Annotated in this window: 54 protein-coding genes (2 of these 54 running past the window's edge); 25 read left to right on the top strand and 29 right to left on the bottom strand. The window is 60.5% G+C overall.

From position 1 onward, the window contains the following. From IB246_RS23285 to IB246_RS23270, 4 genes are all read right to left on the bottom strand, one after another. A protein-coding gene (locus IB246_RS23285) for an efflux RND transporter periplasmic adaptor subunit (protein ID WP_008037828.1) crosses the window boundary here: on the bottom strand, positions 1–1114 show its 5' portion. It extends 185 nt beyond the left edge of the window; 1114 of the gene's 1299 nt are visible here — the first part of the coding sequence; its start codon is at positions 1112–1114; its stop codon lies beyond the left edge, outside the window. After that, a complete protein-coding gene (locus IB246_RS23280) occupies positions 1111–2367 on the bottom strand; it encodes a TolC family protein (RefSeq protein ID WP_008037829.1) in 1257 nt (418 codons plus the stop codon). Before IB246_RS23280 ends, IB246_RS23285 begins: the two co-directional genes overlap by 4 nt. A 99-nt stretch (positions 2368–2466) precedes the next feature. Further along, a complete protein-coding gene (locus IB246_RS23275) occupies positions 2467–2808 on the bottom strand; it encodes a hypothetical protein (RefSeq protein ID WP_008037830.1) in 342 nt (113 codons plus the stop codon). Between the two features lie 178 nt (positions 2809–2986). Then, positions 2987–3439: an Lrp/AsnC family transcriptional regulator gene (locus IB246_RS23270; protein WP_008035574.1), complete on the bottom strand. Its 453-nt coding sequence runs from the start codon at positions 3437–3439 to the stop codon at positions 2987–2989. Positions 3440–3586: 147 nt separating this feature from the next. On the opposite strand from IB246_RS23270, the gene IB246_RS23265 reads away from it, so the two are divergent. Next, complete coding sequence (locus IB246_RS23265) at positions 3587–4204, top strand: LysE family translocator (RefSeq protein ID WP_008037832.1); 618 nt, start codon at positions 3587–3589, stop codon at positions 4202–4204. Here the strand turns inward: IB246_RS23265 and IB246_RS23260 are convergent. Continuing rightward, positions 4201–4353 carry a hypothetical protein gene (locus IB246_RS23260; RefSeq protein ID WP_008037834.1) on the bottom strand — a complete coding sequence of 51 codons (153 nt, stop codon included), beginning with the start codon at positions 4351–4353 and terminating at the stop codon, positions 4201–4203. The two genes, IB246_RS23265 and IB246_RS23260, sit on opposite strands and share 4 nt — an antisense overlap. Before the next feature lie 110 nt (positions 4354–4463). Here IB246_RS23260 and IB246_RS23255 point away from each other — a divergent pair, with 110 nt between their 5' ends. The 3 genes from IB246_RS23255 to IB246_RS23245 all read left to right on the top strand — a co-directional run bounded on the left by IB246_RS23255 (position 4464) and on the right by IB246_RS23245 (position 8752). Next, a complete protein-coding gene (locus tag IB246_RS23255) occupies positions 4464–4952 on the top strand; it encodes an isochorismatase family protein (protein WP_008037836.1) in 489 nt (162 codons plus the stop codon). 210 nt (positions 4953–5162) lie between these two features. Next, complete coding sequence (locus IB246_RS23250) at positions 5163–7292, top strand: TonB-dependent receptor family protein (protein WP_008037838.1); 2130 nt, start codon at positions 5163–5165, stop codon at positions 7290–7292. Positions 7293–7408: 116 nt separating this feature from the next. Continuing rightward, positions 7409–8752 carry an MFS transporter gene (locus tag IB246_RS23245; protein WP_008037839.1) on the top strand — a complete coding sequence of 448 codons (1344 nt, stop codon included), beginning with the start codon at positions 7409–7411 and terminating at the stop codon, positions 8750–8752. Between the two features lie 29 nt (positions 8753–8781). Here IB246_RS23245 and IB246_RS23240 read toward each other — a convergent pair whose 3' ends face one another. Both IB246_RS23240 and IB246_RS23235 read right to left on the bottom strand, forming a co-directional pair. Further along, positions 8782–9261, bottom strand: a complete 480-nt coding sequence (locus IB246_RS23240; protein WP_008035586.1) for a VOC family protein — start codon at positions 9259–9261, stop codon at positions 8782–8784. Between the two features lie 32 nt (positions 9262–9293). Continuing rightward, positions 9294–9908: a dihydrofolate reductase family protein gene (locus tag IB246_RS23235; RefSeq protein ID WP_008037842.1), complete on the bottom strand. Its 615-nt coding sequence runs from the start codon at positions 9906–9908 to the stop codon at positions 9294–9296. Between the two features lie 192 nt (positions 9909–10100). Here IB246_RS23235 and IB246_RS23230 point away from each other — a divergent pair, with 192 nt between their 5' ends. Continuing rightward, positions 10101–11279 (top strand): GGDEF domain-containing protein, encoded by a 1179-nt coding sequence (locus IB246_RS23230; protein WP_008037844.1) that lies wholly within the window; start codon positions 10101–10103, stop codon positions 11277–11279. A gap of 118 nt (positions 11280–11397) precedes the next feature. Then, positions 11398–12255, top strand: coding sequence for a hypothetical protein (locus IB246_RS23225; protein ID WP_192230177.1), 858 nt, complete (start codon positions 11398–11400; stop codon positions 12253–12255). 395 nt (positions 12256–12650) lie between these two features. On the opposite strand, the gene IB246_RS23220 is transcribed toward IB246_RS23225, so the two are convergent. Continuing rightward, complete coding sequence (locus IB246_RS23220) at positions 12651–13043, bottom strand: GFA family protein (RefSeq protein WP_008037847.1); 393 nt, start codon at positions 13041–13043, stop codon at positions 12651–12653. A gap of 132 nt (positions 13044–13175) precedes the next feature. Between IB246_RS23220 and IB246_RS23215 the strand changes: the two genes are divergently transcribed. After that, positions 13176–13580, top strand: a complete 405-nt coding sequence (locus IB246_RS23215) for an antitoxin Xre-like helix-turn-helix domain-containing protein (protein ID WP_008037849.1) — start codon at positions 13176–13178, stop codon at positions 13578–13580. Further along, on the top strand, positions 13574–14266 hold the full coding sequence (locus IB246_RS23210; RefSeq protein WP_008037851.1) for an RES family NAD+ phosphorylase: 693 nt from the start codon (positions 13574–13576) through the stop codon (positions 14264–14266). Before IB246_RS23215 ends, IB246_RS23210 begins: the two co-directional genes overlap by 7 nt. Positions 14267–14329: 63 nt before the next feature. Here IB246_RS23210 and IB246_RS23205 read toward each other — a convergent pair whose 3' ends face one another. Both IB246_RS23205 and IB246_RS23200 read right to left on the bottom strand, forming a co-directional pair. After that, positions 14330–14980, bottom strand: coding sequence for a DUF2931 family protein (locus IB246_RS23205; protein WP_008037853.1), 651 nt, complete (start codon positions 14978–14980; stop codon positions 14330–14332). Beyond that, a complete protein-coding gene (locus IB246_RS23200) occupies positions 14980–16527 on the bottom strand; it encodes a T6SS phospholipase effector Tle1-like catalytic domain-containing protein (protein WP_192230181.1) in 1548 nt (515 codons plus the stop codon). The genes IB246_RS23205 and IB246_RS23200 overlap by 1 nt, the downstream gene beginning before the upstream one ends. Before the next feature lie 219 nt (positions 16528–16746). On the opposite strand from IB246_RS23200, the gene IB246_RS23195 reads away from it, so the two are divergent. Next, on the top strand, positions 16747–17187 hold the full coding sequence (locus IB246_RS23195; protein WP_145316151.1) for a phage infection protein: 441 nt from the start codon (positions 16747–16749) through the stop codon (positions 17185–17187). A gap of 83 nt (positions 17188–17270) precedes the next feature. Here IB246_RS23195 and IB246_RS23190 read toward each other — a convergent pair whose 3' ends face one another. The 4 genes from IB246_RS23190 to IB246_RS23175 all read right to left on the bottom strand — a co-directional run bounded on the left by IB246_RS23190 (position 17271) and on the right by IB246_RS23175 (position 21258). Beyond that, positions 17271–18866 carry a DHA2 family efflux MFS transporter permease subunit gene (locus tag IB246_RS23190; RefSeq protein WP_008042328.1) on the bottom strand — a complete coding sequence of 532 codons (1596 nt, stop codon included), beginning with the start codon at positions 18864–18866 and terminating at the stop codon, positions 17271–17273. Next, complete coding sequence (locus IB246_RS23185; protein ID WP_008042326.1) at positions 18863–19960, bottom strand: HlyD family secretion protein; 1098 nt, start codon at positions 19958–19960, stop codon at positions 18863–18865. The genes IB246_RS23190 and IB246_RS23185 overlap by 4 nt, the downstream gene beginning before the upstream one ends. A gap of 98 nt (positions 19961–20058) precedes the next feature. Then, entirely contained in the window at positions 20059–20469 is a 411-nt protein-coding gene (locus IB246_RS23180) for a cupin domain-containing protein (RefSeq protein WP_008042324.1), read from the bottom strand. A gap of 45 nt (positions 20470–20514) precedes the next feature. Further along, positions 20515–21258 carry an SDR family oxidoreductase gene (locus IB246_RS23175; RefSeq protein WP_008042322.1) on the bottom strand — a complete coding sequence of 248 codons (744 nt, stop codon included), beginning with the start codon at positions 21256–21258 and terminating at the stop codon, positions 20515–20517. Between the two features lie 233 nt (positions 21259–21491). On the opposite strand from IB246_RS23175, the gene IB246_RS23170 reads away from it, so the two are divergent. Next, entirely contained in the window at positions 21492–23078 is a 1587-nt protein-coding gene (locus IB246_RS23170) for a winged helix-turn-helix domain-containing protein (RefSeq protein WP_008042321.1), read from the top strand. Positions 23079–24054: 976 nt separating this feature from the next. Here the strand turns inward: IB246_RS23170 and IB246_RS23165 are convergent. Further along, positions 24055–24510: a hypothetical protein gene (locus IB246_RS23165; RefSeq protein WP_008043934.1), complete on the bottom strand. Its 456-nt coding sequence runs from the start codon at positions 24508–24510 to the stop codon at positions 24055–24057. Positions 24511–24793: 283 nt separating this feature from the next. Here IB246_RS23165 and IB246_RS23160 point away from each other — a divergent pair, with 283 nt between their 5' ends. After that, complete coding sequence (locus tag IB246_RS23160; protein WP_008043932.1) at positions 24794–25303, top strand: YkgB family protein; 510 nt, start codon at positions 24794–24796, stop codon at positions 25301–25303. 60 nt (positions 25304–25363) lie between these two features. On the opposite strand, the gene IB246_RS23155 is transcribed toward IB246_RS23160, so the two are convergent. Then, positions 25364–26206: a helix-turn-helix transcriptional regulator gene (locus IB246_RS23155; RefSeq protein WP_032832844.1), complete on the bottom strand. Its 843-nt coding sequence runs from the start codon at positions 26204–26206 to the stop codon at positions 25364–25366. Between the two features lie 1005 nt (positions 26207–27211). Beyond that, a complete protein-coding gene (locus tag IB246_RS23150; RefSeq protein ID WP_008040433.1) occupies positions 27212–28888 on the bottom strand; it encodes an MFS transporter in 1677 nt (558 codons plus the stop codon). Between the two features lie 216 nt (positions 28889–29104). Here IB246_RS23150 and IB246_RS23145 point away from each other — a divergent pair, with 216 nt between their 5' ends. Beyond that, a complete protein-coding gene (locus IB246_RS23145) occupies positions 29105–29869 on the top strand; it encodes an alpha/beta fold hydrolase (protein ID WP_008040435.1) in 765 nt (254 codons plus the stop codon). 33 nt (positions 29870–29902) lie between these two features. Here the strand turns inward: IB246_RS23145 and IB246_RS23140 are convergent, their stop codons facing one another. Next, positions 29903–31561 carry a hypothetical protein gene (locus IB246_RS23140; protein WP_008040438.1) on the bottom strand — a complete coding sequence of 553 codons (1659 nt, stop codon included), beginning with the start codon at positions 31559–31561 and terminating at the stop codon, positions 29903–29905. A gap of 423 nt (positions 31562–31984) precedes the next feature. Between IB246_RS23140 and IB246_RS23135 the strand changes: the two genes are divergently transcribed. Then, positions 31985–32347: a hypothetical protein gene (locus tag IB246_RS23135; RefSeq protein ID WP_008040440.1), complete on the top strand. Its 363-nt coding sequence runs from the start codon at positions 31985–31987 to the stop codon at positions 32345–32347. Positions 32348–32499: 152 nt separating this feature from the next. Beyond that, a complete protein-coding gene (locus IB246_RS23130) occupies positions 32500–33066 on the top strand; it encodes a chorismate mutase (protein ID WP_008040441.1) in 567 nt (188 codons plus the stop codon). A gap of 24 nt (positions 33067–33090) precedes the next feature. On the opposite strand, the gene IB246_RS23125 is transcribed toward IB246_RS23130, so the two are convergent. Continuing rightward, a complete protein-coding gene (locus IB246_RS23125; protein ID WP_008033329.1) occupies positions 33091–33996 on the bottom strand; it encodes a glycine betaine ABC transporter substrate-binding protein in 906 nt (301 codons plus the stop codon). A gap of 320 nt (positions 33997–34316) precedes the next feature. Here IB246_RS23125 and IB246_RS23120 point away from each other — a divergent pair, with 320 nt between their 5' ends. Then, positions 34317–36353, top strand: coding sequence for an NADH:flavin oxidoreductase (locus IB246_RS23120; protein WP_032832534.1), 2037 nt, complete (start codon positions 34317–34319; stop codon positions 36351–36353). 45 nt (positions 36354–36398) lie between these two features. Here IB246_RS23120 and IB246_RS23115 read toward each other — a convergent pair whose 3' ends face one another. From IB246_RS23115 to IB246_RS23105, 3 genes are all read right to left on the bottom strand, one after another. Beyond that, positions 36399–37175, bottom strand: a complete 777-nt coding sequence (locus IB246_RS23115) for a pyrroline-5-carboxylate reductase family protein (RefSeq protein ID WP_008040444.1) — start codon at positions 37173–37175, stop codon at positions 36399–36401. Then, positions 37165–37872, bottom strand: coding sequence for a TetR/AcrR family transcriptional regulator (locus tag IB246_RS23110; protein ID WP_008033332.1), 708 nt, complete (start codon positions 37870–37872; stop codon positions 37165–37167). The genes IB246_RS23115 and IB246_RS23110 overlap by 11 nt, the downstream gene beginning before the upstream one ends. A gap of 103 nt (positions 37873–37975) precedes the next feature. Continuing rightward, complete coding sequence (locus tag IB246_RS23105) at positions 37976–38365, bottom strand: c-type cytochrome (RefSeq protein WP_008040445.1); 390 nt, start codon at positions 38363–38365, stop codon at positions 37976–37978. Between the two features lie 185 nt (positions 38366–38550). Between IB246_RS23105 and IB246_RS23100 the strand changes: the two genes are divergently transcribed. From IB246_RS23100 to IB246_RS23075, 6 genes are all read left to right on the top strand, one after another. Continuing rightward, positions 38551–39036: an adenosine-specific kinase gene (locus tag IB246_RS23100; RefSeq protein WP_008040446.1), complete on the top strand. Its 486-nt coding sequence runs from the start codon at positions 38551–38553 to the stop codon at positions 39034–39036. A 159-nt stretch (positions 39037–39195) separates the two neighbouring features. Beyond that, positions 39196–40569 carry a glutamine synthetase family protein gene (locus IB246_RS23095; protein ID WP_008040447.1) on the top strand — a complete coding sequence of 458 codons (1374 nt, stop codon included), beginning with the start codon at positions 39196–39198 and terminating at the stop codon, positions 40567–40569. A 7-nt stretch (positions 40570–40576) separates the two neighbouring features. Continuing rightward, positions 40577–41968, top strand: coding sequence for an aldehyde dehydrogenase family protein (locus tag IB246_RS23090; protein ID WP_008040448.1), 1392 nt, complete (start codon positions 40577–40579; stop codon positions 41966–41968). Positions 41969–41971: 3 nt separating this feature from the next. After that, complete coding sequence (locus IB246_RS23085) at positions 41972–43132, top strand: iron-containing alcohol dehydrogenase (RefSeq protein ID WP_008040449.1); 1161 nt, start codon at positions 41972–41974, stop codon at positions 43130–43132. A 108-nt stretch (positions 43133–43240) separates the two neighbouring features. After that, positions 43241–44797 (top strand): amino acid permease, encoded by a 1557-nt coding sequence (locus IB246_RS23080; protein ID WP_008040450.1) that lies wholly within the window; start codon positions 43241–43243, stop codon positions 44795–44797. 219 nt (positions 44798–45016) lie between these two features. Beyond that, positions 45017–45436 (top strand): organic hydroperoxide resistance protein, encoded by a 420-nt coding sequence (locus IB246_RS23075; protein WP_008040451.1) that lies wholly within the window; start codon positions 45017–45019, stop codon positions 45434–45436. Between the two features lie 51 nt (positions 45437–45487). On the opposite strand, the gene IB246_RS23070 is transcribed toward IB246_RS23075, so the two are convergent. Continuing rightward, a complete protein-coding gene (locus tag IB246_RS23070) occupies positions 45488–45823 on the bottom strand; it encodes a hypothetical protein (protein WP_008033343.1) in 336 nt (111 codons plus the stop codon). Between the two features lie 830 nt (positions 45824–46653). Next, the gene (gene solA, locus IB246_RS23065) at positions 46654–47814 is read right to left on the bottom strand and encodes an N-methyl-L-tryptophan oxidase (protein WP_008044997.1); all 1161 of its coding nucleotides are present in this window, start codon (positions 47812–47814) and stop codon (positions 46654–46656) included. Between the two features lie 247 nt (positions 47815–48061). On the opposite strand from solA, the gene IB246_RS23060 reads away from it, so the two are divergent. Then, a complete protein-coding gene (locus IB246_RS23060; RefSeq protein ID WP_008044994.1) occupies positions 48062–48334 on the top strand; it encodes a DUF2790 domain-containing protein in 273 nt (90 codons plus the stop codon). A 48-nt stretch (positions 48335–48382) separates the two neighbouring features. Here the strand turns inward: IB246_RS23060 and IB246_RS23055 are convergent, their stop codons facing one another. The 5 genes from IB246_RS23055 to IB246_RS23035 form a co-directional block, all read right to left on the bottom strand. Further along, positions 48383–49321 (bottom strand): LysR family transcriptional regulator, encoded by a 939-nt coding sequence (locus IB246_RS23055; protein WP_008044992.1) that lies wholly within the window; start codon positions 49319–49321, stop codon positions 48383–48385. A gap of 66 nt (positions 49322–49387) precedes the next feature. Continuing rightward, complete coding sequence (locus IB246_RS23050) at positions 49388–50338, bottom strand: aldo/keto reductase (protein ID WP_008044989.1); 951 nt, start codon at positions 50336–50338, stop codon at positions 49388–49390. Between the two features lie 31 nt (positions 50339–50369). After that, on the bottom strand, positions 50370–51848 hold the full coding sequence (locus tag IB246_RS23045; protein WP_008044987.1) for an efflux transporter outer membrane subunit: 1479 nt from the start codon (positions 51846–51848) through the stop codon (positions 50370–50372). 19 nt (positions 51849–51867) lie between these two features. Beyond that, on the bottom strand, positions 51868–53361 hold the full coding sequence (locus IB246_RS23040) for a DHA2 family efflux MFS transporter permease subunit (protein WP_008044977.1): 1494 nt from the start codon (positions 53359–53361) through the stop codon (positions 51868–51870). Next, on the bottom strand, positions 53361–54497 hold the full coding sequence (locus IB246_RS23035) for an HlyD family secretion protein (RefSeq protein ID WP_008044976.1): 1137 nt from the start codon (positions 54495–54497) through the stop codon (positions 53361–53363). The genes IB246_RS23040 and IB246_RS23035 overlap by 1 nt, the downstream gene beginning before the upstream one ends. 226 nt (positions 54498–54723) lie before the next feature. Here IB246_RS23035 and IB246_RS23030 point away from each other — a divergent pair, with 226 nt between their 5' ends. The 3 genes from IB246_RS23030 to IB246_RS23020 form a co-directional block, all read left to right on the top strand. Then, positions 54724–55347 carry a TetR/AcrR family transcriptional regulator gene (locus IB246_RS23030; RefSeq protein ID WP_008044969.1) on the top strand — a complete coding sequence of 208 codons (624 nt, stop codon included), beginning with the start codon at positions 54724–54726 and terminating at the stop codon, positions 55345–55347. Positions 55348–55355: 8 nt separating this feature from the next. Beyond that, positions 55356–55874: a G/U mismatch-specific DNA glycosylase gene (gene mug / locus IB246_RS23025; RefSeq protein ID WP_008044967.1), complete on the top strand. Its 519-nt coding sequence runs from the start codon at positions 55356–55358 to the stop codon at positions 55872–55874. 134 nt (positions 55875–56008) lie between these two features. Beyond that, on the top strand, positions 56009–56332 hold the 5' end (the start) of the coding sequence (locus tag IB246_RS23020; RefSeq protein WP_008044964.1) for an amidase. The gene runs 1392 nt beyond the window's last position; the window shows 324 of its 1716 coding nt (coding positions 1–324); the start codon lies at positions 56009–56011; the stop codon falls past the right edge of the window.

Below are 56332 nucleotides of genomic sequence, written 5' to 3'. Positions count from 1 at the left end.
CATCACTTTCCTGCCCGGGTTGCACCTCTACCGGGCGGTAGTGGCCGGTGTCTTCGGCGAGCATCACCAAGGCCCGTCGCCCCGTACGAATAACCGCCTCGCTCGGCACCCACAACACACTGTGTTCGCTCGAACGGTTCATGCGCACCTGCGCCGTCAAACCCGGCCTGAGACGGCCGTCCGGATTGGGCAGTTCCACCCGCACACGCAGGGTGCGACTGTCCGCACTGGTCTCGGGCAAAATAGCGCTGACCTCGCCGTTGAGCACGGTCCCCGGAAAGGCTGGCAACCGTGCTTCGACCGTCTGCCCCACTGTGATCGATCCGGCCTGCGACTCTGGAACGGCCACGGCCAGCCAGACACTGCTCAAGCCATTGACGCGTGCCAGCGTGTCGCCCGTCGCCACGGTCATGCCCGTGCGTACGTTCAACGCTTGCAGCACACCGGCGATGGGACTGGTCAGCGTCAGGTACGGCTGAACCTTACCGCTACGCTCTATCTGAGTGATCAGCGCTGCCGGCATTCCGGTGAGCTGCAGTCGCTGGCGGGCCGCAGCCAACAGCTCAGCGTCGCCGTTACGCTTCAGGGCAAGGAACTCTGTCTGAGCCGCAGCCCATTCCGGCACCAGAATATCCGCCAACGCCGCGTTGGCGTTCAGCACATCTCCGGGAGCATGGGCATAGACTCGCTCCACAAAGCCAGCGGTGCGTGCCTGAATCACCGCAACATCACGTTCGTTGAGCGCCAGGACACCTGTCACGTCGAGGCTGGAATGAAAGGTTCCACGGGTGACAGTCGCAAAACGCAGCCCGAGATTCTGTGTCACCCCCGGGTCGATACTGACAGTCGCCCGGTCTCCTGCGCCGCTGGCATATTGGGGAACCAGTTGCATGTCCATGAAGGGGGACTTGCCCGGTTTGTCGAACTTTTGCTGCGGGTACATCGGGTCGTACCAATACAGGGCTTTGCGTTCGGGCACAGCATTGATGTCTTGCTCCGCCACCGCATTTGGCGCTGCGCTCATACGCTGGTGCGCGACCCCGTAACCGCCGGCAACACCCAATGCCACCGAAAGGCTAACCAGCAATGCCCCGTTCCATTTTTCAAGTTTCATTGGCTGGCCTCCCCGTAAGCAAAATACAAACGCGCACTGGTCAGCGCGCGCTGCTCTTCCACGTCGATCTGTTTGAGCCGAACTTCGATGAGTTCACGTCGGGCGCTCACAACGGTGTCTAAATCGCCTTTGCCGGCCCGGTAGCTGGCCATGCTGAGTTCGACCTTTTCCTTGGCCAGCGGCAACAGGCTTTCCTGGTTTCGGTGCACGGCACGATTCAGACGCTCATAGTCAGCCAGTTGGTTTTCCAGTTGCTGGGTGTGCTCGCGTGACAAGGCTTCGCGCTCGGCCTCAAGCTGGTTGAGTTCAGCGTGTCTGGCGGCGATTTTCGGGTTTTGGCGAGTGTCAGGAAACAACGGCAGATCCCAGGAAAACTGCACGCTGACCATGTCGCCGAACTGTCGGCCACGATGCTGATAGTCAAGCTCCCAACTCCAATCCGATTGCTTCTCCGACTCGGCTTCACGAACCCTGGCTTGCGCTTCGCGGGTCATCGGCGCAAACGCTGCCAGCTCCGGATGGTGTTGCAGTTGATGGGAGTAGCTTGAGCTATCGACGGGCCATTCAGGCAGGCTGCCCACAGGCTTGTCGTTGGCGGCTGAGCCAATCCAGCGTTTGAGGGCGGCTCGGGCCTGGGCTCGCTGCAGAATCAGATCGTCCTGCTGCTCTGCCAACTGAGCGGCTTCCTGTTTGGGTGTCACCGCATCGGCGGGCTGGGCGCGGCCGCCAGCAATCCGGGCCCGGACGGTATCGCTCAGCAGGCGGTTTTCTTTGTAGAAGTCCTGGAACAACGCATCTTTACGCTCGATGGAATAGCTGCTGATCCAGGCCAGTGCGGTGGACTGGCGGACCTTCAGACGTTCGACCCGACGCTCGGCGGCGGCGCGATCAACAGCCGCATCGGCGACCTCGATACGGGCTTTGCGTTTGTCGCTGTTCGGCATCTCCTGCCGGACCCCGACCATTTGCATGGTCATGAAATCCTGGTCGAGGCTCCAGCGATCCGGACCGCCTATGGGGTAGTTCTGCACTCCCAGAAGCAGCTTGGGATCAGGTAGTTCACCCGCCGGGATGGCTGCGCTGCTGGCAGCCTGAATCCTGGCGTCTTGTGCGGTCAGTGACGGCGCATTGTTTTCGGCCAGCCGCAACGCTTCATCGAGTGTCAGTGCGGCAGCGAAGCTCGGCAATGCCAGTACGCTTGCCGCCAGGCCGACCACGAGGGGCCAGCCTGTGCAATAGCACTTGGAGTTCATGTCTACGATTCCTGTGATCATCAACTGCGCGCGTCAAAAGACATGCGCACAGCCAGGTCATCCCGCTAATGCGGAATGAGGTTCGATGTGGGACAGGAATCAAACGCGGGGCGGTCGCCATACCCCGGACGGGGTTTGTACGGGCAGGGAATCGCTAAAGAAGGAAAGCGCTACGGGGCTGAATACGGTGACGGGAGGCTTGATAATCGAGACTTGCAGCATGCCGCCCGTCTTGCATTCCTGGCCTGGTTTGCAAGGCTTGCCGTGCTCGGTGGGGCTTTTCATGTCGTTGCAGCAGTCCATCCCCATGCCATCCATCATCGCCATGCCCATCGTCTTCATGGGGCACGGTTCTGTCGGTGCCTGAACGCCCGCCATCCCGCTGAGGGGAAGCGCCAGGCTGATCATGAAAATGATGCAAAACCGCAGATAGCGTTTCATGGGCTGGAGTGTAGTCGCTGCAAATGGCTCTTACGATGGGATTTGAGTTGTCAGCAACCTGTCGTCAGGTTCCGACGCAGGCGATAACACCGGACATGAATTAAGCCAGCATTACGTGTTCATCGACCATCCTGAAATCCACGCGGGATCGTGTGCTTCCCATTGCCCGCCGCTCTCATCACAGGGGCAAAGGCCTGTCCTGCACCACCCGTTTCATGACCAGCGTCGACGTCAGCCGCTGCACATTGGGCAAGGTCGAAAGGCTTTCATCGTAGAGCCGTTGAAAGGCCGGCAAATCCTGGGTGATGACGTGCAGCAAATAATCCGGTTCGCCGAACAACCGCTGGGCATCGACCACCTGCGGGATGTCGACAAGCGCCGTCTCGAACGCCTCGACCGCTTTGCGGTCGCCCTCGCGCAACGTGGCAAACACCATTGCGGAAAAGTTAAGGCCCAATGCGCTTGGGTCCAATTGGGCTCTGTAGCCGAGCAACACACCCGACTCCTCCAATGCCCGGACGCGTCGATGGCAAGGGGAAAGGCTCAGGCCCACGCGCTCGGCGAGTTCGGTGACCGACAGGCGACCGTCCTTTTGCAGCTCAGAAAGAATCTTGCGATCAATCCTGTCCATTTAGAATTTTCTCCTAACTCTGCGCATTCTGATGATCATCTTTGAAAGTAAATTCTAACAAGATTTCCTTATTCTTCCTCGCATCCATATTTTTCGGAGCGGGACGATGCAGAGCACGGTGTATCAGCAGCAGAAGTGGTTAGCGCCATGACCTTGAGTGTTTTCGTGGCTTTTTGGGCGGTGTCGATTCTGTTCGTCATCACGCCGGGTGCAGATTGGGCTTACGCGATTTCGGCGGGGTTGAAGGGCCGGGTCGTGATACCCGCCGTGGGCGGGCTGTTGTCCGGTCATTTGATTGCCACGATGATCGTTGCCGCGGGCGTCGGCACGCTGGTAGCCAACCACCCCGTTGCCTTGTCGGTGCTGACCGTTGCCGGGGCCGGTTATCTGCTGTGGTTGGGCATCAACATGCTCGCCCGCCCCGCTACACCGCACTCAGATGATGCTCAGACGCCGGGCTCCTGGCAGCGTTGGGCGATCAAGGGGCTTTGTGTGAGCGGGCTGAATCCGAAAGTGTTTTTGCTGTTTTTGGCGCTGTTGCCTCAGTTCACCGACGCGGCAGCGGCCTGGCCTGTGCCGATGCAGATGATTGCGCTGGGGCTCATCCACACGGTCAGTTGTGGCGTGATTTATTTGCTCGTGGGATTCGGCTCACAGGCCGTACTGCAAGCACGCCCCGCCGCGGCCCGGTGTGTCAGTCGTTTCTCCGGAACGGCCATGATCATCATCGCGGTCGTTTTGCTCGGCGAGCAGCTGCTGGGTTAAGCCAGTGACAAGGCCAGCATTGCACAGCGCATTTGCCCCACGCCAACACTCCCCGCCTCGTCGTACAGATCGCTCACGGTGTCGTAGTCCACTCGGGCGTCGGGCACCAGAAAATTGACCAGCTTCGATTTCAAAATCTCTTCGACCATCTTGGTGTCTCCTTGATATGAGTAGTAGTCCTGTCAATCAGACACCTGCTGTGCACTGGCGCCGAGTGCACGGGGTGATAATGTAGCGCGCCGAATGGAGAATCCAGACCATGCGCCAAGTTCTTCTCGTTGTGGATGTTCAATCCACCTTCTCGCCGCCTGAATGTCTCGTGAAGGGTATTCAAAAACTCGCGGACGTTGTCCCGGCGGTGGCGACCGTTGAGCTGCATGACGAGCAGCGCACGCCGTTCCATCAACAGCTCGGCTGGCACCCTGCGGCGCTCGACAGCAGTGCGGTAAAAACAGAGCAGGTTTTCGTCAAACACGGCTATGCACCTTCGCCAGAGACCATGGACCATTTGAAGCGTCTGAAGCCGGACCGCGTCCTGGTTTGCGGTATCCAGACGGACACCTGTGTCCTGGCCGCAGGCTTTGCACTGTTTGACGCCGGCCTTTATCCAACGCTCGTCACCGACCTCACGGTGGGGTCATCCCTGGACCGCTCCGGGCAACTGGGTATCAGCCTCTGGACTCACCATTTTCGGCACACCACCACCTCAGCTGAAGTTCTTTCAGGATTGATCGCCGAGCAAAAGTGACGTGATCGCGAACAGGAAAGCCACCGCAGCAGGCATTCGTGGATAGGCGCACGTCGCTTGTGCGGCAGCCTGTCGGCGCAGGGTCAGGATGGCTGCACCGAAGCGGATGAACGTTGAGCTGGCAAAAAAGCAAAATTGCCATGTGTTCCACTCGTTAGTTCATACGTCGCAGTTCTCACTGCCCGTTTCTATCTGTCTGGAGTTCTCTCGATGCCCTCGCCCAAATCCCTGCCCGCTACGCTGCTGGGGCTGGCGCTTGCCTGTCCGGCCATGGCCGAGGAAGCCCAAGGCCTGGAGCTGGGACAGGTGCTGATTCAGGCTGAGGAGCAGCGCGGCGAAGACCAGACGATCGAGGACGCCGAGGCCCGGCTTGCCCAGGTGCCCGGCGGCACCAATGTGGTCGATATGCGCCGCCCCCTTCAGGGTCGCGTGGCCAGCAACCAGGATGTGCTGGCCTATCAGCCGGGGGTCTATGCCCAGTCTGCGGGCAATGAAGGGGTGAAGATTTCGATCCGTGGCTCGGGGATCAACCGTGCACCGGGCGCCCATGCCTCGGGGCTGTACGCCATGCTCGACGGTCTGCCGCTGACCGGCCCGGGCGGCACGCCCTACGAGTTGCTGGAGCCGCTGTGGCTCGATCATGTGGAAGTGCTGCGCGGCGCCAACGGTTTTGACAGGGGCGCGCTGGCCTTGGGCGGAGCCGTCGATTACATCAGCCACACCGGCTACGACGCACCGCTGTTGCAGGTGCGCTACGCCATGGGCAGCCACGGTTATCAGCAGCGTCAGGTCAGTTCCGGGCAGGTGCTGGGGGATTTCGACTACTACGTGTCCACGACCGATGCGCGCGCCGACGGCTATCAGGATCACACGGCCAGCGAGAGCCAGGGCGTCATTGCCAACTTCGGCTATCGCTTCAACCCGAAGCTGGAAACGCGTTTCTACCTGCGCTATCGCCAGACCGACAACGACCTCGCCGGGCGGGTGACCAAGCACTCCATCGAGCACGACCCACGGGCGGCCAACCCTGCTTACGTGGCGCGGGACGACCGTCGCGAACAACCGGGCAGCACCTTCTTCGGCAACAAGACCACCTACTACATCGATGACGATTCGAGTATCCAGACCGGCCTTGTCTACCACGACTACCCGATGGATTTGCGTGAGGGTCCCAACCGCTTGAAGGTGGCGTACACAGACGTCAGCGGCACCTTCGACTATAAGCGTCGCGACACCCTCTGGGGCCTGGAAAGCCATAGCACGCTGGGCCTGCGCGTGACGAAGCACCTGCCCAATGCCGGCGCCAGCGAATCAGTGCGCATCCCCACCGGCAACACCGCCGGCTATGCGCCGGGCACGCCCATTCGCAACTTCACCTACCAGGGTTCAGACACGGTCTTGCATATGGGCAATGACCTGGAGATCGCCGACGACCTGTGGCTGACCACCGGCCTCGCAGCCATTTACACCCGCCGCGAAAGCGCCGTGACCTTCCCGGAAGGTGGCGGCAAAACCAGCCTCAACGACTGGGACTACGCACCACGCGTGGGCCTGCGCTACCAACTCACACCGGACTTGCAGCTGTTCGGCAATCTCAGCCGCTCGGTCGAAGCGCCGCACCCGTGGTCGCTGATCTACAGCTCCAACATTCGCTTCCCGGCAGGCAGCGGTGTCGCCACAGGCGCCCAGCGCGACCCGATCAAACTGCAGAACCAGACCGCGACCACCCTCGAACTCGGCGGCCGCGGCGACAGCACGATGGGGCAATGGAGCCTGGCCTGGTACTACGCTCAGGTGCAGCACGAATTGCTTTCGGTGTTGCCGGATGCCAATGCCGTGACGCCTTACGAACTCAACGCCAGCCCGACCGTGCACCAAGGCGTGGAAGCCAGCCTGCAAAGCAACCTGTGGTCGTCCGGCGATGGCGGCCAACTGAGCTTGCGCCAGAGCTACACCTTCAGCGACTTCCACTACCGCGATGACGACCGCTTCGGCGACAACCGCCTGCCGGGCTTGCCGATGCACTACTACCAGGGCGAACTGCGCTACGACTGGCCCCAGGGTTTCTTCGCCGGGCTCAATACGCAGTGGGTGTCGAAAACTGCGGTCGATTACGCCAACAGCTATTACGCCGACCCTTACGCACTGTTCGGCGCGACGGTGGGCTACAACGCCCCCAAGGGCGACTGGCAGACCTGGCTGGACCTGCGCAACTTGACCAACAAGCACTACGCCGCCACCGTCACGCCGGGCTACGACGACAAAGGTCTGGACGCGGCACGGTCGACGCCGGGCGAAGGTATGGCGGCGTATGTCGGGGTGTCGTGGAGTTTGCGCTGAGGCCTGGGCATGGTCTTGAGTCGGTCCTGACTATGCCGACGACACTTTTGAGCTGAGACGTTTCAGCGGCTGCCGCGATAATCGAACGCTAAACCCATGAGACATCGAGGTTCAGCATGACAAGCGCCGCGACAGAGCAGGTCAGCCCGCAAACCCTGAGAAAAGTGATTGTCGCCGCCGGCATCGGCAATTTCGTCGAGTGGTTTGACTTTGCCGTCTACGGCTTTCTGGCGACGACCATCGCCCAGCAATTTTTCCCCAGCGGCGATGCCAGCGCTGCGCTGCTGAAAACCTTTGCGGTATTCGCCGTGGCCTTTGCGTTTCGGCCTCTGGGCGGGATTTTCTTCGGCATGCTCGGTGACCGGATCGGTCGCAAGCGCACTCTGGCGATGACCATCCTGCTGATGGCAGGCGCGACGACCCTGATCGGTTTGTTGCCGACCTACGCAGCTATCGGTGTCACGGCGCCGGTGCTGCTGAGCCTGATCCGCTGCGCCCAGGGTTTTTCCGCCGGCGGCGAATATGCGGGGGCCTGCGCCTATCTGATGGAGCACGCGCCCAGCGATAAAAGAGCCTGGTATGGCAGTTTCATTCCGGTGTCGACCTTTGCCGCGTTTGCATCGGCAGCCGTGGTGGCTTACGCACTCGAGGCGTCATTGTCGGCCGAAGCCATGGGCAGCTGGGGCTGGCGCCTGCCGTTCCTGATTGCCGCGCCACTGGGCCTGGTCGGTCTTTACCTGCGCTGGAAGATGGATGAAACCCCGGCGTTCCAGGCCGTCACCCAACAACATGCTGTCGCGCACTCTCCGCTCAAGGAGACCCTGCGCAACCATGGTTCGGCCATCTGCTCCCTCGGTGCGTTCATCTCGTTGACGGCCCTGTCGTTCTACATGTTCACCACCTACTTCGCGACTTACTTGCAGGTCGCGGGCGGCCTGAGTCGCGCAACGGCGTTGCTGGTGTCGCTGATTGCACTGATCTTCGCCGCACTGATGTGCCCGTTGGCCGGTTTGTTTTCGGACCGGGTCGGGCGGCGCATGACGGTGATGACGGCCTGCGCGCTGTTGATCGTGGCGGTGTATCCATCGTTCATGATGGCCAGTTCCGGCTCGTTCGCAGCCTCCATCGTTGGCGTCATGCTCCTGGCGATTGGCGCCGTGTTGTGTAACGTGGTGACCGCCGCCCTGCTCTCGGAAACCTTCCCGACGCGCACTCGCTACACCGCATCGGCGATCACCTACAACATGGCCTACACCCTGTTTGGTGGCACCGCGCCGCTGATGGCGACCTGGCTGATCAGTACCACCGGCAGCAATCTCTCGCCAGCGTTCTACTTGATTGCCATTGCAGTGTTGGCGTTGGTTGGCGGCCTGGCGTTGCCGGAGACTTCGAAGATCTCCCTGCACGATGTTTCATCAGGTGAGAAGCCAACAGAGGTGCCGGCGGTGGCACGAGGGTGAAACTCACCCTCGTGGTTTGTTTAACCCGGCTAACCCCTGAGCGCCGCTTCAATCGCCGCGACGTCGATCTTGCCCATCTGCATCATCGCCTCAAATGCACGCTTGGCCGCGGCGGGATCGGGATCAGTGATCGCCGCCGTCAGCACCCGAGGGGTGATCTGCCAGAACAAACCCCACTTGTCCCGGCACCAGCCGCAGACGTTTTCTTCGCCGCCGTTCCCCACTATCGCGTTCCACAAGCGGTCCGTCTCGGCCTGATCGTCGGTCGCCACCTGAAACGAAAAGGCCTCGTTGTGCTTGATCGACGGCCCGCCGTTCAGCCCGAGACACGGGATGCCCATCACCGTGAACTCCACCGTCAGGACATCGCCCTTCTTGCCCGCCGGATAGTCGCCGGGGGCGCGGTGGACAGCGTTCACCGCGCTGTCCGGAAATGTTTCGGCGTAGAACGTCGCGGCGTCCAGCGCGGTGCCGTCATACCACAGGCAAATCGTGTTTTTGCTGACCATTTTTGTTCTCCAAATGAATGTGGCGGTTTTTCCTAGTCAACGTCTTCGAACGTTCCCGTATGTACTTCGCCGCTGCGTTCGTAGCGGCTGATCAATACACCCGCTGGCGTGGTGATCGAGTGCGCCAGGGTGAACGCCGACGCCAGTGCATCCTCGCCGAACAGGCGCTTGCCGCGCCCCAGGACCACGGGAAACGTCATCAGCCGCAGCTCGTCGACCAACCCGGCGGCCAGCAATTGGCGCACCAGATCACTGCTGCCCTGGGTCAACAAACGGGCGCCGTCCTGCTGCTTGAGCACGCGTATCGCGTCGGCAAGGTTGCCTTTCAGTGCATGGCTGTTCTGCCAGTCGAGCGTATCGGGTCGATGCGTGGCGACGTGCTTGGCCACGCGGTTGAACAGGTCGCCGATGGGATGGCCGTTTTTGTCGGGCCAATACGCCGCGAAAATGTCGTAGGTGCGGCGCCCCAGCAGCAACTCGAACGGCTGCGCGAACAGCTCGTTGATGGCCTGGCCGGAGGCTTCGTCGGCGTAAGGCACGATCCAGCCACCGAAACGGAAATCGCCGTCGGGATCCTCTTCGGGTCCGCCGGGTGCTTGAATAACGCCATCAAGACTGATGAAAGCGGCAACAGTGAGCGTGCGCATGGTCTTCTCCCGGTTGGTCTTCGTGACAGCGCTCTTGCAGGAAACACCGACGATCAGGCGCATTCCTTAACCGTAGTCGAACGAGACGCCGGGAATTCGACAGTGCGATATACGGATGACGAGCCCTGCGAAAAACAGTCTTGAACGCTACAATCACAGCCCTCTCCCCAGATCAGGCAGACCCGTCCGGCTATGGCGCTCGACCCTCCAACGATGTTGACACTCTCTATCGCCCTCGCAGCAGCCGCCGCGCTGTATCTGGCGATCGAGTGGCGCAGCATTCGCGAACCCTCGCTGCTGTTCTGGAGCGCAGGATTTGCCACGATCACCGTGGGTTCGACCCTCGCCTTGCTGCGCATCAGCGGCCTGTTGCTGATCGGTATCTGGTTCGCCAACGGCCTGTTGGTGACGGCGCACTTTCTGTTCCTGTTGGGCGTCGCGCGTTTTACGCAGGTGCGCCTGTCTCGTGCCTGGTACCTGATTTTTGCAGCCTGGTTTGCCATGCTGTTGCTGCCGGACGAAGTGTCGTGGTCGAAGCTCATGCTGGTGGCCAATTCGCTGCTGGTCGCCCTGCCGACGCTCAGGGCCAGCTTCCTCTTGCGCCCTCATGGCAAGTCTTTGAGCGTGGGCGCGGTGCAACTGCGTTATGTGCTGCTGACCCACGGGCTGTTTTATCTGGCCAAGGCGATATCGGTGGTCGTGCCAGGCACGCTGATCGATCTGGCGGCCTTTCGTGGCGAGATCATCCAGATTTCGCTGGTTGAGGGCGCGATGGCGATCATGCTGATCGCACTCTCGATGACCGGCACCGAGCGCTACCGGCGGGAGAAACGGATTGAACGACTGGCGGCACGCGATCCGTTGACCGCCCTGTACAACCGCCGCGCCCTCGAAGTGCGGGCACCGCGCCTGCTGGAGAACGTCTCGGGCACGCGACCGGGCGCGCTGCTGCTGATCGACATCGACAACTTCAAACTGGTCAACGACCTCTACGGCCACACGGCCGGTGATCGACTGCTGGTTTCGCTCAGCGAGATGATTCGCGCGGTTTTGCCCGGCGGTGCACTGGCGGCCCGCCTGGGCGGTGACGAGTTTGTGATCTTGCTGAATGACGCATCGAGTGAGCGAGTCGTCGGGTTGGGCAACGCGCTGCGGGACCGGTTTCACCAGGCCGCCGCACAGGCATTCACCACGCCTGAACCGGTCACCTTGAGCATCGGCGCCAACCTGTTCGACCAGCCGCCGGCAAGCCTGACCGCCTTGATCGAGCAAGGCGACACCGCGCTTTACGAATCCAAGCGCGGCGGACGCAACAGCCTGCGCCTGGTGGATCGGACCCTGGCCAGCGACGAGCTGTCACCTACCCGCTGACTCGCCAGTTGTGTTGATACGCATGCATGAGTGATAGGTTCACAAATACTGCGTATCTTGTCCGATACAAAGCGATCCAACGCGGCCATTTGCGAGCCTCTCTCGTCAAGGAAGAACAATGATCACTGCTTCAACTTCGACTTCAACGAATGCGGCGATGTCGGCCTACACCTCTGCCGCCGAGGCGAAGGCTGCGGCGGCTGCGCAACAGCAACGCGTGGCTCAGGATGATCCGGCCAAGACACCGAACGACGATTCGGTGAGCCTGTCCAGCACCTCCACCGCCTACAGCAATTCGATCGCCGGCAACGCGCCGTTCTTCCCGGTGCGTTCGGGCATGAACGCCGACGCCCTCGTCCTCGGTGCCTCCAAGCCTGGCGCGATCTCCAGTTCCAAGGACAAGACGTTTGCCGAAGTGGCCACCGATGCCCGCAAGCGCATGGATGAAAAATACGCGCTGATGAAAGCCAGCGGCAAACCGTACACCAGCAGCGATGAAGACCGGAATGCACTGATGGGCGATCTGGATCGACGCTCGCTGAACGCCGTCGCCACCAATCAGGGCGGGACCTTCACCGTAGAGGAACAAGCCTTGGCACAAGCCTTGATGCGCCAACAGGCGCGCCTCGCCACCGGTTACTACAGTGGCCCGGCGGACCAGCAAAAAAACTGGAAAGACCCGTTTATCAACGACCCTTACGGCCGGGCCCGCGCCGCCCTGGATTTCATGGACAACATGAGCCCCGAAGAGAAAGCCAAGCCTGAGTGGCTGTCCCAGCATTTGTCGCTGGAAGCGGCGCTGAATCAGAGCTCGAGCCTGGACCCCGCCGAGAAGAAGACCGGGCATTTCCACAACCTGGCTGAAATCCTCGCGGGTATCGTGACGGACGGATCTGACAGCGAAAAATCCAGCTCAGCCAAAAACACAGATCCGAGCGTCGGGATCATGAAAAAGCTGCAATCCCTGGTTTCGTGACACCGCCGATCCTGTAGGAGCCGGCTTGCCGGCGATTGGGCCTTGAATATTGCGTTGATTGCGAAGGCCTCATCGCTGGCAAGCCAGCTCCTACAGGTTCCGGGGTGTCTGGTCGATGGCATTCACAACGCTGATACCGTTGGAAGAACACAACCCCTGTAGGAGCCAGCTTGCTGGCGATTGGGCCTTGAATATTGTGTTGATTGCGAGGGCCTCATCGCTGGCAAGCCAGCTCCTACAGGTTTCGGGTTGTCTGGTCGGTGGCATTCACAACGCTGATGCCGCTGGTAGAACACAACCCCTGTAGGAGCCGGCTTGCTGGCGATTGGGCCTTGAATATTGCGTTGATTGCGTGGGCCTCATCGCTGGCAAGCCAGCTCCTACAGGTTTGGGGGCTACCCTTCAAAACGTCCCGTGCCTTCGCGGTCGTGCTTGTATCGTCGGGTCAACGGAAACGGCGGCAGCCAACGCTCGCGACGGGTGATCCAGCTTTCATAGGTGGGCGTCAGTTGGTCAGGGGCATCCAGCGATCCCAGGTTCACTTCAACTTCGTCGTCGGTGCGGGCGAAAACCGAGGAGCCACAGCGCGGACAAAAAAAACGCCCGGCATAGTCGCGGGTTTCGCCGCTGATCGTCACCGCACTCTCGGGGAATATCGCGGAGGCGTGAAACAGCGCGCCATGATGCTTGCGGCAATCGAGACAGTGACAGAGGCCGACCCGGTATGGCCGCCCGGATGCCACAATTCGCACGTTGCCGCACAGGCAACCGCCGGTAAAAGAGTCCATGGTACGCCTCCTCTGAATTCGTGTGACCGGAAGGCTTATTACGATAGCAGCCACCACTGGTCGCAACGAACTTGCTCTACAGATGCTTTTTACCTAATTTTGAATCTATAGATTCAATTTGAGGTCATGAACATGGCCGTTGCCCTCCAGCAACAAGCCTTCACCAAAAGCCAGTGCGTAACCGGCCTGCGCGCCGCTGTCGGCATCCTCGATAAATGGCGCGCCTCCAGCGATCAGGCCTGCCGTATCCTGCGCATCTCCCGCAGCACCTACACCCGCGCCCGCCAACGCGATCCCGACTGGGCCGTGGCGCTGGACGCGGACCAGATGCAGCGCATCAGTTTCGTGCTCAACATCCACGCGGCGCTGCGCCTGGTGTTCGACAACCCGGAAAACGTCTACGGCTTCCCGTCGATGGCCAACGACAACGAATTCTTCAACGGCCGCTCCCCGCTCGAGATCATGGCTCAGGGCGATATGATTTCCTTGTATGAGACCTTCCGGCGCATCGACGTGCTGCGGGGCGCGCAATGGTGAGGCTGAGCGAACTGGCAGCACTTGCCGGCGAGCCATTGCAGGCCTATCGACTGGTCAATTCCAAGTTCCCCCCGGTGGCCTTGTTTGATGACGTGGCGGACGCGGACGCGTTTGAAGTGCTGTATCAGATCCAGGAACTCACCAACCCGAGACTTAAAAATGAAGTGGGTCGCCTTGAGCTGATTCGCCGCAGTGAAATCCCGTTCGGCATTCCGGGCTGCTCTTATGCGACGGCCCCCTTTACCCACGTAAACCCGGCGGGCTCGCGGTTCAGCGATGGCAGTTTTGGGGTGTTGTATCTGGCGGATACCCTGGAAACGGCACTGGCAGAAGTGAAGCATCATCAGAGCCTGTATTGGTCGAATGTCCCGAGCCTCAACTACGAGCGGTTTGTTTTCCGCGGGTTGTCCTGCTCTTTTGTGGAGGTCGGGATGAAAGATGCGACCTCCCTTTCGATGACGGACCCTGTTTACGATCCGGACGATTACACGCACTCCCGTCGTTTAGGGAAGTCAGTCAAAGAGGCGGGTTGCCCTGGGCTTCGTTACCACTCGGTGCGAATGCACGGCAGTGATTGCTGGGCGCTGATGACGCCAAAACCGGTTTTATCGGTGATTCAGGCGGCGCATTACGAGATGGTCTGGAATGGGCAGGTGACGAGTGTCAGTCAGATTAGTGAGGCTTGAATGCGTTATGCCGAAATGAAAACGGGCGCCTTGATAGGCGCCCGTTTTTGTTTGTGTGGGGGGTTACCAACTGCCGTACGGGATGCCGTATTTTTCGACATAGCGTTTGGACGCCTCGGACTGGGGATAGTAATTGCCGCCGGATTTTCCAAGATGCGGCCCCAGAGGTTCAACCTCGGCCTGGGCGCGTGCAACTTTTACGGCCTTCATGCATTTGTCCGAGACCCAAACCTGTGCGATCCCTCCTGGTGCCAGGCCGACGTAGACCAACGCAATCGTACCGGCAGGTTCATCTGGTGTCGTCGGGCAAGGCTCGTTCACTGTCGCCCGCATGATTTGCCGAGCTTCTTCAGGTATATCGATCCAGACTCGGTAGGTTTTTGACTCCACCACAGACTGCCAGCGAACATAGATACGCTTTGGCAAATCGGCCCCTACGACTTCCCGAATTCCTCCGGTAATTTGCCCCCAACCCCGAGCGGACTCCATACCGTCTTCCGGCTCGTTTCCCGCCGCCGTTCCGCCACCTGTTCGGCGCAACAATTTGCCGTTGATGTCTTCGACCTGACTGTCTTCGACCCAAACCTTCATGTAATTCGGCTGGTTGAAGCTAAGACTCCACCATTTTCTGGTGAGCTCGCTTTTTTGAAGAGTGTCTGACGCCTGACACCCAGCCACCAACCACAGGCCAAGTAATAAAACCAAAGCACGCATCAAAACACTCTCCAGCTAGAGTCCGGCACATGAGGATGGCGCACACGTACTCCACTTTCAGTCGGCGCGTTGGTATAGCGAATGGTCACACCCCGCTCCCGACTCGCGCCTACAGGATTACTCCAGTTGGCAGACATGTGAACGTATTTGAGCTTCAATATTTTTTCTTCTTCAGCCGTTGGCTCGTAGTTTCCGGAAAGAACCCTGTCGCAAAAAGGCTGTAGTTCAGAAGGCAAGCTGTTAGCGGGATCGTTTTCGTCGATCACACCAAACTGCACGCCCTTCTCCCTCGCCAATTTATGCATCAGGTGCAGATACACCACCGACAGCTTGCCACTGACCGGGCGCTTGAGCTGCAACCCTGCATACGCGCGCACCTGTTTGCCCCCCGATGCCTGATCTTCTCTCGGAAGTGGGGTCGGTTTCGGAGTCACGATTTCCAGCATTGCTTCTGGCCAGCCATTGGCTATCCAACTCGCTTTCTGCTGCTGAGCATCACGATAAATCGAAGTGGTTTGAATATCGGTTCCCTGTTGCATCGTAAGGGCCTGCATGGGGCTGACCAACACGCACTCTTCCACTTCTTCCCGGTACCCCCCACCGACATCCGAATGCACGCCGGGAACGGGTATTTCGGTGTGCGCAGGAATAACTGTGCTTAACGCAAAGTTGGCCCGACGCTCGTCCCGTGCAGTCAATTGAATGACATCGGTAAAGTACTTGCGGTCAAGGTAGAGCTTGATCCCCGGCGCCACGGGACTTTGAATGTTACCTAAGTTTGTGACCCCTGCGACCGAGGGCACAGTATCAAACAAGCCAATGAAGCCCATGATAATTTCGCTGTTGTACTGGGCATCGAAACTGGAGCTGAAGCCCTTGGGGTTGCTGCGAAGCACTTCACCTAAAGGTCCCAGTTTGCAACGTACGATTTCGTTGGCGAAATGTCGGGCAGCGGCAGCGCCTCGACTGAACCCAAAGGTGTCGAATGTGAGCGATGTAATCTCGCCGTCAGGATTACGATCAATCGCTTCCTTGATCAGTGCTTTCATGGCGACAAACGCTTTTTGTACCTTCCCTGCTACACCTGCATCTCCTCGCCCGGTCGCCGCGGCCCCCAAGCTGTCTTCGGCGGCCGCATCGGTGCCGATCCCATCAACGTAGAGGCTGCGCTGTACGAGTTTGGACGACGCATCGTTTCCGGCTACTTCCGATGTCGGGTAGAGCTCGTATAGTTTGAAAACATTACTCACATCATTCCCATAACTCCCCTCCGGATCCGCCATATACGGCTTGCAGCTCGCATCTACATCCGCAGGCAAAATCGGATGATGGGCGCCACACAGCAATCCTGAAGCCGAGTTGCTCGCATTGTTCAGCGTCCCGTCGAAGAACACGCCAATGCGCAATGCGACGCGGACTTTCTCCTTCGCTGCCGCCGGTGCCTTGCCGTATTTCTCGTACTCGGCCCAGCGTCTGGCGTGGATGTCGACGGGTTTGGCTTCGTCGTATCGGAAGTTTTTCGGGGGGTTGGGTACGTATCCACTCATTCCTTGATCACCTGGCTCCTTGGTGCAACGGGCGCTGAGGGTGCCACTGTGGATCCAATCAAGCAACGCGTAGCCAGATGCCATCACTGGGACAACATGGACCTTCTTCCATGTATTGGTTTCGTCAATGGTCACCATTAATTCAATGAAGTTCTCTTAAAAATTGTGCGGCGTAACATCGCCTCCATACCAAACAACTACACCCCGGAGCACACCACCATGAAACGCCAACTCTTCCTCAGCATCGCTTTCTCGGTTTTTGCAGTTAACGCTTTTGCCGCTTCGTCCGCTCACCCAGTTGTCGCTGAAGGCGGCTCGGATCGGTTGATTGAAAGCCGTGTGGCTGAGGGTGGTTCGGATCGTTTGATCGAAAATCGTGTGGCTGAAGGTGGTTCCGATCGTCTGATCGAGAATCGTGTGGCCGAAGGTGGTTCCGACCGTCTGATCGAAAACCGCGTTGCCGAAGGTGGTTCCGACCGTCTGATCGAAAACCGCGTCGCCGAAGGTGGCTCCGATCGCCTGATCGAAAACCGCGTTGCCGAAGGTGGCTCTGACCGTCTGATCGAAAACCGCGTCGCTGAAGGTGGTTCCGACCGTCTGATCGAAAACCGCGTTGCCGAAGGTGGCTCTGACCGTCTGATCGAAAGCCGCGCTGTATGAATGAATGGCTCTATCGCGGTACTCAACGAGAAGCCCGGCCTAATCAGCCGGGCTTTTTCTTGCGTCAAACAAATGAGTGGCCTTCATTGAGGTGACACCGCAGCACGCCGCTTCGCGTATCGCCCCAACCCGATTTTGATGCCGACCAGCATGGGCGCGGCGACTGCGAAAAGCAGCGTCACTGCAACAAATGCGCTGTCGAACGCAATCACGGTGGACTGACCTGTGACGGTACGACCCAGAAGGTTCATCGCCGCCCGACCCGCAGCCACTGCATCCATTCCTTTGGCCGACAACATCGCTGTCGTGGCGGTCAGTCGTTCGATGACCGCGCCCCCGCCCGGAGTAACACTGGCGCCAAGGACCACCGAGTTGGCGACAACGTTATGCTCGATCAGCGTCTGAAGCCCTGCGACGCCCATCAGGCCACCCAACTGGCGCCCCGTATTGAAAAGCCCTATGCCGCTGGCGAGGTTGCGCCTGTTGAGGTCACTGAACGCGATCAGGGTGATCGACAGAAACAAAAAACCAAGACCCAACCCGCGCAACAGGATGGCCGCCATCATGTCGTCGGCGCCGCTTTCACGGGTGGAACCGGACAGCATCCACATCGCAACCATGATCATCAGGATGCCGAAGGGCACGGTGGCGAACGGCGGAACGCGGCGGGCCTGCATGAGCCAGGCCGAAATGAGCAACGCCCCGATAAAAAAGGCGCCACTGGGCAACAGCAGCTGGCCGGCATCGGTGGGTGTGAACGCGAGGACTGACAGTGCAAATGCCGGAATCAGGAACGCACTGCCGAACAAGGCCGCACCGGCGACAAAACTGACGATAAAGGCGAAGGTAAAATCGCTCGATTTGAACAGGCTGAAATCGAGCACACCCTGGCCTTGGGTCAACAGTTGCTGGCCTAGAAAAGCCAGCAGCGCGGCGCCCCCGATCACGCTCAGCCACAGGATGCGCGGTTCCTCGAACCAGTCCCATCGGCTGCCCTGGCTGAGCACATAGGTAAAACACAACAAGGTGACGCAGATCAGGCAGAAGCCGACCCCGTCAAACGGACGATGCCGTGTCTTGGTCGGCATCGGGGCGTCGGCAGTCAGCAAAAGTCCACTGGCCGCCAGGGCGAGCGGAACAACGCTGAAGAAAATCCAGGCCCAGGACTGGCTATCGATCAACCATCCTTGAAGGGCCGGCGCGAGGGTGGCGGGCGCGACAACCGCGCCGATGGCGAACAGCGCCTGAAGGATGGGTTGGTGAGATCGCGGCCAGGCGCGAAAGATGATCACCTGCCCCCCGACCAGCAGCGTGCCGCCGGCGAAGCCCTGGATAATTCGAAGCGCTACCAGCAGATCCAGCCGAGCCGTCATGGCGGCAACGGCGCACGCCAGCCCCATGAGCAGCGTCGCGCCGAGGAGAACCTGACGCGGACCGAAACGGTTCACCAACCAAGGAGCGGTCATGAATCCGATCAGCTTGAACGCGGTGTAGCCAATGTCCAGCCAGGCGAACTCATCGGGCGTTGCATAGGTATCGCCGATGATGTCGCTGCGTCCAAGCGACAGGACGGTGCCGGCCAGCGCTTCCGTCAGCGCGGCAAGCAGGATGCCCGCCATGAGCAGGAGGCCATTCGTCACGCTGGTATTGCCCGGCGTGGCGGTGGCCACCGTGCTCACGAGCCACTTCCTTGCGCAACCTCGACCCGCGCTGACAGGCCCGGCACGATGCGGCCCGGCAACGGGTTGTGGGCCAACAGGATTTTCACCGGCACTCGCTGGACGACACGAACAAAGTTGCCGGTCGCATTATCCGTGGGCAGCAGGCTGAATGCCGAACCACTGCCCGGTGCAAAGCTGTCGACCACGCCTTCAAGTGCCTCGTTCGGATAGCCGTCAACTGTGATGCGCACGCGTTGACCGGGGCGAATATGCTCGAGTTGGGTTTCCTTGAAGTTCGCCACGACCCACACATCATGAACCGGCACGATATCGAGCAACGACACGCCCGTCGTCACATACCGACCCACGCGAACCTGGCGGTTACCGATAACGCCATCGACAGGCGCGCGGACCACGGTGCTGTCGAAATCGATCTGGGCGAGATCCCGCGCCGCCTGCGCCTGATTCACCGCCGCAACGGCTGCTTCGCGCTCGGTGACCAGCACGGCGATGTGTTGCTGTTGCGCCTCGACCGATGCCGAGGCGGCCGATACCGTCGCCTCGGCTCTGGATTGTGCGGCGGCGGTTTCATCGACAAGGGCGTGGCTGACCGCGTTGCTGACGATCAGTTTGCGATTGCGATCATGGGTCTTGGTCGCCAGATTCATCTCGGCGGAAGCTGAACGCCGCTGGGCTTCGGCCTGGCGGATCAGGGCACGCTGAAGCTGGGTCTGGGCATCGACATGACTCAGGCGAGCCTGGGCCGCACTGACATTCGCCACGGCTTGCGCCAGCCGAGCGCGGTAGTCTCGATCATCAATGCGAAACAGGACATCACCCGCCCGGACGGTCTGGTTATCCTCGACCTCTACCGACGTGATGTACCCGGCCACTTTGGCGGCGAGCGAGGTCACGTCGCCGCGCACATAAGCGTTATCGGTGGAGGTCGCGCCGCTGAAAACAGCCACGGCCCCTCCGGCAGCCAGGACCAGAACGGCGGCGACGCACAGCAATCGGCCAATGATTTTTTTCTTGCTGCGGCGCGTCACGGCGACAGGGATTTCGGCGCTTGCGCCGGCGGCAATGGCGGCCTTGTCCTGGAGCGAGTTCATTTCTCTCATTACCTGTTCAATGCCGGGAAACGCAGCAGCCAAAGGGCGGCAGTGGCCTGCCGCCCGGCTATTGCGCGTCGATCAGCGCGTGTGTGAAGTCACTTGCCGATGGGCGTGACGAGCACCTTTTCATCGGAGTCGAGGACGAACACCGCCAGCAAACGCGCAGGTTGGGTATCGCTGGCGTTGGCGCTGACTTCGTGCACGGAGCCAGGCTCCTCTACGAAGTTTTCGCCGACGTTGTAGATCTTTTCCGGCTTGTCTTTGATTTTGATGCGAAACGAGCCTTCCAGGACCGTTGCATAAATGAAGGCCGTTTTCGGATGGGTGTGGGCCGGCGACGCGGCACCAGGCCCATATTCGACAACCACGCCTTTCATGCTCTTGCCGGGGATATTGGGAATGGGCCGGTCGAACACGACCGTCACCTTGCCCGCGGGCTTGTCGTCGGCCGACGCGGTGATCGAGAGCGCTGCGAAAGCAGCGGCCAGAAGATATCGGGTGAACATGGCAAATCTCCTTATGCGTCTGTTTGATGAGGGCGCAACCCGGTGTCAGGACCGGGCGAGCCAGTCCTCGAAACGAATCGCGCCCAGGCGCGGGTGCTTGCCGGGGGTCAGCGATTGGTCGTCGAGCACCGCGCCGAAGTAGCGTGCGTGCACGTCCGGTACGACTTTGCGGGTGTCCTCGGTTGCCCGCAGAAAGCGCCTGACCAGTTCGTCCAGCGGCATGGCCTCGGGCCCCGCGACTTCGAGCGTGCCGTTGACCGGCGTTTGCAGCGTGACCTCCGTCAGCGCCGCCACTACGTCGTCGGACGCCAGTGGCTGGATCAGCGCGGGTGAAAGGCAAATCTCCTCACCGACGGCGGCCGATTGCGCGATACCGCCGACAAATTCGAAGAACTGCGTAGCCCGCAGGATGGTGTAAGGAATGCTGGACGCCTTGATCAGGTTTTCCTGGGCGACCTTGGCCCGGAAATAGCCATTCTCGGGAAGCCGTTCGCTACCGACGATTGACAGGGCCACGTGATGACGAACGCCGGCGGCCGCTTCAGCCGCCAGCAGGTTGCGGCTCGAAGTTTCAAAGAAGTCGAGGACGGCCTGGTCTTCCCACGACGGTGCGTTCGCCACATCGACGACGATATCAGCGCCATCCATCGCTTCGGCCAGGCCTTCGCGGGTGATGCTGTTTATGCCCGTACTAGGGGCGGCAGCGAGCACGTCATGGCCGCGCTCGCGGAGGTTGTTCACAAGTTTCGATCCGATGAGGCCAGTGCCTCCAATGACGACGATCTTCATGGGTTCTCTCCGCTTCACGACGGCAACCATTGCTGTCGGTGTGAGCAAAGAGTGCCCCCGTGCGTAAGCGAAGTCCTTGCGCAGGCCTTGGATTTACCTTCGCTCACGCTTGGTTTTTCGTCCAAAAAAACCGCCGTTTGAATGTCATCCTGACTCGGCGGTGCAGCCGGTTACGCGCTGCCGTATTATCGACTGCTCGTACCCATTACCCGCTCGACCAGGGGATATTCACCTTGCCATTCGTGTTTGAAGACTACGTGCTCGATCAAGAGCGTCGGGAACTCACCTTGCGCGGGCAAGTCGTGCCCATCGGGCCACAGGTCTTCGATTTATTGCTGCAGCTCGTCAGCCAGCGCGATCGCGTCGTCAGCAAGGATGACTTGCTCAGGGCAGTGTGGAGCGGCCGGGTGGTTTCGGAATCGACGATCACCAGCCACATCAATGCGGTGCGCAAGGCCATCGGCGATACCGGTGAGGAACAGCGCCTGGTTCGCACGGTGCCGCGCAAGGGTTACCGCTTCATTGGCCAGGTCGAGGCAGGCGAGACCGCCGAGGCCCGGCAACCTGACGGACACGATATCGACGCAGGCATGCCCGCCGACCGGAATGAGCCCCTCGTGCTGCCGGACAAACCCTCGATCACTGTCCTGCCCTTCCAGAACCTGAGCGGCGACCCGGAGCAGGATTATTTCGCCGACGGCGTGGTTGAGGACATCATCGCCGCCCTGTCGCGGATCCGTTGGCTGTTCGTGATCGCGCGCAATTCGAGCTTCACGTACAAAGGCCGCTCCGTGGACGTCAAGGGTGTCAGCCAGGAGCTCGGCGTGCGTTATGTGCTGGAAGGCAGCGTGCGCAGGTCCGGCGACAGGGTGCGCATCACCGGGCAACTGATTGATGCAACGACCGGAACCCATCTCTGGGCGGAGCGCTTCGAAGGCACGCTCGACGACATCTTTGAGTTACAGGATCAAATCACTGAAAGCGTCGTCGGTGCCATCGCGCCACAGCTCGAACGGGCGGAAATCGAACGGGCCAAGCGCAAGCCGACGGAAAGCCTTTGTGCCTACGACTATTACCTGCGGGGAATGGCGAAACTGCACAACGGCACACGGGAAGCCATCGAGGAGGCGCTGGTGATGTTCTACAAGGCCATCGAACTCGACCCGGAGTTTGCGTCGGCCTATGGCATGGCGGCGTGGTGTCATTTCTGGCGCAAGTTGAATGGCTGGATGACCGATCGACCTCAAGAGATCGCCGAAGGTGCGCGGCTGGCGCGACTGGCCATGGCGCTTGGTCGGGACGATGCGGTGGCGTTGACGCGAAGCGGGCATGCGCTGGCCCATCTCACTGGTGATGTCGATGGCGGCATTGCCCTGCTCGACAGGGCGCGCCTGCTAAATCCGAACCTCGCTCCTGCCTGGTTTTTGGGCGGTATTTTGCGTGCACTGCGCGGTGAAACAGACGCCGCCATCGAGTTTTTGACCCATGCCGTGCGCTTGAGCCCGCTGGACCCGGAGATGTTCAGGATGCAGGTGGGCATGGCGCTCGCGCATTTCTTTGCCGGGCGCTACGACTGTGCGACGGACTGGGCGGATAAGGCATTGCGCAACCTGCCCACCCTGCTGCCTCCGGTCGCGCTGCTGGCGGCCAGTCATGCGCTGAGGGGACAAATGGATAAGGCGAAGCAGGCGATGCAGCGCTTGCGCGAGCTGGATCCTGCATTGCGTGTTTCCAATTTGAAAGAATGGCTGCCTATTCAGCGGCCAGAGGATCTTGCTCGTTTTGCGCAGGGGCTGAGGATGGCTGGGTTGCCTGAGTGAGTGTGGTGCTGATCACTTTGCTTGGGGGTATATCCGTTTCTGCGGTAACGGCCGCTATTGGTTTCGCTTTTACAGCGAGTCACTTGGAAGAGCCCCAAGTAACCAAGGGCTCTTGCCCCTTTCGTTCGGTGCCTCGCTGTGGCTCGGCATGCCCTCGCTCCGGTCCTGCTCCGTGGGCCCGCCGCCATCGGCCATCCATGGCCGGGGGCGGCTAACCCGGCATCCATGCCGGGTTGCCCACTGCGCAGAACCTCCACTCGGCCTCTCGAGGGTGCGACTACCGCCACAGCCGCCGAGGCGGCCTGAAAGCCGACCTGGCTCATTTGCGTACGCGTTCTGCTTCACTGCTGCGTTCACTCATTCCGGACATGAACACCGATCCCCTGTAGGAGCCGGCTTGCTGGCGATAGCGTCCGTCCAGTCAATAAATGTGTCGACTGACCCACCGCATCGCCAGCAAGCCGGCTCCTACAGTTGATCGAGGACATACCGAAAACCAATGCATTTCCCTTGTAGGAGCCAGCTTGCTGGCGATGGACTTCAACGATAACGCGGGCTGTCTGAATCAACGCGGTGTCTGGGCGTTTTTCGCCGGCAAGCCGGCTCCTACAGGGGGCACGTACGCTTTTGATTTCCACCACTCATCAGGCCGAGCGTTAGCTCGCCTTCCGCTTTTGATCTGAGCGCCCCCTCGAGAGGCCGAGTGGAGGTTCTGCGCAGTGGGCAACCCGGCATGGATGCCGGGTTAGCCGCCCCCGGCCATGGATGGCCGATGGCGGCGGGCCCACGGAGCAGGACCGGAGCGAGGGCATGCCGAGCATTAGCGAGGCACCGAACGAAAGGGGCAAGAGCCCTTTGGTTACTTTGGGGCTTTTCCAAAGTGACTCGCTGTAAAAGCGAAACCATAAGCGGCCGTTACCGCAGCAACGGATATGTACACCATTCCCAAATCCGCCGCAGGCTAAAAAACCGCAGCTCAGTTATTGCGCAACAGCACGTAAGCCTCACCACCATTACGGTCATGCTGAAGAATGAAGTTTTCGCCCTGCAGGCTAACCTTCGACGGCACACGATCCGCCACCGCTGTCTGCGAATAAGGCTGCACAGCGCTCAGCAATTGCCGGGTCAGGCTATTGTCGGACTGGCTCGGAGTCGTAACCACGCACTCTTTCGCAGACAACTGCACCGCAAGGTTTTTGTCAGCCGTGAAGCCGATACGAGTAAAGCCCATATCCTGCAAATCATCGATACCGTAACGCTTGGCTGCTTCGGCCGAACCGGCGAACGATGGCGCAGTCTTCAGGCAGATGTCGGTGAAAGCTTCAATGGCCTTGGACTTGACGGGAATCGGAGCATTCGGGGTTGATGCAGCGCAACCGGCGAGCAAGAGAAGGCTGGACAAGGCGAGCTTGCGAAACAACGAACCGGACATGACGCTGGGATCCTTCCATTTGAATACGACGCGCAACCATCGGGTCGCGTGCCACTTGAGCAGGTGGGCCCGAATGGTAAAACAAGCCCGGCCTCCACCGCGAGAGGATGAGCGTCGAGGCCCTTCTCATTCAGCACCAACAATGAGTCAAGACGATCTGCATCGGACTCAATACGTTCAGAACCCAATAGCGCGGCATCAAAGGCAACACTGTCTCCACTCCCAACGCACACCGCGTTGGGGTGTGAAAGGTATTGCCACCCCACTATTGGAAGCCTGACTCATGAAAACCTTAAGCATCGAGAACTACAAAACCAATACCGCCTCTGGACAATCATCGCTCGGGAGCAAAACCACAGCGATTGGGACTTACGGAGCGTACTTTGCCCTCGCCGTGATCTACTTCTGGTTCGGTGGCATGAAATTCACTCACTACGAAGCGCAAGGCCTGGTTCCGCTGGTGAGCAATAGCCCTTTCCTGGGTTGGGTCTACAACATTTTCAGCGTCGATACCTTCTCCAGTTTACTCGGCGTCCTGGAAGTCTCGATCGGCGCTCTTATTGCAGGTCGACTGCTGTCACCCAAGCTTTCATTGATCGGTGGCGCCTTGTCAGCCGGGCTGTTTTTCACGACGTTGAGCTTTATGTTGTCGACACCTGGAGTGATCGAACCCAGCCTCGGTTTCCCGGCCATTTCGGTTGCACCGGGCCAGTTTCTCCTGAAAGACATCGGGTTGCTTGCCGCGTCCATCTTCGTGGCCGGCCATTCATTAACCGCGCTGGAAAACCGCTGAATCGATGATCCTTCTCTTGGGATGGCCTGAAGCAATTCGATGTTTTCAGGCCATGCCCCATCAAGAAAGTCCGTCCCCCTCTCCCGCCAAATCTTTCAGCCAGTCCCGAGGGCTGTAGCCCGTCTTGCGACGAAACGCGCGAGCAAGTGCCGAAGGACTTTCATAACCGACTTCCGCGGCGATCAGCGTAATCGGCCGCCCTTCACGCAAACGCTTCTGCGCCAGGCTGATACGCCAGCTCAGCAGATAGTCCGCCGGTGTCTGCCCTATAACGGCCCGAAAATGCACGGCATAGGCCGCACGCGACATGTTCGACTCGCTCGCCAGTTCCGCCACCGACCAGGCACGGTGAGGTGCGTTGTGCATTTGCACCAGCGAGCGCGCCAGTCGCGAATCCGCGAGCCCGGCCATCATGCCGGTCCGCAGTTGGTGATGATCGAGCAGATGTCGAAACAGCAGGATGATCAGTAATTCGAACAAGCGATCCAGCGCCGCTTCCCTGCCGCAATGTCCGGCTGCCGCCTCAACGAACATCCATCGCAGCGTATCGGCCAGCTGCGGCAACTCTTCCAGGGGCAGCACCAGGCAATCGGGTAGCGAGGCAGACAATGGGTTATCGACCCCACCCTCAAACTCCATTGACGCACACAGGAGTTGAGCGCCCTCGGGCTCACCGGCGAACAGTTGATGCCGGCTTGGGCGTGGCAGAAAAATCAGACTGGGTTGCGTCAGCAGCACGTCCTTACGGTCGCCGCCCCGCAAAGTGATGGTACCGGCCTGCAGCAGGTGAATATGACCACGCTGGTCGGCGCCATCGTACGCCGCCATACCGCACAGCCTGCCGTTGTAAAACAGGTGTGCGCGTACGCCGAACTGCGAAAACAACGTAGACAGGCGATCCATGGGCATTCTCTTGGAGTGGTACAGACCGGAGGTCTTTGACTGGGTGTATATCCATTCCTGCGGTAACGGCGGCTATTGGTTCCGCCCTTACGGCGGGTCACTTGGAGAAGCGCCAAGTAACCAAGCGCCCGCGCCCCTGACGTACGGTGGCTCGCTAAGGCTCGCCATGCCCTCGCTCCGGTCCTGCTCCGTGGGCCCGCCGCCATCGGCCATCCCTGGCCGGGGGCGGCTAACCCGGCATCCATGCCGGGTTGCCCACTACGCAGAACCTCCACTCGGCCTTCCGACGGGGCAGATCAAGATCAAAAGCCAAGCAAAAGCCAAAGCGAGGCGGCCTGCCAGCCGACCTGTCTCTATAACCGTACGCGCTCGCCTTCACTGCTGCGGTCACTCATTCCGGATATGTACACCGCCCCCCTGTAGGAGCCGGCTTGCTGGCGATGGCGGTGGGTCAGTCGGCGCATTTATTGACTGGACGGACGCTATCGCCAGCAAGCCGGCTCCTACGGTTGATCGTATTTATCCAGACACATCTGCATTTACCCTGTAGGAGCCAGCTTGCTGGCGATGGACGTCAACGATAACGCGTACTGTCTGAATGAACGCGTCGCCCAGACGTTTTTCGCCGGCAAGCCGGCTCCTACAGGGAATCCCATACGCTTTTGATTTTCACCACTCATCAGGCCGAGCGTTAGCTCGCCTTCAGCTTTTGATCTTGAGGTACACGCCCCCTCGAGAGGCCGAGCGCAGGTTCTGCGCAGTGGGCAACCCGGCATGGATGCCGGGTTAGCCGCCCCCGGCCAGGGATGGCCGATGGCGGCGGGCCCACGGAGCAGGACCGGAGCGAGGGCATGCCGAGCCTCGGCGAGGCACCGAACGAAAGGGGCAAGAGCCCTTGGTTACTTGGGGCTCTTCCAAGTGACTCGCCGTAAGGGCGAAACCGCCAGCCGCCATCACCGCAGCAACGGATATCCCCCCACCCAATCCCAAAAAACCCTCCCAACCCTAAGTGTGATGAATCTCCCGATCCTTGGTTTCCGGCAAAAAGAACGTCCCAAGAATAGCCGTCATCACCGCAATCACGATCGGATACCAAAGCCCGTAGTAGATATCCCCCGTGGCCGCGACCATGGCAAACGCAACCGTCGGCAGGAAGCCGCCAAACCAGCCATTGCCAATGTGGTACGGCAACGACATCGAGGTGTAGCGGATACGCGCCGGGAACAGTTCCACCAGCCACGCCGCGATCGGGCCATAGACCATGGTCACGTAGATCACCAGGATGGTCAGCAGCAACAACACCATCGGGTAATTGGTCTTCGCCGGATCCGCCTTCTCAGGGTAACCGGCGTCCTTGAGCGAGGTGCCAAGGGTCGCGACGAAGGCATCGTTGCGGGTCTTGAAGTCGGCGGCCGGCATGCCGGTGCCCTCGAAGCTCTCGACCACTTTGCCGCCAATGCGAACCTGCGCAACGGTGCCCGGATCGGCTTTTTCGTTGATGTAGGGAATGGCTTTCTTCGCCAGTACCGTCTTGGCAAGGTCACAGGAACTGGTGAATTTGGCTTTGCCCACCGGGTCGAACTGGAACGAACACTGGTCTGGATCAGCGACCACCGTGACCGGGTTTTTCGCCTGTGCCGCGAACACGTCGGGGTTACCGTACTGGGTCAACGCATGGAAGATCGGGAAGTAAGTCACCGCCGCCAGAATACAACCGGCCATGATGATGCCCTTGCGGCCGATGCGATCGGACAGGCTGCCGAATATCACGAAGAACGGCGTGCCGATCAGCAGCGAACCGGCGATCAGCAGGTTGGCGGTCTGCGGGTCGATCTTGAGCATTTGCAGGAGGAAGAACAGCGCATAGAACTGCCCGGTGTACCAGACAACAGCCTGGCCGGCAGTACCGCCGAGCAGCGCCATGATCACAATTTTGAGGTTTTCCCAACGGGCGAAAGATTCGGTCAGCGGCGCTTTGGACGACTTGCCCTCGGCCTTCATTTTCAGGAACACCGGCGATTCGCTGAGTTGCAGGCGGATGTACACCGAGATGATCAGCAACAGGATCGACAGCAGGAACGGAATCCGCCAGCCCCAGGCCTCGAACGCTTCCGTACCGAGAACGGTGCGGCAGGCGAGAATCACCAACAGCGACAGGAACAGACCGAGGGTCGCGGTGGTTTGAATCCACGAAGTGAAATAGCCGCGCTTGCCCTTCGGCGCATGCTCCGCGACGTAGGTCGCCGCCCCACCGTACTCACCGCCCAACGCCAGGCCTTGCAGCAGTCGCAAGGTGATCAGGATGATCGGCGCCGCGACGCCGATGGTCGCGTAGCCGGGCAGAAACCCGACGATGGCGGTGGAGATACCCATAATGACAATGGTGATCAGGAAGGTGTGCTTGCGTCCGATCATGTCGCCCAGTCGCCCAAACACAATCGCGCCGAAAGGCCGCACGGCAAACCCCGCAGCGAACGCGAGCAGCGCGAAGATGAAGGCGGTTGTCTCGTTGACGCCGGCAAAGAAGTGCTTGGCGATGATCGCTGCGAGAGAGCCGTAAAGGTAGAAGTCGTACCATTCGAACACGGTGCCCAGGGACGAGGCGAAGATGACCTTGCGCTCCTCCCTGGTGATCCCGTGGTTGGGCACGTTGCCCGTGGTGGTGTTGTCGATTGCGGCCATGAGTCTTCTCCGTCTTGCTCTTGTTGTAGGCCGGAGCACCTCACTAGCATCGTCGCACCCAGGCCCTGGGGCTGAAGTTATCGGACTACGGAATGCACAAAGCCTGGCAACAGGCTGACCGCCTCACATCACTGCAAGGTTTCATGAAGCATAATCACCTTCGTGCAGATATCCACTCGCCAGCCTGCAAACCCTCAAATACGCGGAGAACCCGCCATGAATCAGCGCAAAACCGGCTACGCCCCCGTCAACGGCCTGCGGATCTATTTCGAGATTCACGGCGCAGCGCACCCCACGCGACCGCCCCTCGTCCTGCTGCATGGCGGCGGCGACACCCTTGAAACCTCATTCGGTCAGATCCTGCCGGTGCTGGCGGCTGAGCGTCAGGTCATTGCCATCGAACAACAGGGTTATGGGCACACAGCGGACATCGTCGACCGTCCGTTCAGCTTCGAGCAATCCGCGGACGACACGGCGGCACTGCTCGCGTATCTGCACATCGGGCGAGCGGACCTGTTCGGTTTCAGCAATGGCGGTACCATCGCCTTGCAGGTGGCGATCAGGCATCCGGACGTCGTGCGCAAAATCGTAGCGGCGTCGGCGCTGGTCAATCGCGACGGTGCCTATCCGTGGCTCTGGGAAGCGATGGCCAACGCCACGCTGGAGAACATGCCGCCGGAACTGCAGGAGGCGTACCTCAAGGTCGCGCCGCAGCCCGGCAATCTGCGGCTGATGCATGACAAGGCAGCCCGGCGCATGCGCGATTTCAAGGACATCCCCGACGACGATATCCGCCGCATCACCGCGCCGACGTTGGTGGTGGTCGGCGATGCCGACGTCATCCGTCCCGAACATGCCGTGCAGATGTTCCGGCGCCTGGCACACGCGCAGCTTGCCGTGCTCCCCGGCACCGATCACATGCAGGTGACCACGCGCACCGAATGGCTGGTGCCAATGATCGACGCGTTTCTCGATGCCTGAAAACGGGCGTCGTGGCGCCCGTTTCCGGCGAGTTCAGCCCTGACAGCAGCGCGCCCCGACACGGCAAAAACAGGAGGCGGTGATTTCCACATCGGCCCGCGCCATGGCCAGATCGAGGCGGGTTCGCGCCGCCGCGGCTTCGGCGTCCCGCCCCAAGCGTTTCAGGCACTCCACATAACCGTGGAGGCTCCAGACATTGTCCAGATGCCAGGACGCACGGCTCAGCGTATCGTCCAGCCCCAGATCGGCCCAATAGGCCTGCAAGGCCTCTTCCACCCGCCCCTGCTCCAGCAGCAGCGCACCCAGCGCGTGTCGCACCGGTTGCATCCAGCCCCAAGGCTCGTCGTACGGCAAGTTGTCGTCCAGTGACTGCGCCTCGCGCAGGTGAGCGAACGCGCTGTCGTAGTTGCCTTTGCGGTACTCGATTTCCCCGTGCAGCATGGCGCCGGCCACCGCCAGGATGTCGGTGCATTGGTTGTTGAAGAGGTAACGCGTTGGCGGCACGCGGGTCAGCGCATTGATGAACAGCCGTTGTTCGGCTTGCGCGGCGGCGATATGCCCGTTGGCCGCGTGCGCCACGCCTCTGGCGTAATGCAGCATCGCGGTGGTCACGCAGTACAGTTCCTGGTCATTGGGCAATGGAGTGGCGAGGATGTCCTGCCATTTGCCGAAGCGGATCTGCACATGCACCTTCATTGACACGAAGCTTTCCAGCCAGTCGGCCATGGGCGGTTGCTCGACGCGCAGCAGTTCTTCCTTGATGGTCGACATCAGCTCTTCGGCGGCGTCCAGCGCCGGTTGGTACTGCCCAAGGAACATCGCCGAGTAGAGTTTGAAGTGGTAGTTGTGGCATCGATACAGGGTGTAGAAGTTGAGCGGCCCTTCCCGCTCCAGGAATTTTCGGTCGGCCAGGATCGCTTGGCTATTGGTGTTCATGGCCCCACGGTAATCGCCGCAGAGCACGTCGATGTGCGACGGCATGTGGCGCAGGTGCCCGGCGTCCGGCACCAGGTCGCGCAGAACATCGGCGGCGCGCAACGCTCGTTCGGGATGGGGTGACATTTCCAGGGTGTGGACGTACATGTGCAGCACCCCGGGGTGCGGCGCACCGCCCAGTGCCTGCTCCAGCACAGCCAGCGCTTCGAGGGTGTCGGCACCCGGCGCGGGTTCACCGGTTGTAAGATCCCACAACAGCCAGGGTGTGCGGTCAATCAAGGCTTCGGCAAACAGCGCCGCCACATCGGGATCGTCGGGAAAGGCTTTATAGACATCGCGCATCGACGCCGCGTAGGCATCGTTCCAGGTGAATAGTTGTTCAACACTGTCGGCAGCGTCGGCCTGATAGCGTTGCTCAAGCGCCCGGATCAGCGCTTGTTCCACCGGTTTGGCACCGTCGCAATGCGCCAGCGCAGTACGCGTCGCCAGTCGGGCCTGGGCGACGGCGTCTTTCAACTCCTGTTCGATAAACGCGTCCCAGCGCTTGTTGTAGTTGGGGCCGCTGGCATAGGCGATTCCCCAGTAGGCCATCGCGCAATCGTGGTCGTGTTCGATCGCCTTGCGGAAACAGCGGATGGATTCATCGTGGTTGTAGCCGTAGCACCACAATAATCCGCGGTCGAACCAAAGCTGAGCCTGTGGCGAACGCGTCGTTACGGGGCGGCTGTAGGTGCCCAAATCGTAATAGTCGTGCATCGGTTTACCCTCTCGATCAGAGCCTGGAACCTCGCAGAAAACGCCTCACGGCCTGACTTGCCGGAGACCGTCGACAGTTCGGGAGATCCAGCATACCCCGGCTGCTCCGGCCGGGCGGTGCAGCCGACGACAGGCTGGCGTCATGGAGTTTTTAGGACATTACTCACCAGCCCCCCTGTAGGAGCCAGCTTGCTGGCGATGGAGTGTCAGCTAAGGAAATGTCGACTGACACACCATCGCCAGCAAGCTGGCTCCTACAGGGGGATGCGGTACTGAGCAGGCTTGCGCCCAGACGCCCTTTCGCATCAATTGCAAACCATTGCCGGCGTCGATAGTCACCATCAACTCAATGAAGTTCTCTTAAAAATTGTGCGGCGTAACATCAGCTCCATACCAAACAACTACATCCCGGAGCACACCATCATGAAACGCCAACTCTTCCTCAGCATCGCTTTCTCGGTTTTTGCAGTTAACGCTTTTGCCGCTTCTTCTGCTCACCCGGTTGTCGCTGAAGGCGGCTCGGATCGTCTGATTGAAAGTCGTGTGGCCGAAGGTGGTTCTGATCGCCTGATCGAAAACCGCGTTGCCGAAGGTGGTTCCGACCGCCTGATCGAAAACCGCGTTGCCGAAGGTGGTTCCGACCGTCTGATCGAAAACCGCGTTGCCGAAGGTGGCTCCGACCGTCTGATCGAAAACCGCGTTGCCGAAGGTGGTTCCGATCGTCTGATCGAAAACCGCGTTGCCGAAGGTGGCTCTGACCGTCTGATCGAAAGCCGCGCCGTATGAATGAATAACCCTACCGCGGTACTCAAAAAGAAGCCCGGCCTGACCCGCCGGGCTTTTTCGTGCACAAATAAAATCAGCTCCCCCTTAATGCCACTGGCACACCTGTGATACATAGCTCCTGATTGCGAGTCCCGTATCCAATGAGGTTGCCCATGTTTTTCTCCCCACGCCTGCTGCTGACCTGCGCCCTGTCCGGTTTACTCGCTTGCGGCGCACAAGCCGGCACGCCCTCCCCGGCGCCCGCCAGTTTGCAACCGCTGCTGGTGACGATAAACGAACGCCTGAACATTGCTGATCTGGTGGCGCTGACCAAATGGGACAGCCACAAACCGATCCAGGACAGCGCCCGGGAAGCACAAGTCATCGCCAACGCCAGGAATCAAGCGGTTACCCGCAAACTCGACCCGGACGAAATCGCCGAGCTGATCGCCGCACAGATCGAAGCCAACAAACTGGTGCAATACGGACTGCTCGCGCAATGGCAAGCGGCAGGCAACGCGCCTGATGTGCCGCGGCCGGACCTTGCCAATCAAATCCGGCCTCAGCTGGATGAGCTGCAAAACCGCCTGTTGCAGCACTACGCCGATTTCGCGCCCTATCGCAAAGACCCGAACTGCGCCCAGTGGCTGGCCAAAGAGCGGTCGGCGCTGATCAAGGATGGCCTGCATGGCCAGGCATTGATCCGCGCCACCGGGGACTTGTGCATCATCGGTCGATGAGTCACCTGCCGTCTGCCAGTTCACTCAAGGCTGGCGACTGCTGACACTCTGCGCGCCCTTCTCGAACATCGCTTCGAAACGGGGCTTGTTGGCGGCGTAATAAGCGGCGACGGCCTGGTCGGAAGAGCTTTGGCGCGCCTGCATCATCAACGCTTCGAGATCAGCCTGAGGGATCGAGTAGTGGGCGAAGAAGTACGCCACTTCCGGATACTCCTGGCTGAAGCCCTTGCGCGCCATGGCGTGAATCTGCTCGGCGCCGCCAAAGATCTTCTTGGGATCATCCAGATAGCGCAGCGGATATTTGGAGAACATCCAGTGCGGACTCCAGGCATTCACCAAGGACCATTTGCCGCGTTTGAGGTTACGGTCCAACTCGTTGAGCATGCCGGACTCCGATGAGGCCACCAGCTTGTAACCATCGAGCTTGTACTCCTCGATGGCCTTGACCGTGAGCTTGTACTGGCCGTTGCCGACCTCGGACGTGAGGATCTTGCCGTCGAGCTTTTCCCTGACCTGCGGTTTGTTCAGGTCCTCTACGCTCGCCACTTCGCTGATCGGCACCGAGGTCGGCACCGTCATACCGATACGTCCTTCATAGAGCACGCCGAGGTCTTCGAGCCGATCCTTGTATTTGTCGTAGAACGCCTTGTGGGTACTCGGCAGCCAGACCATCGGGATGAGGTCGATATTGCCGTTGGCCAGGGCCTGGAACTGAATGCCGATGTCGGCCATCACCAGTTTCACCGGTTGTTTTAGATGTTCCTGCAATGCGGTGGTGGCGAGCTTGACGGTGATTTCGGTGTCGGACCAGTTGACCCAGCCAATGCGCACAGGTTGCTGTTCCGCCGCCTGAGTCAGCGCCGCGTGGGTTCCAAGCGCCAGTCCGAACAGGCAGGCACAGGCTGTTTTTCGATACGAATGAGCGTTCATCAGGCGTCTTCCTATTTTACGGTGATAGGCAGGTTGTCTTCGTTTGAACGGCCTTACGGTCGTGAACAGTGCAGTCTTCGCTGCTTCGAATTCGGGCAGCACAGCCCTTCTCCACCGAATCCCTCGCAATCCCTTTTCACATCTTGCCGGGCACGACTGTCCGGTAGCTCCTCTGCACCCTTTCGAGCCTGATCTTATCGGTGACTTTTGTGTTGCGCAAGAAAAATGTACACGTGTGTCATGAGCAATTGACACCTATGTACATTTATCCTAATTTCAAGTCGCCGAGCCTGATGAAGCCCACTTTGGAGCGCACCACGATGTCCAGCGATCCCTTGCTGCAACCTTACAAGATCAAGCACCTGACCCTCAGAAACCGGATCATGACCACGGCGCACGAGCCGGCTTACCCTATCGACGGCATGCCCCAGGCGCTCTATCGCGCCTACCATGTCGAGCGCGCCAAGGCCGGGGTTGCCCTGACCATGACGGCGGGCTCGGCAGCGGTCTCCCGGGACAGCCCGCCAGTGTTCAACAACGTGCTGGCCTACAAGGACGAAGTGGTCGGATGGCTCAAGGACCTGACCGATGAATGCCACGAACATGGCGCCGCCGTCATGATCCAGTTGACCCACCTGGGCCGGCGCACTCGCTGGGACAAGGCCGACTGGTTGCCCGTGGTCTCGCCTTCGCACCGTCGCGAGGCGTCGCACCGCTCGTTCCCCAAGAAGATGGAAGACTGGGACATCGAGCGGATCATCAAGGACTACGTGGACGCGGCCGAACGCATGCAGGCCGCCGGCATGGACGGCCTCGAATTGCAGGCCTACGGGCATTTGATGGATCAGTTCTGGTCGCCGCTGACCAACGATCTCGATGGCCCTTATGGCGGCTCGCTGGAAAACCGCATGCGCTTTACCTTCGATATTCTGCGCGGGATTCGCCAACGTGTCGGCGAAAACTTCCTGCTGGGTGTGCGCTACACCGGCGACGAAACGCTGCCGGGCGGCTTCAACGCCAGTGAAGGGATGCAGGTGTCGCACATGCTCAAGGACAGCGGGCTGATCGACTTCCTCAACGTGGTGCGCGGCCACATCGACACCGACGCGGGCCTGACCGATGTCATCCCGATCCAGGGCATGCGCAACTCGCCGCACCTTGATTTCGCCGGTGAGATCCGCGCCTCGACAGGCTTCCCGACCTTCCACGCGGCGAAGATTCCAGACGTCGCCACGGCGCGCTACGCGATTGCCTCGGGCAAGGTCGACATGGTGGGCATGACCCGCGCGCACATGACCGATCCGCATATCGTGCGCAAGATCATTGAGAAGCGCGAGGAAGACATCCGCCCTTGCGTGGGCGCGAACTATTGCCTGGACCGGATCTATCAGGGCGGTGCCGCCTACTGCATTCACAACGCGGCGACCGGTCGCGAAACCACCATGCCCCACGAGATTCCCAAGGCGGCGCACCAACGCAAAGTGCTGATCATCGGCACCGGCCCCGCCGGGCTGGAAGCAGCGCGTGTCGCGGGCGAACGCGGCCACGACGTCACTGTGCTGGAAGCGGCGGACCGGCCCGGCGGGCAGATCCGGCTGACGTCCCTGAACGAACGCCGCCGCGAAATGATCGGCATCATCGATTGGCGAATGGCGCAGTGCGAGCGCCTTGGCGTGAAGTTTCACTTCAACACCTGGGCGGAAGCCGACACCGTGCTGGCCCACGAGCCGGACGTGGTCATCGTCGCGACCGGAGGCCTGCCAGACACCGAGGTGCTTGCCCGAGGCAACGAACTGGTGGTGTCGACCTGGGACATTATTTCCGGCGACATCAAGCCTGGCCGCAACGTGCTGATTTTCGATGATGCCGGCGACCATGCCGCCTTGCAGGCTGCCGAAGTCATCGCACAAAGCGGCGCGACCGTGGAGATCGTCACGCCCGACCGTGCGTTTGCGCCGGAAGTGATGGCGATGAACCTGGTGCCCTACATGCGCAGCCTGCAAGACCTCGACGTCACTTTTACCGTCACGTACCGCGTCGAGTCGGTGGAAAAGCGCGATGGCAAGCTGGTCGCGACCTTCGGCAGCGACTACGGCAAGGTCAACAAACAGCGTGTCGTCGATCAGGTCGTGGTCAACCACGGCACGCTGCCGCTGGACGACCTGTATTTCGATCTTCGCCCTCACTCAAGCAATGGCGGCGCGGTGGAACAGCACGACCTGATTGCCGGTCACGCGCAACACATCGTCACCAACCCTCAAGGGCGTTTCCAGCTGTTCAGGATCGGTGACGCCGTGGCGGCCCGCAACACGCATGCGGCGATCTACGATGCCTTGCGGTTGGTGAAGGAAATCTGACCCCTGTCAAACATGAATCGAGGGAGCTTTTGCTCCCTCTTTTTTTTACATCCCGCGTCGGGCGACAGCCGCACCGGCCTGTACAGCCTGGCCCACGATGGCGTCGATATGTTGATCAGCCATCGACTGCAACGCCGCTGCCGTCACACCGCGATAAGCCATGAGGGCGTCGATCATTTGCAGGGGATCGCGGCTGGCCAGTAACTGACCGCCACCCACCACCACGCCGTGCGCGGCACGTTGGGCGATCGCCTCGGGAATCCCGGCGACCACCGCAGATTCAACCAGCGCCCTGTAAAGCATGGCCGGGAAAGCAGGCCCGGTGCCGGACAGTGCACTGAGGTAATCGATGCAATCCTCATTGGGCACTTCGTCCGCCGAACCGACGCATTCAAAAAGTCGTTGCACCCACTCGCGGTCCTGTTCGCTCAACTCACCGGCGTTGTACCAAGGGGTGAATGACTGGCGGATTTCCACGGCCGCATTCGGCATGGCCCGCACCACGACCTGCGCACCGGTGGCGGCGCTGATGGTCGCCGCCGGAACACCGGCCATCAGTGAAATCACCCGTTTGCCCCGGGCGTCGATCTGCAGTTCACGAAATTGCTCCGGGCGGATCGACAACACCACGACGTCGCTAAGTTCAACCAGCGCCTGGTTATCCGCCAGCACCCGCACGTCTGGCCCGAACGTGCTGCTGCCGGAACGGTTCGAAATCAGCAGGCAATCGGCAGCGATGAAGCCGCTTTCCAGCACCGCGTCAGCGATTGAACGGCCCAACCAGCCGGTGCCGCCGATGATGCCCAGTGTTCTATTCGGCATCGGGCGTGGCCTCCTCGAAAGTGTCGACCAGCGACACGAAAACACCCGGCTCTTTTTCCGCGTAGCCGAACTTGCCAAAAAAACGGTCGAGCTCGCGACGCTTCGGTGCCTTGCCGGTAAACACCGTGACGTACTGCGGAATGCGCCGGAAACGCACGACGATGTCCTCAGTGGTTTTCATCGAGATGTAGCCGATCTGCGTCAGGTAGATCGTCCTGGCCCGCGCATCGGCGGCGTCGGTCTCGTAGCCGAACCGGCGAAACATGCCGGCCAGGGCATTGATCCGCGCCTCGTCAGCCGCGGCGATTTCGTCGGCCACCTCGGCGGACTGCAACGCCCAACTGCGCACGGCAAACTCGAACTGCGAGTCGAACAGCTCGGGGTTCACCCAGCATTCGAAAACGTTGAGGATGGCTTCGGAAATGCTTTCGGCGTAACTCTCGCACTGGCTGATCAGCCCGCCGGTGTTCTTGTCGCGCCAGCGGGTCAGGAGCGCCGCCAGCAGTTGCTCGCGATCCTCATAGAACCAATAGAAACTGGTGCGCGACAGGTTCAGCCGCTTGGCCAGCGGCATCACGCGCACCGCGTCCACACCGGATTCCTTGAGGGCATCGTAGGCGGCGTCCAGCCAGCCATTGACCGAGCCGCGCCAGCCGGCATCCTGTGCCTTGGTCCGTGTCTTTCCTGTCTGCGACATCCTCGGGTACCACCGTGTTCTGAAAATGTCGCTCCACTCTACGCTGCACGCCCTCGTGCGTACACAAAATGTACATCGACGTACATTTCAACGACGCATTAGATTACTGCGGCTGAAACGTCTGCAAGTACGCCAGCACATCCTCGATCTTCTCCGGATCGCTGAGCCCCCAGAAAATCATCCGGGTGCCGGGCACCACTTTCTTCGGCGCTTCGAGGTAAGCCGTCAGTGTCTCGCGCGTCCAGACAATGCCGGCGGATTTCATCGCGTCGGAGTACTGGTAGTCCGTCACGCTTCCCGAGGGACGGCCGAAAATGCCATTGAGTTGCGGGCCGAAGCCGCCCCGCGCCGACTCGCCCACTTGATGGCAGCCGCCGCAGATCCGCGTGAACAGTTTCGCCCCGGCTTCAGCATCCCCCGCCGCTGCCGCCGGCGTGCAAAATGCCCCTGCGGTCAGTGAAAGGACGAAGGTGAGGGTTACAGCTTTCATCATGTTCGGTTCCAGTGAAGTCAATCGGCGCACCCGGTGCATTTTCGCGCCTACCTTACCCGATTACCGCCGCCCGACGTGCGCCGGTCGCTCAAGCGTCGGCCTGGGCGCGAATCTCCTAAAATGAATCGTGAGACTTGAACGGTTGCCAGCCCCTGGCAACACCGTCGTGAAAGGAGGTGTTCGAGATGCAACTCATCACGCAGAAAATCGATAAGCCGCAAGACACGAATTTCATTCTGGGTCAGACCCACTTCATCAAATCCGTCGAGGACATTCACGAAGCGTTGATCAACGCAGTGCCAGGCATCCGCTTCGGCGTGGCTTTTTGCGAAGCCTCGGGCAAATGCATGGTGCGCTGGTCCGGCACCGATCCCGCCATGATCAAACTGGCCCAGAGCAATGCCCAAGCCATCGGCGCCGGGCACAGCTTCATCATCTTCCTGGGTGACGGCTTCTATCCGCTGAACATATTGAACACGGTCAAGACGGTTCCAGAGGTGTGCCGGATCTTTTGCGCAACCGCCAACCCCACAGAAGTGGTGCTCGCCGAGACAGCACAGGGACGCGCGATTCTGGGTGTGGTGGATGGCTTCTGCGCCAAGGAAATTGAAGGCGACGAAGACATTCTGTGGCGCAAAAACCTGTTGCGGCAGATTGGCTACAAGCTGTGAATTTAGCGGCTCATAAGGACTTGCAGTTTTCAACAGTAGGCTAAGCTTGGATCAGCTCATTGCTCACGATGCTCGATTCTGCAGGGTTTTGGTTGTTCTGGAGAGCGTCTGCAACAGCTATCTCAGACAGGCCCAACCCTTTCACGCAGGATTGACGTGATGACCGAGCCCCTCCTCAGCTTTGATGCACTCAAGCGCGCGGCTGCCGCTGGCGAAATCGACACCGTATTGGTCTGCATGGTCGACATGCAGGGACGCCTGGTCGGCAAGCGCTTCCAGGTCGAGTTTTTTATCGACAGCGGCCACGAAGAAACCCACTGCTGCAATTACCTGCTGGCCGACGACATCGACATGGAACCGGTGCCGGGTTACGCCGCAGCCAGTTGGAGCAAAGGCTATGGCGACTTCGTCCTCAAACCGGACATGTCCACGTTGCGGCGTGTGCCCTGGCTGGAATGCACGGCGCTGGTGCTCTGCGATGTGCTCGATCATCACCATCGCAAGGACTTGCCCCACAGCCCACGGGCAATTCTGAAAAAACAGGTCGAGCGCCTGCGTGAACGGGGCTACACCGGCATGTTCGCTTCGGAGCTTGAGTTCTACCTGTTCGATGAGAGCTACGAGGCGATCCACCAGCGCAACTATCACCAACCGAAAACCGCCGGGCATTACATCGAGGATTACAACATCCTCCAGACCACTCGCGAGGAACCGGTGCTGCGGGCGATTCGCAAGCATCTGCAAGCGTCCGGCATTCCCGTGGAAAACTCCAAGGGCGAATGGGGCCCCGGCCAGGAAGAAATCAACATTCGTTACGCCGATGCCATGACCATGGCCGACCACCACGTCATCATCAAGCACGCCTGCAAAGAGATCGCGCAGCTGCAAGGCAAGGCGATTACGTTCATGGCCAAGTGGCGCTATGACGCCGCCGGTTCCAGCAGCCATATCCATAATTCGCTGTGGGACAAGAACGCCAAGAAGCCATTGTTCTTCGACGCCAAAGCCGAGTTCGGCATGTCGAAACTGATGCGCGCCTGGGTCGCCGGGCAGCTGAAGTACGCCAACGACATCACCTGCTTTCTGGCGCCCTACATCAATTCGTACAAGCGCTTCCAGGCCGGCACCTTCGCGCCGACGCGGGCGGTATGGAGCCGCGACAATCGCACCGCCGGCTTTCGCTTGTGTGCCGAAGGCAGCAAATCCATCCGCATCGAATGCCGCATCGGCGGCGCCGACCTCAACCCTTATCTGGCCTTTGCCGCACTGATCGCGGCGGGCCTGGCCGGGATCGACGAGAAGCTCGAACTCGCGGCCCCGTTCGAGGGCGATGCCTACCTCGATGAGCATTTGCCGGAAGTCTCGAAAACCCTGCGCGATGCCTGCTCCGCCCTCAAGGGGTCGAGCATGTTGCGCGAGGCGTTCGGCGATGAAGTGGTCGATCACTACGTTCACACCGCCGAGTGGGAGCAGAAAGAGTACGACCGGCGGATCACCGACTGGGAACTGCAGCGCGGCTTCGAGCGCTATTGAGCACACCATGACTGCGAAGATTCAGCTTATTTCTCCGGTCGATGGCCGGGTGTACGTCGAGCGCCAACAAATAGATACCGCCCGACTCCTTCAGGCGCTTGAGGCGGCTGCAACGGCCCAGGCGCAATGGAAGCGCCGACCACTGAGCGAGCGCGCAACTTTTTGCAGTGCCGCTGTGGACGCGATGCTCGCCATGAAAGATGAAATCGTGCCGGAGCTGGCCTGGCAAATGGGTCGACCGGTGCGTTATGGCGCTGGCGAGCTGCGCGGTTTCGAAGAGCGGGCCCGGCATATGATCGCTATTGCGCCTGAAGCGCTTGCAGCCGTTGAGCCCGCACCGGTCGCGGGTTTTCGGCGTTACATCAAACGCGAACCGCTAGGTACGGTGCTCGTGATCGCCCCGTGGAACTACCCCTACCTGACCGCCGTCAACACGATTATTCCGGCGTTGATGGCGGGCAACAGCGTCATCCTCAAGCATGCATCGCAAACCTTGCTGGTCGGCGAGCGTTTCGCTGAAGCTTTTCGCCGAGCCAATCTGCCTGAAGGGTTGTTCCAGAACCTGCTGCTCAGTCATGCCAGTACCGCAGTAGCCATCGTCACCGGCGACGTACAACAGGTGAACTTCACGGGTTCGGTGGACGCTGGCCTGCAAGTCCAACAAGCCGCCATCACGGATTTCATCGGCATGGGCCTGGAGCTCGGCGGCAAAGACCCGGCCTACGTTCGCGCCGACGCCAATCTCGATCACGCCGTGGAAAACCTGGTGGACGGCAGCTTCTTCAACTCCGGGCAAAGCTGCTGTGCGGTCGAGCGCATCTATGTGGACGAGAAAATCTATCCCGCCTTCGTCGAGCGCTTCGCCGATTTGACTCGCCAGTACGTGTTGGGCAACCCGCTGGACGAAGCCACCACGCTGGGTCCGATGGTCTCGCCGGCCGCCGCAGACTTTGTTCGCGGACAGATTGCCGACGCGCTGGCCGAGGGCGCCAAAGCGCTGATCGATCCGAAGGCGTTTCCCGCCGACGCACCGGGCAGCGCTTACCTGGCTCCGCAGGTACTGGTGGACGTCACCCATGAAATGTCGGTGATGCGCGACGAAAGCTTCGGCCCTGTGGTCGGCATCATGCCGGTGACTGGCGACGAAGAAGCCATCGCCTTGATGAACGACAGTGAGTTCGGACTCAGTGCGTCGATCTGGACCGAGGACCTCGCCGCCGCCGAACGCCTCGGCAATGAGATAGCCACCGGCACCGTCTTCATGAACCGCTGCGATTACCTCGACCCGGCGCTGGCCTGGACCGGGGTCAAGAACAGCGGACGCGGCGTCACCCTGTCGCGCCTGGGCTACGAGCACCTGACCCGCGCCAAATCCTTTCATCTGCGCCACGAGGTGTAGGCCATGAACCTGACTGGAAACTGGAACTACCCCACCAGCATTCGCTTCGGTGTCGGGCGCATCGCCGAGCTGGCCGAGATCTGCCGCAGCCAGGGTATCCAACGCCCGTTGCTGGTCACCGACAGCGGCCTGGGGCGTGCGGCGATCACCACGGCGGCGGTGGATGCGTTGCGCGCCGCCGGCCTTGGCGTCGCGCTGTTTTGTGACCTCAAGCCCAATCCGGTCGAGGCCAACCTGGCCGGTGGGCTCGAAGCCTGGCGCACCGGCCAGCACGATGGCGTGGTTGCCTTCGGCGGTGGCAGCGGCCTGGACATGGGCAAGCTCATCGCGTTCATGAGCGGTCAGACCCGACCGGTGTGGGATTTTGAAGACATCGGCGACTATTGGACCCGAGCCGACGACAGCCACATCGCCCCGGTGATTGCCGTGCCGACCACAGCGGGAACCGGTTCCGAAGTCGGCCGTGCGGCGGTGATCATCGACGAGCGCACGCACACCAAACGCATCATATTCCACCCGAAAATGATGCCGCGCGTGGTCATCAGCGATCCGGCACTTACCGTCGGCATGCCGGCAAAAGTCACCGCCGGCACCGGCATGGATGCGTTCGCCCATTGCCTGGAGGCGTACTGCGCTCCCGGATTTCACCCGCTGGCCGATGGCATTGCGGTGGAAGGCATGCGCCTGGTGGCCAACGCTCTGGTGCGCGCTGTGCACACACCTTCGGACCTTGAAGCGCGCGCACACATGCTCGCCGCCGCCGCGATGGGCGCCACCGCGTTCCAGAAAGGCCTCGGTGGAATGCACGCGCTCTCGCATCCGGTGGGCGCGCTGTACGACACCCATCACGGCATGACCAATGCCACGTTCATGCCGTATGTGTTGCAGTTCAATCGCCCGGCCATCGAGGAACGCATCATCCGCCTCGCGGCTTATCTGCGCCTGCCCTCCCCCGGCTTCGACAGTTTTCTGGCCTTCGTGCTCAAGCTGCGCAAAGACATCGGTGTGCCGCACACGCTGGTTGAGTTGGGCGTGGATGACCGGCAGGCCGACCTGATCGCGGACATGGCGATTGTCGATCCCTCGGCCAGCGGCAATCCCCTGCCATTGACCAAGCTCGGTGTGGCCAGCATTTTCGACGCGGCTTATCACGGCCGCGTTTAGATCCAGAGCAGTATCGGTTGGAAAAAGGAGCAGTACGACAAGGTGTTGAAGGCCAGCCCATTGCGCACACGCCAATGGATTGAATCAAAACCTGATGGGGTACACAGCATGAACCCAGCAAGCCAGCCCGGCACCGACGCGCACGACGAGGACGTCAAGGTGCTGCACAGCATGGGCTACGCCCAGCAACTCTCGCGACGAATGGGTGTTTTCTCCAACTTCGCGATTTCCTTTTCGATCATCTGCATCCTTTCAGGCGGCATTAACTCACTGGCCCAGGGCACCTCGGGCGCAGGGGGTGCGGCGATTGGCATCGGCTGGCCCATCGGTTGCCTGATCTCCGGGGTGTTCGCGCTGGCCATGGCGCAGATTTCTTCGGCCTACCCCACCGCTGGCGGTCTCTATCACTGGGGCTCGATTCTCGGAAACCGCTTCACCGGCTGGCTGACGGCCTGGTTCAATCTGCTGGGACTGGTCACGGTGCTTGGCGCGATCAACGTCGGCACCTACTACTTCTTTTTCGGTGCCTTCGGACCGGCGCTGGGAATGGAAGACACCACCACGGTGAGGGTGATTTTCCTGGCGATCCTGACCGGCATCCAGGCCTTGTGTAACCATCTGGGCATCGGCCTGACCGCGAAACTCACCGACTTCTCGGGCTACCTGATTTTCGCCACGGCGCTCGCGCTGACCATCGTCTGCCTGATTTCCGCACCCAGCTATGAGTTCGCCCGGTTGTGGACTTTCGGCAACTATTCCGGTGAAGCCGGCGGCAGTGTCTGGCCACAGGTGTCGAACAGCTGGGTGTTCATGCTCGGCCTGCTGTTGCCGATCTACACCATCACCGGTTATGACGCGTCGGCGCATACCTCCGAAGAGACACGCAATGCCGCGATGTCGGTGCCACGCGGCATGGTCATGTCCGTGATCTGGTCGTTGCTGTTCGGTTGGGTGATGCTGAGCTCGTTCGTGCTGATGCTGCCGAACATGGACGAAGCGGCGAAACAGGGCTGGAACGTGTTCTTCTGGGGCATGAACGCCCAGGTGAGTCCGAACATCAAATTCGCGCTGTACGTGGCGATTTTCATCTCGCAGTTTCTCTGCGGGCTGGCGACCGTGACCTCGGTGTCACGCATGATCTTCGCGTTCTCCCGCGACGGTGGCCTGCCCTGCTCGAAAGCACTGGCCTCGGTCTCGCCGAAATATCGCAGCCCGGTGGCAGCCATCTGGACCGGCGCAACCCTGGCGGTCTTGTTCGACTGGGGCTCGTCGGTGATCTCGATCGGGGCAACGCCGGTCTACACCATCGTGGTCTCCTGCACGGTGATCTTCCTGTTTTTCTCTTTCATCATTCCCATCGTGCTGGGCCTGTTCGCCTACGGAACCTCGAAGTGGCCAACCATGGGGCCGTGGAACATGGGGCACGCTTTTTACTCCTTGTTCGCCGTGCTCTCGGTGCTCTCGATGGTGGTGATCTTCGTCATCGGCATCCAGCCACCGAATGATTGGGCGCTGTACATCACCATCGGCTTCCTGGTGCTGACGGCCATCGTCTGGTTCGGTTTTGAAGCGCGGCGCTTTCAGGGGCCGCCGATGGGCGACCTGATCATCAAGCGTCAGGCAGAAATTGCGGCGGCGGAGGCAGCGTTGAACAAGCAGGCGTGAAGGCTTTACCCGTAGGAGCGAGCAAGCTCGCTCCTACGGTCACTGTCGATTTGTATCAGTGTGTATTTTTGCGCGGTGATCTTACACGGCGATACACAAGCGCCGGTTCAGGACACATCCGCATTACATGGAAGTGGAAAAGTGGGCCACATCGGAAATTCAGATGTTTTCCGATGAACAGCGATTTAGAAGCGCCCACCAACCTCAGCAGGAACCGCCATGATCAATCAAATCGACACCGTGCTTTACACCGGCAAGACCCACACAACCGGAGGCCGCAATGGCGAATCACGAAGCGACGATGGCCGTCTGGACGTCAAGCTTAGCGCCATAGGTTCTTCCGGCAGCGGCACCAACCCTGAACAACTGCTGGGCGCTGGTTGGTCGGCCTGCTTCATCGGCGCCATGGGCAAGGCAGCCATCGCGTTGAACGTGACCTTGCCGACTGACGTGTCTGTCGATACCGAAATAGACCTGGGCAAAACCGAAAACGCCTTTTTCCTGCAGGCGCGCCTCAACGTCAGCCTTCCCGGTCTGGACCCGGCGGTTGCACGGTCGGTGGTGGATGCCGCGCACCAGACCTGCCCGTATTCGAAGGCGACCCGTGGCAACATCGATGTCGTGATCAACCTGATCTAACCGGAACGACAAGCGCGGCCTGCCATTGCGGCAGGCTGCACTGGCGATCGCTTACTGAACGTTTTTCAGCTTGATCACATCACCGGAAACCTTGGTGGTGTAACCGCTCAGGACCCACGCCCAGAACCAGTTTTCCTGCACTTGGGTGTTGATCAGTGCATCGCCGCCCTTGGCCTTGATCGCTGCGTCTTGCGCGCGAACAAAACGGCTGTTCTGGCGAATCGGGATGACGCCGAACAGCATCAGGCCCGTGGCGCTCGCTTCACTGTGGCCAACCACCGTGTATTGGCTTGCATCGTATTGCTGAGTCTTCATCGGGGCGCCGGTGCAACCCGCCAGAACCAGGCCGAACAGGGTAACGGCAACAACTTTGCTGAGGTGATTCACTGAATGACTCCTTGGGTAAACGCCCGGGATCCGTCTCTCGGGCGGGGCATACTCTACCGGAAATGATGGCCAATTAGTATCAATTCGCCCACCTCGGCAAGCCTGGCGCCTGCGATCGTGGGGTGTCCGGGATGATGGATTCACCCCAAACCCGTAGGAGCCCGGCTTGCCGGCGATGGCGATTTCATGGACGCCATCGCCGGCAAGCCTGGCTCCTACGGATCGCGGGGATGTCCGGGATTGGGGGTTCACCCAAAACCTGTAGGAGCCCGGCTTGCCGGCGATGGCGATTCACGGACGCCTTCGCCGGCAAGCCTGGCTCCTACGGATCGCAGGGATGTCCGGGATTGGGGATTCACACCAAGCCGGCTCCTACGGATCGCGGGGATGCCCGGGATTGGGGATTCACACCAAACCTGTAGGAGCCAGGCTTGCCGGCGATGGCGATTTCATGGACGCCATCGCCAGCAAGCCGGCTCCTACGGATTGGGGGATGCCCGGGATTGGGGATTCACACCAAACCTGTAGGAGCCCGGCTTGCCGGCGATGGCGATTTTACGGACGCCTTCGCCGGCAAGCCTGGCTCCTACAGATCGCGGGGTGGCCGGGATCTTGGGTTCACGCCAAACCTGTAGGAGCCGGCTTGCTGGCGATGGCGATTTTACGGACGCCTTCGCCGGCAAGCCGGCTCCTACGAATCGCGGGGTGGTCGGGATCTTGGGTTCACGCCAAACCTGTAGGAGCCCGGCTTGCTGGCGATGGCGATTTCACGGACGCCTTCGCCGGCAAGCCTGGCTCCTATGGCTCGCGGGGTGGCCGGGATCGGCAAGTCAGGCAAACCGCTTCAACGAAAACGCCGACAGGTCCAGGTCACTGCTGCCACGCACGCACCACTGCGCAACCGCCTCGCCCAACGCTGCGGAATGCTTGAAACCATGTCCCGAACAGGCCGACACCACCAGGGTGTTTTTCAGTGACGGATGCTCGTCGATGATGAAGTGCGAATCCGGCGTGACGGTGTACGCGCACACCGCCGACTTGACCACGCGCGAAGTCACGCCCGCGATCCGGCCGCGCACCTGTCGTTCGTACATGTCGTTTTCTTCAGCGGCGCTGACGGTGCGGTCCAGCGTGTCTGGCGAGGATTCTTCAATGTATTGCTCCGTCGCGACTTTCACGCTGCCCTCGCCCGGTAACGGCGGAAAGCCGTAGAAGGACTGCGCCGGACCGTGGCTGAAGATGAACGTCGGTGACACCTCGGCAAACCGTGCGTGCTCCTCCTGCTCAAACCAGAACAGCTTCTGCCGACACACACGCAACAAGCGGTCAAACGGCTGCCCCAACAAATCCCGGGACCACATGCCGGCACTGACCACGACTTTGTCGGCGCGGATCGTGCGCTGATCAGTGGTGAGGGTGACGCCCTGCTCGTCCGAGCGGATGTGCGTGACGGTTTCGCCCTTGAACAACATGGCGCCGTGTTCCTCGGCGAGCTGCAATTGCACCGCGATGCAGCGTTCCGGCCGGACGTAACCGCCACTCGGTTCGAAGTAGCCGACGGCAGTGTCCAGCACCTGGGAAAACTGCGGGAATCGCTGGCGAATCTGTTCGGCGGACAACACGTCATGCTCGATGCCGTAGGTGTTCGCCAGTTGAAGGGTGCGGTTCGTGAAGTCATTGGCATCATTGGCGTCATAGCCGGGGCTGGAGGTCATCACCAGCACGCCGCACTGCTCGAACAGCGACTCGCCGGACAGTGCTTCGAGTTCACGCCAGATCCGCTGCGAGTTGCGGACAATGGGCACGTACGCCGCACCTTCGCCGACCGAAAGCCGGGTGATGCGCGTGTCCCCATGGCTGGAGCCCTGGGTGTGGGGAGGATGGTGGCGGTCGACGCCGATGACCCTGACCCCGGATTTCGCCAGTTGATACACCGTCGCGGCGCCCATCGCGCCGAGTCCGAGCACTGCTACTTCACACCGATGTTCCATATCGTCACCGTCCCGAAAAGGACCATTTGAGTCTCAAAGCCGCTGAAAACTCAAGAACGAAAACAGGCGGCCTGAGCCTGCCGATTCAGGATTCATGTGAAATCCGACAACAGTGTTTGTCCGGTCGACCAATATATGGCCAAGCCATAAACACCTAGCATCGACTCAACCCAGCGAGCCATTGAAGTTGTCAGCAACTTGCTCGCCAGGCAACAACCCCGAAATAGTCGATGCCAAGGTGAATACCATGAACGTTTTAAAAGCTGCGCTGTTCCTTGCTCTTGGAAGTTTAACCGCACAGGCCTTTGCAGACGAAAGCCATGCCAATGCAGAAGCCGGCCAGGTACCCGTTGAAAGTTACACCTACGGAATGAAGCTCGATATTCAGAAGATCATTACGGTGTCGGACATTGCAAACGAATGCGCGCCGGTGCCGGCCCAAATGACGTATGAAGACTCTCACGGTCAACGGCATATCCTGCAATATCAAGTCATGGGCACAGGCTGCTCGAACGGTTGAGTAGCGTGCGGACGATGGAGGGTCGACACTCCATGCCTGCCGCGCCTGTCAGGGTTTTGCTGGCGAACCGACAATGTCCTCATCGGAGGCCAACAGACCCGGAATGTAGTCTTTCAGAAACTCCACCCATGTCTTGATCTTCGCATCCACGAACTTTCGTGACGGGTAGATGGCAAACAAGTTGAATTCCTCGAAATGATAATCCGGCAACACGCGTACTAACGTGCCCGCTCTCAGTCCGTCCACGGCAGACGCAATGGGTTGAATACCGATTCCCATTCCATTCTTGATCGCGACCGTCATCGCATCGGCGGTGTTGACGTGAAAGGGAGAGATCGGAACGTTCACCGTCTCCACGCCATCCGGCCCCTCGAATGCCCAGTTTTCAACCGGCATGACCGTATTCACAATCCGCAGACAATCATGTGCGCCAAGCGCCCCTGGAGAATCAGGGTGTCCGCGTTTCTTCAAGTACGCCGGCGAAGCGCAGAGGATGCTGTAAGTGATGCCCAGCCTTTGAGCGACAAACCCGGAATCGGGCAGGTCCCGCGCTAACACGATCGACATGTCATACCCCTCCTCCAGCAAATCGGGCAGCCGATTGGTCAGGGTCAGATCAAACATCACCGAGGGGTGAGTCTCTCGGTACTTGGCAATCGCATCGATCACGTAATGGTTGCCGATGGCGGACATCGCGTGAATCTTCAGCCGGCCCACCGGCGTGATGTGAGCGGTTCCTGCCTCCTCATCGGCTTCACGCACCTCTTCAAGAATTTTCTCGCAGCGCTGCAAGTAGCGCACACCGGCTTCGGTCAATGCCAGGCGTCGAGTGGTCCGGTTGATCAGGCGTGTTTGAAGCCGGGCTTCCAGACTGGTCACCGCTTTGGAAACGTTGGTCGTGGTGGTGTCCAGCATCTGCGCCGCCGCTGTAAAACTGCCGGTTTGGGCGACAGCCACGAAAAAACGCATGGTCTGGAAAATGTCCATCGCTAGGCCTCAAGGGACTGGATAAAAAAGGGCGGCCTTACAGAAAGCCGCCCCTCTCGAATCGGATTACTTCTTGCGCGCAATAAACCCGGGAACACCGGTTTCCACCACCGAGTTGAACCGTACCCGAGTGGTGATCTCTTCCTTGATTTCAAGCATCGCCCGGTGTGGCAGCGTGGACAGATCGAAGTTTTCCCGGATGTGGCTCGGTGTCGCCGACGTGGTCAGAAACGCCACGCCCCGCTGCACCGACCAGGCCAGCGCCACTTGCGCCGGGGTCTTCTGCACGCGCCGGGCGATCTCGGTAATCACCGAATCTTCCAGCACATTGGGCTCCATGCCATGGCCGAGTGGTGCAAACGCCAGGACGATAATTCCATGTTGCTGACAAAACTCAAGCAGTTCCCATTCCGGCAAATAAGGATGGGACTCGACTTGCACGACGGCAGGCTTGATGCGCGCCTCGGCGACAATCGCCTGCAACGCCGGCAACGTGATATCCGACAAGCCGATGGACTTGCATCGCCCTTCATCCACCAGACGCTCAAGAGCCCTCCATGTCTCGATCAACGTGACCCCTGAATCGTAGATCACGTTGCCTTGCTCATCCCTCGGGTCCTGGTTTTCACCGGGTTGAAAGGCAAACGGCGTATGGATCAGGTAGCAGTCGATGTAGTCCAATTGCAGCCGTCGGCAACTGGCCTCGAACGCCGGTTGAACCCGCTCGGGGCGATGGTTGGTGTTCCACAGCTTGGTGGTGATGAACAGCTCTTCGCGGCGGATTGTTCCGCTCGCCATCACCTCTTGCAGGGCAACGCCGACCTGTTCTTCATTTCGATAGCGTTCTGCACAATCGAAATGACGAAAGCCCGCGTGCAGAGCCTCCTTGACCGCTTGCGTGGTGACCGCAAGATCTCGAAACAGCGTGCCGAACCCAACCGCCGGCATTTCACCCGCGCCATGGTTGAGCGCAAAACGCTGATCGCGAAGTGCATCGTGAAAGGCTTCGTAAGGCATCTCTTTACTCCAATTGTCGGGGCCGCAGCCGCTATTGATACGCAGGGTTCTGTGCTTCGCGTGTGGCCACCCGTTGCTCGAATGCGCCAACGGAATTACCGCCGAGCGCGACGTACAGGCGCACCGTGTCGAGGTATTGCGCCGTCCTGATCCGGATTCGGCCCAGCAACGCCTGCTGATAAGCGCGCTCCGCTTCCAGCACCTGGAGAATGCTGTTCTCGCCTTGCGCGTAGGCTTGCTGGTTCAAGCGCAAACTGGTTTCGGCCGCGCGCAATGCGTCTTCCTGAGCGAGGTTTTCCTCGGCGTCATGGTTGATGGCTTGTAACGTGTCGGCGACCTGGCCGAACGAACTGATCACGGTTTGCTGGTAACCGGCGAGTGTCGCGTTGTAGCCGTCGATGGCAGCCTGACGTTCAGCCTTGAGCGTTCCGCCATCAAAGATCGGCCCCGCCAGCCCTGCCGCAAAGCCCCAGAGTGCGGCGCCGCCATTGCCCGAAGCGGCCTGTGCCAGCGACGCGGACAACGTGACGTGGGGATAGAGGTTCGCGGTCGCGACGCCGACGGCAGCGCTGGCCATGTGCAGTTCTGCTTCTGCCTGGCGCACATCCGGCCGGTCGTGGGCCATTTCAGAAGGCAAGCTGACAGGCACGTTGGCCGGCAATACAAACTCGGCCAGGTCGAAGTCCGGCGCGATCCAGTCGCCCGGGCCTTTGCCCGTCAGAATCGAGAGTGCGTGGCGAGCCGAATCGCGTTGCTGAGCCAGAGGCGGCAACAACGTGCGGTCTTGAGCGAGCCGGGTTTCGGCCAGCGAAACATCGATCTGCGTGGTGCTGCCATTGGCGTGGGCCATGCGCACGAGGTCGAGGTTTTTCGCGTCGTTGGCCAGCAGTTTTTCGACGGCTTGCATCTGCGCATTCGCCGACGCCACCAGCAACGCCTGACTGGCGACATTCCCGGTCAGGGTCAGGTACGCCGCTTCGTAGCGATGTTTTTGCAGATCGGCAAACGCTTCCTGTTGCTCCACCAAGCGCTTGTTGCCGCCGAACGCGTCCAGGTCAAAACCGACCCGTGGCCCGATCGCATAGAAGTTGGAGACGGCCGGCTCTTTGGCGTTATGAACCCGTTGACGGCCCGCCTGGGCGCCAAAATCGACTTGCGGGTACAACGCACCTTCCGCCGCTGTCACCGAGGACGCCGCCTGGCGAATGGTTGCATCCGCCGCCACCAGTTCAAGGTTGCCCGCAATGGCCCGACGCACCACCGTGTCGAGCTTCTGCGAGCGGAACGCCGTCCACCAGTCACCGCGGACCTTCTGGCCCAGGTCAATTTGCTTGTTGCCACGCTGACCAAGACGCTGTTCGGCCTGTTGATCGTAGTGCTGCGACTGGCTCGGCGCAGGCATCTGGTAGTCGGGGCCGACGGTACAGGCGGTCAGGAACACCAGCACTGCCGCCGCGCCGAACGTGGTTTTGAACGTCTGTCTGTTGATTGCGAGCGCATGGGATTTCATTTGGCACACTCCACGAAAACTAGTTGGCCGCAGCCGGCTTGCGAAGGAAGACCACCAGTGGACTCACCACCAGCATCACCACCAGCAAAATCTTGAATTGACCGATCAGCGCGATAAAAGCCGCCTGGCCCGTGATCATTTCGTTGAGCCCTTCCAGGGCTTGCAGGGACGTCGGCACGGAAAGCGCAGCGGCGCGATAAGGCGTCAGGTTGCTGACCAGCGCCGTATGCATCGCTTGTGTGTTGTTGAAGAAAAACAACTGCACAATCGCAACGCCCAGCGTGCTGCCGTACACCCGTGACAGGTTGAACAAACCGGTGCCTTCCGGACGCAACGCGGGGTCGAGCGTGCTGAACGCAACCTTGGTCAGCGACGGCATCAGCACGCCGATGCCAATGCCCTGAACCGCACCGGCCACCGCCACCGGCCACTCGTCCATCAACGGCGAATAACCGAGCATCAGCCAGTTGGCATAGACCACCAGGGCGACGCCTGCCGCCACGAACCCGCGGCGGTCGAAGCGCTCGGGAACACGCCCCATCAGCAGGAACGCGCCGACCAGTCCGACGCCACGCGGGATCGTCAGGAACCCCGTGGTGTCCGGCGGGTAGCCGAGAATTTCGTCGAGCATCGGCGAGGTCAGCGCCATGGTCGACAACAGCACGAAACCCACGGCGAAAAAGATGACCGTCGACAGCACAAAATTGCGGTCGTCGAACAAACGCTTGTTGAGAAAATGTACCTTCGCCGTCAGCACATGCACCGCGAACAGATAGAACCCCAGTGCACTGCCCAGCGCTTCGAGGCAGATCTCGGTCGAGGCAAACCAGTCCAGGCGTTCACCACGGTCAAGCAGCATTTGCAGGCTGATCAAACCCAGCGTGAAAGTGCCAAAGCCAAAGAAGTCGAATGACGGCCGCTGTTCGGCCTTCTTCTCCTTCAGCAAAAGCGCCATCACCAGGAAGATGTAGGCCGACAACGGCAGGCTGATGTAGAAGATCGGCCGCCAGTCGAAGTGTTCGCCGACCCAGCCACCGATGCTCGGCCCGCTGACGATGCCGAACAGCACGATGGCGGTCCACGTCGCGCCAAACTTCGCACGCTTCTCGAGGGCCAGGGTCTCCATCGAAATCGCCATCGACAACGGCGCAAGCACGCCACTCGCGAGCCCCTGGATGATCCGCGCGCCGACGAATTCCAGCGGCGTCGTGGCCAGCGTCGCAAGCAGCAAGCCAAGGGCAAAAAAGGCCAACGCGGTCTGATAAACGAGTTTCAAGCCATAACGCCCGGCGAGCCATTGCGCGACCGGCAGGGTGATGGCGCTCGCGGCGAGGTACGAGGTGAAGATCCAGCCAGCTTGATCGTCGGTCATCGACAGGCTGCCCTGAATCAACCTGAGTACCGCGTTCGGAACAGGCAGGTTCGCCGACTGCATGTACGTCGCCAGCAGCGCCGCGAACCTCAGCGCATGCGCGCCCTCTCCCGCCGGGTGTCCACTCTGTTGGCTGTTCATCAGGCGCCACCCGCAGTCAACAATGCTTTGAGCGGATGCCACCACGGCGTGCGATAGCCGGTATCAACCTTGACCGTGGCGCTGGTGCCCGAGAACAGCGCCAGGGCAGGATCGGCCTCATCGAGTTCGAGGCGTACCGGAACGCGCTGCACCACCTTGACCCAGTTGCCGGTCGCGTTTTCTGGCGGCAGCAGGGCGAAGTCCGAGCCGGCCCCCGGGCTCATGCTGGTGACGTGGGCCTTGAATACGTGATCGGGATAGGTATCGATGCTGATGGTCGCGGCCTGCCCGGGGCGCATATGGGTGACCTGCGTCTCGCGGAAGTTGGCCTCGATCCAGATCTCACGATCGGACAGCAGCGCAAAGGCCGGCGCGCCGTTGTTAACGAAGTTGCCCACCTGCAAGTCGTCAACCTTGGCGACAATGCCATCGTCCGGCGCGTACACCGTCGCATACCCGAGGTAAAGCTGCGCCTCGTCCAGTTGAGCCCTGGCCTCGCGCACCGTCGGGTGACTGTCCGCGTCGATGTTCGGGTTGCCGCTGAGCGCGACGACGGTGCTGGCGATCTGTTGTTCGATCGACGCAATGCGCTGCCGTGCCACTTTCAGGTCGGTGTCCGCCCGCTCGTAAACGGCCCGCGAGACAAACTCGGAGGCGACCAGCGCTTTCTTGCGGGCAAACTCTTTCTGGTCGAAATCCGCCGACTCTCTGGCGGACTGCAACTCGGCCTGCTGCTGCCGGTAACTGGCCTTGAGCCCATCGATACGCAGCCGCGCGACGCTCAACTGTGCTTCTGCACGGTTGACCGCGATCTGAAACGGCTCCGGGTTAATGCGGAACAGCACCTGGCCTTTGCGCACAGGCTGATTGTCCTGAACCGCAATCTCGACGACCTGGCCGGAAACACGTGCGTTGATCGAGGCCTTGGCCACCCGGGCGTAGGCGTTGTCGGTCGAAACAAAGGGCTCGCCCGCCTGATAGCGTGCGTAGCCAAACGCGGCGAACAGCAGCGGCACACCGACCATCAGCAGGGGCCGCATTTTCGCTTTGAGCGGTTTCTTCACGGGCGCGTCAGCCGGGTTCGGACCGGGATGCCCGAGGGTCTGTGTCGCTGAGAGATCGAACTGTTTAGTCATGATCGAATACACCTTTAACCGGGAAATCGGGCTAACACCCACTGGAACAGCGCCTTACCGTGTGCGGTCGGGAGGATCGCTCCGCCGCACCTGTTTCGTAGCCGCAATACCCCGATCGAGCTCCGCTACAACAAACCCGCAAGCAAGGAATTTCTGGTTCCTTAATTTTGTGCGATGGTGTAAGAATATAGCCACGCCACCCCCAGACTCAAGGATTTTGTACGACATGGCACAAAATAAAACTACCGAGGGCAAAGGACGCGGCCGTCCTCGCGCCTATGACCCGCAGACCGCCTTGCAACAAGCGCTCGGTGTGTTTTGGAACACCGGCTATTCCGGTGCGTCTCTGGACAGCATCGCCAGCGCAGCCGGGATGAACCGGCCGAGCCTGTACGCCGCATTCGGTGACAAGCACGCGCTCTATATCAAAGCGCTTGAGCAGTATTGGGAGTTTGCCGCCGCCGCCATGCACGAGGCGCTGACGAGCGAAGAGCTGACGTTGCGCCAGGCATTGCTGCAGTTTTACGAGGGGCAGTTATCGATCTACTTCTCGGGTGACGGCCAACCCCGTGGTTGCTTTGCGATTGGCACGGCGACTACCGAAGCCGTCGAAGATCCGGAAATTCGCGATGTGCTGTCGGATCGACTCAGCCGACTGGATGCCGACCTCGAAGCGCGTCTGCGCGTGGCCATTGATAAAGGAGAGCTCAAGGACGATGTCGACGCTGCGGCCCTCGCCGTGCTCGCCTCCTCCCTGCTGCACAGCATTTCCATCCGTGCGCGGGCGGGCAAATCCCGGGCGGAACTGACCGGGCTGGCACGCAATGCGGTCAATGTGATCTGCGGTTGAGCGACGTCATGACGGGCAACAGACTCGAAGACAGACTGGCCAAGCATCTGGCGGTGGTTTTTTGCGGCATTAACCCCGGCATGATGGCCGCCGCCCAAGGGCATCATTTTGCGGGCCGCAGCAATCGCTTCTGGCGCACCCTTCATCTGGCCGGTTTTACGCCGCAGGAAGTTCGCCCGGAAGATGACCGGACAATCGTGCAGTATCACTGTGGATTAACGGCCGTGGTTGAGCGACCAACGGCGCGCGCGGATCAGTTGTCGGTGGATGAATTCATCGCCGCGGCTGCGCAGTTTGAACAGAAGATCGCGCACTATGCGCCACGTTGTGTGGCTTTTCTCGGCAAGGCCGCCTATGGCGCGTTATCCGGCCAGCGCAACGTGGCCTGGGGGCTTCAGTCGCAAACGTTCGGCAACGCCTCGGTCTGGGTCTTGCCCAACCCCAGTGGCCGCAATCGCGCTTTCACCCTGGATCAACTGGTTGACGCGTATCGACAACTCTATCTGGCCCAACTTGGTGTTAAATAGCACGCTGTCGCGTAATGCAGTGCAACGAGAACGGATATGAGAACCCATTTTGAGAAAAGTGATGCCCCTGAGCCAACGCTCCCGCGTGATGGAAACATTCAACCCGTCACCCCTCAGCAGCCGGTGGTAAGCGCATGATCGAAGTCACTGAAGTGTCCATTGCCGAACTGCGCGCGGCGCTCGAATCCGGGCAGACCACCGCCGTCGAACTGGTGCAGGCTTACCTGGCCCGGATCGATGCCTACGATGGCCCGGACACCGCCACCGCGCTCAACGCCGTGGTGGTGCGCAATCCCGAGGCGCTCAATGAAGCGCGGGCGTCCGATGCCCGTCGGGCCAAAGGTCAAACGCTCGGGCCGCTCGATGGCATTCCCTATACCGCCAAAGACAGTTATCTGGTCAAAGGGTTGACCGCCGCCTCTGGCAGCCCCGCTTTCGCCCACCTGATTGCCTATCGC

Source organism: Pseudomonas sp. PDM01 (assembly GCF_014852325.1).
GTDB classification, from domain to species: Bacteria; Pseudomonadota; Gammaproteobacteria; order Pseudomonadales; family Pseudomonadaceae; genus Aquipseudomonas; species Aquipseudomonas migulae.
This window is presented reverse-complemented; position numbering and strand designations above follow the sequence as displayed.

Excerpts from the sequence above, each read along its gene's own strand:
- IB246_RS23075 (WP_008040451.1), top strand. The coding sequence starts at position 45,017 with ATGATCAATCAAATCGACACCGTGCTTTACACCGGCAAGACCCACACA.
- mug (WP_008044967.1), top strand. The coding sequence starts at position 55,356 with ATGACGGGCAACAGACTCGAAGACAGACTGGCCAAGCATCTGGCGGTG.
- IB246_RS23050 (WP_008044989.1), bottom strand. The coding sequence starts at position 50,338 with ATGCCTTACGAAGCCTTTCACGATGCACTTCGCGATCAGCGTTTTGCG.
- IB246_RS23275 (WP_008037830.1), bottom strand. The coding sequence starts at position 2,808 with ATGAAACGCTATCTGCGGTTTTGCATCATTTTCATGATCAGCCTGGCG.
- IB246_RS23155 (WP_032832844.1), bottom strand. The coding sequence starts at position 26,206 with ATGGATCGCCTGTCTACGTTGTTTTCGCAGTTCGGCGTACGCGCACAC.
- IB246_RS23060 (WP_008044994.1), top strand. The coding sequence starts at position 48,062 with ATGAACGTTTTAAAAGCTGCGCTGTTCCTTGCTCTTGGAAGTTTAACC.
- IB246_RS23270 (WP_008035574.1), bottom strand. The coding sequence starts at position 3,439 with ATGGACAGGATTGATCGCAAGATTCTTTCTGAGCTGCAAAAGGACGGT.
- solA (WP_008044997.1), bottom strand. The coding sequence starts at position 47,814 with ATGGAACATCGGTGTGAAGTAGCAGTGCTCGGACTCGGCGCGATGGGC.
- IB246_RS23095 (WP_008040447.1), top strand. The coding sequence starts at position 39,196 with ATGACCGAGCCCCTCCTCAGCTTTGATGCACTCAAGCGCGCGGCTGCC.
- IB246_RS23180 (WP_008042324.1), bottom strand. The coding sequence starts at position 20,469 with ATGTTCACCCGATATCTTCTGGCCGCTGCTTTCGCAGCGCTCTCGATC.
- IB246_RS23140 (WP_008040438.1), bottom strand. The coding sequence starts at position 31,561 with ATGCACGACTATTACGATTTGGGCACCTACAGCCGCCCCGTAACGACG.
- IB246_RS23055 (WP_008044992.1), bottom strand. The coding sequence starts at position 49,321 with ATGGACATTTTCCAGACCATGCGTTTTTTCGTGGCTGTCGCCCAAACC.
- IB246_RS23260 (WP_008037834.1), bottom strand. The coding sequence starts at position 4,353 with ATGGTCGAAGAGATTTTGAAATCGAAGCTGGTCAATTTTCTGGTGCCC.
- IB246_RS23240 (WP_008035586.1), bottom strand. The coding sequence starts at position 9,261 with ATGGTCAGCAAAAACACGATTTGCCTGTGGTATGACGGCACCGCGCTG.
- IB246_RS23085 (WP_008040449.1), top strand. The coding sequence starts at position 41,972 with ATGAACCTGACTGGAAACTGGAACTACCCCACCAGCATTCGCTTCGGT.
- IB246_RS23235 (WP_008037842.1), bottom strand. The coding sequence starts at position 9,908 with ATGCGCACGCTCACTGTTGCCGCTTTCATCAGTCTTGATGGCGTTATT.
- IB246_RS23250 (WP_008037838.1), top strand. The coding sequence starts at position 5,163 with ATGCCCTCGCCCAAATCCCTGCCCGCTACGCTGCTGGGGCTGGCGCTT.
- IB246_RS23175 (WP_008042322.1), bottom strand. The coding sequence starts at position 21,258 with ATGAAGATCGTCGTCATTGGAGGCACTGGCCTCATCGGATCGAAACTT.
- IB246_RS23200 (WP_192230181.1), bottom strand. The coding sequence starts at position 16,527 with ATGAGTGGATACGTACCCAACCCCCCGAAAAACTTCCGATACGACGAA.
- IB246_RS23105 (WP_008040445.1), bottom strand. The coding sequence starts at position 38,365 with ATGATGAAAGCTGTAACCCTCACCTTCGTCCTTTCACTGACCGCAGGG.
- IB246_RS23195 (WP_145316151.1), top strand. The coding sequence starts at position 16,747 with ATGAAACGCCAACTCTTCCTCAGCATCGCTTTCTCGGTTTTTGCAGTT.
- IB246_RS23090 (WP_008040448.1), top strand. The coding sequence starts at position 40,577 with ATGACTGCGAAGATTCAGCTTATTTCTCCGGTCGATGGCCGGGTGTAC.
- IB246_RS23210 (WP_008037851.1), top strand. The coding sequence starts at position 13,574 with ATGGTGAGGCTGAGCGAACTGGCAGCACTTGCCGGCGAGCCATTGCAG.
- IB246_RS23160 (WP_008043932.1), top strand. The coding sequence starts at position 24,794 with ATGAAAACCTTAAGCATCGAGAACTACAAAACCAATACCGCCTCTGGA.
- IB246_RS23220 (WP_008037847.1), bottom strand. The coding sequence starts at position 13,043 with ATGGACTCTTTTACCGGCGGTTGCCTGTGCGGCAACGTGCGAATTGTG.
- IB246_RS23185 (WP_008042326.1), bottom strand. The coding sequence starts at position 19,960 with ATGAACTCGCTCCAGGACAAGGCCGCCATTGCCGCCGGCGCAAGCGCC.
- IB246_RS23125 (WP_008033329.1), bottom strand. The coding sequence starts at position 33,996 with ATGAACGCTCATTCGTATCGAAAAACAGCCTGTGCCTGCCTGTTCGGA.
- IB246_RS23120 (WP_032832534.1), top strand. The coding sequence starts at position 34,317 with ATGTCCAGCGATCCCTTGCTGCAACCTTACAAGATCAAGCACCTGACC.
- IB246_RS23115 (WP_008040444.1), bottom strand. The coding sequence starts at position 37,175 with ATGCCGAATAGAACACTGGGCATCATCGGCGGCACCGGCTGGTTGGGC.
- IB246_RS23280 (WP_008037829.1), bottom strand. The coding sequence starts at position 2,367 with ATGAACTCCAAGTGCTATTGCACAGGCTGGCCCCTCGTGGTCGGCCTG.
- IB246_RS23030 (WP_008044969.1), top strand. The coding sequence starts at position 54,724 with ATGGCACAAAATAAAACTACCGAGGGCAAAGGACGCGGCCGTCCTCGC.
- IB246_RS23205 (WP_008037853.1), bottom strand. The coding sequence starts at position 14,980 with ATGCGTGCTTTGGTTTTATTACTTGGCCTGTGGTTGGTGGCTGGGTGT.
- IB246_RS23150 (WP_008040433.1), bottom strand. The coding sequence starts at position 28,888 with ATGGCCGCAATCGACAACACCACCACGGGCAACGTGCCCAACCACGGG.
- IB246_RS23110 (WP_008033332.1), bottom strand. The coding sequence starts at position 37,872 with ATGTCGCAGACAGGAAAGACACGGACCAAGGCACAGGATGCCGGCTGG.
- IB246_RS23100 (WP_008040446.1), top strand. The coding sequence starts at position 38,551 with ATGCAACTCATCACGCAGAAAATCGATAAGCCGCAAGACACGAATTTC.
- IB246_RS23245 (WP_008037839.1), top strand. The coding sequence starts at position 7,409 with ATGACAAGCGCCGCGACAGAGCAGGTCAGCCCGCAAACCCTGAGAAAA.
- IB246_RS23145 (WP_008040435.1), top strand. The coding sequence starts at position 29,105 with ATGAATCAGCGCAAAACCGGCTACGCCCCCGTCAACGGCCTGCGGATC.
- IB246_RS23265 (WP_008037832.1), top strand. The coding sequence starts at position 3,587 with ATGACCTTGAGTGTTTTCGTGGCTTTTTGGGCGGTGTCGATTCTGTTC.
- IB246_RS23165 (WP_008043934.1), bottom strand. The coding sequence starts at position 24,510 with ATGTCCGGTTCGTTGTTTCGCAAGCTCGCCTTGTCCAGCCTTCTCTTG.
- IB246_RS23215 (WP_008037849.1), top strand. The coding sequence starts at position 13,176 with ATGGCCGTTGCCCTCCAGCAACAAGCCTTCACCAAAAGCCAGTGCGTA.
- IB246_RS23035 (WP_008044976.1), bottom strand. The coding sequence starts at position 54,497 with ATGACTAAACAGTTCGATCTCTCAGCGACACAGACCCTCGGGCATCCC.
- IB246_RS23040 (WP_008044977.1), bottom strand. The coding sequence starts at position 53,361 with ATGAACAGCCAACAGAGTGGACACCCGGCGGGAGAGGGCGCGCATGCG.
- IB246_RS23080 (WP_008040450.1), top strand. The coding sequence starts at position 43,241 with ATGAACCCAGCAAGCCAGCCCGGCACCGACGCGCACGACGAGGACGTC.
- IB246_RS23225 (WP_192230177.1), top strand. The coding sequence starts at position 11,398 with ATGATCACTGCTTCAACTTCGACTTCAACGAATGCGGCGATGTCGGCC.
- IB246_RS23130 (WP_008040441.1), top strand. The coding sequence starts at position 32,500 with ATGTTTTTCTCCCCACGCCTGCTGCTGACCTGCGCCCTGTCCGGTTTA.
- IB246_RS23255 (WP_008037836.1), top strand. The coding sequence starts at position 4,464 with ATGCGCCAAGTTCTTCTCGTTGTGGATGTTCAATCCACCTTCTCGCCG.
- IB246_RS23230 (WP_008037844.1), top strand. The coding sequence starts at position 10,101 with ATGGCGCTCGACCCTCCAACGATGTTGACACTCTCTATCGCCCTCGCA.
- IB246_RS23045 (WP_008044987.1), bottom strand. The coding sequence starts at position 51,848 with ATGAAATCCCATGCGCTCGCAATCAACAGACAGACGTTCAAAACCACG.
- IB246_RS23135 (WP_008040440.1), top strand. The coding sequence starts at position 31,985 with ATGAAACGCCAACTCTTCCTCAGCATCGCTTTCTCGGTTTTTGCAGTT.